The organism is Tropicimonas sp. IMCC34043 (assembly GCF_003390845.1).
Classification (GTDB): Bacteria; Pseudomonadota; Alphaproteobacteria; order Rhodobacterales; family Rhodobacteraceae; genus Tropicimonas.
Genome location: NZ_QMEK01000007.1, coordinates 114,931 through 171,752, shown reverse-complemented (window position 1 = coordinate 171,752; position 56,822 = coordinate 114,931). Strand labels below are relative to the sequence as shown.

Here is a 56,822-nt window from a genome sequence, read left to right as displayed (position 1 = left end):
GGCCAAGGAATCGGGCAGCCTGATCGAGGCCAGCGAAGTGGCCGATGCGCTCGAGTTCATGCTGACCCGTCAGCGCAACGTCACGATCCGCGACATGCTGGTCCTGCCGACCAATTTCGACCGGGTCTGACGCGGACCTGCAAGGAGCGCCCGCGGCGGCCCGGTCATCGGACAAGGCCCCCGCGGCGTATTCTGAACCACAAAAGGACACGGCCGCCGGCGCCATGCGCATGGCGGCCCTGTCGCAGATCGTCGTCATCCGGTAACTGACGATCCAGCCGCAGGGATCTGCCAGGCGGCGGCCAGAGCGGCGAAAGGAAGGAAATGACATGAGCCGATATTACATGGGCATCGACGTCGGGACCGCCAGCGCCAGAGCCGGCGTCTTCGACGCCTCGGGCAAGCTGCTTGGCACCGCCAAGAAGGATTTCACGGTCCACCATGGCCCGGGTTCGATGGTCGAGGAATCCTCGGCCGAGATCTGGCAGGCGGTTTCGGCCGCAAGCCGCGGCGCGGTGCGCGAGGCAGGTGTGACCCCCGCCGAGATCGTCGGCATCGGCTTCGACGCCACCTGTTCTCTGGTCGTGCTGGGCGAGGGCGGCGTGCCGCTGCCGATCGGGCCAAGCGAGGATCCGAACCGCAACGTCATCGTCTGGATGGACCATCGCGCCATCGACCAGGCCGAGCGGATCAACGCGACCGGGCACCGGGTGCTCGACTATGTCGGCGGCAAGATCTCGCCCGAGATGGAAACCCCGAAACTCCTGTGGCTGCTGGAAAATCGCCCGGCGATCTTCGAAGCGGCATGGCGGTTCTTCGATCTGACCGATTATCTGACCTGGCGTTCGACCGGCAGCGAGGCCCGCTCGATCTGCACCGTCACCTGCAAGTGGACCTATATGGGTCACGAGGGCTGCTGGGACGAAAGCTATTTCCGCAAGGTCGGGCTTGGCGCGCTGGCCGACGAGGGCTTTGCCCGGATCGGGACCGAGGTGGTCAATCCCGGCACCGCGCTCGGCCAGGGCCTGACCGAGGCGGCCGCGGCCGATCTTGGCCTGGCGCCCGGCACCCGGGTCGCGGCTGGCCTGATCGATGCCCACGCGGGCGGTGTCGGCACGGTGGGTGCCGAGGGCGGCGGCGGCCCGAAGGACAGCCTTGCCTATGTGTTCGGAACCTCCTCCTGCACCATGACGACGACGACCGACCCGGTCTTCGTGCCCGGTGTCTGGGGTCCGTATTTCTCGGCCATGGTGCCCGGCGCCTGGCTGATCGAAGGCGGCCAGTCGGCCGCCGGGGCCGCCATCGACCAGCTTCTGCGCTTTCACCCCGCAGCAACCGAGGCGGCCGAGGCCGCCAAGGCCGCCGGGATGGCACTGCCGGTCTGGCTTGCCGAGCGCGCGACCGCGCTTGCCGGGTCCGCGGCGGCGGCCGCACAGATTGCCGACGGCATGCACGTGGTGCCCGAATTCATCGGCAACCGTGCGCCCTTCGCCGACCCCCACACCCGCGCCGTCATCGCCGGGCTCGGGATGGAGAGCGATCTCGACGATCTGGCCCGGCTCTATGTCGCCGGGATCTGCGGGCTCGGCTATGGCCTGCGCCAGATCATCGAGACCCAGGCCGCCAACGGGGCCGCGATTGGCACCATCGTGATCAGCGGCGGCGCCGGGCGCAGCGATCTGGTCCGGCAGTTGCTGGCCGATGCGACGGGCGTGCCGGTTGCCGCGCCGACGACCGAGGAACCGGTGCTTCTGGGCTCGGCGATCCTTGGTGCGCTGGCGGCGGGCGATTTTGCCGACATGACCGCGGGGATGGCGGCGATGTCCTCCTATGCCTCGCGCTATGACCCGGCCGGGGGGGAGTCGCGGGCGTTCCACGACCGCCGGTTCGACCTGTTCGGCAAGTTCCAGGCGCTGGCACGCGAGGCTGCGGTTCGCGGCTGACATCACCTTACAGACCCCGGCCCCGGTGCAAAGCCATCTGGCCGGCCGGGGCGCACAGGAGGACCCATGGACAGACCGCAAGCGGTGATCTTCGACCTCGACGGCTGTCTCGTCGACAGCGAGCCCATGTCGCTCGAGGCACTGGCCGCCGAAATGCGCGCCTCGGGTGTCGCCGAGGCGACCAGCGCGGCGATGCGCGACCGTTACCTCGGCGTCTCGGCCACCGATGTCAGCCGGCACCTGGCGGCCCGTCTCGGCCGGCCCTGTCCGCCCGATTTCATCGACAACTACCACCGCCGGCTCTATGCCGCCTATGAGGCCGGGATCCCGCGCATCGAGGCCATGGTCGAGGTGCTCGACCGGCTGCAATCCGAAGGCATCGCGACCTGTATCGCCTCGGGCGGGTCACCGGACCGGATACGGCGGACGCTGGCGGCAGCCGATCTGACCGAACGGTTTGGCACGCGTATCTTCAGTGCCGAGCAGGTCGCCCATGGCAAACCCGCGCCGGACCTCGTGCTGCTCGCGGCGCGGGAACTGGGCGTCGAACCTGCGCGCTGCGTCGTGGTCGAGGATTCGCCGCACGGCATTCGCGGCGCCATGGCGGCCGGAATGCGCGGCGTCGGCTTCACCGGCGGCACGCATCTGGACGGGATCCGCGACAGCCATGCCTCGGCGCTGTACGCCGCCGGCGCCGAAGCGGTCCGCGAGGATGCCAGCGAGTTGCTGGCGATCATCTTGGGGCAGGGCGCCAGGAACGCGGCCGCCGCCGGCTGACCGCGCCCGGCCTCAGGCCGGATAGCGGCGGTCGAGCGCTGCCTCGATCTGGGCGGCGAACTTCGCGGCGGCAACCGGCAGCGTGCGGCCGCGCAACTGGCACAGGTAAAGCAGCCCCTCGGGGATGTCGCGGGTGTCGACAGGGCGCGAGACCGTGCCCTCGGCGCTGGCATCGTCGGGCAGGCCGATCGGGATCTGAAAGCTGATCAGCCGCTCCTGCGCCGGATAGCGGCGCAGAAAGTCGAAATTGTCCGATTCGAGCACCACCCGCAGCCGGGTCGACGACCTCAGCAGCGCGTGGTCGATCAGATGGCGCACCCCATACTGGACGGTCGGCAGCCCGATCGGATAGGCCGCGCAGTCCCGCAACCGCACCGTTTCCTGCCCGGCCATCGGGTGATCGGCCGCCATCACCGCGTGGATCGTCTGCCGCGCGGTGGCAAGGATCTGCACCTCGGACAGCCGGATCGGCTCGAACACCACCGCCAGATCCGCGGCGTGTTCGACCAGCGCCGCCTCGGCCGCCGCGCGGTCGCGCAGATGCACCGAAAAGGTCACCCCCGGATGGTCGCGGCGATAACGCCCGATATTCTCGGGCAGGAAGAACGGCAGCAGCGCCTGCGAACAGGCGATGATGACATGGCCGCGCCGTTCGCCGGCCAGATCCGCGATCTGGCCCTTCAGCTTTTCCAGATCCGAGGCCTGGGCGCGCAGATGCAGGATCAGCAGCTCGCCCGCGGTGGACAGCCTGACCCCGCGCGGCAGCCGCTCGAAGATCGGCACGCCCATCTCCTCCTCCAGCGCCAGCACCCGGCGGTTGAGCGCGGTCGAGGTGATGGCCAGCGCCTCGGCAGCCTTGCGGATCGATCCGGCCCGCGAAATCGCGTCGATGAACTGATAGGGCGACAGCTGATGCATAGGTGGTGCAAATCCTGCAGCGGTTTGGTGCAAACTTAGCACGAGACAGCATCGCTTCAACGCCTCATGTTGGGTATCAGCGAATACATGAACGGGGCGGGTCGCGCGGCCGGGCCGGCAACAACGCCCCTTTTGCCAATCAGGAGACGCCGCATGACATCCCTCACCCGTCCGTTTTCCCATCCGCTGTCGCGCCGCGGCTTTCTCAGGGGCTCGGCCGCGCTTGGCGGCGCCGCGGCGCTTTCGAGCCTTCCGCTTGGCGCGCGGGCCGAAACGCCGCTGACCGTCGGTTTCATCTATGTCGGACCGCGCGACGATTATGGTTATAATCAGGCCCATGCCATCGGCGCCGCGGCACTCAAGGAAATCCCCGGTGTCACCGTGGTCGAGGAAGAAAACGTCCCCGAAACCATCGACGTGCAGAAGTCGATGGAATCGATGATCAACCTCGATGGCGCGACGCTGCTGTTTCCGACCTCGTTCGGCTATTTCGACCCGCATATCCTGACGCTGGCGCCGAAATACCCCGAGGTGCGGTTCGAACATTGCGGCGGGCTGTGGTCGGCGGACAAGCACCCCACGAATGCCGGCAGCTATTTCGGCTATATCGGCATGGGCCAGTATCTGAACGGCGTCGCCGCCGGTCACGTAACCCAGACGAAGAAGATCGGCTTTGTCGCGGCAAAGCCGATCCCGCAGGTGCTGCTGAACATCAACTCGTTCCTGCTGGGCGCGCGGTCGGTCGACCCGACCATCATGTGCCAGGTGATCTTTACCGGCGAATGGTCGCTGGCGGTGAAAGAGGCCGAGGCGACGAATGCGCTGGCCGATGCCGGATGCGACGTCATCACCTGCCATGTCGACAGCCCGAAGGTGGTGATCGAAACCGCCGCCGGGCGCGGCAGCTTTGTCTGCGGCTATCACGCCGACCAGTCGGCGCTGGCGCCCGAGAAATACCTGACCGGCGCCGAATGGAACTGGGGCAAGGTCTATACCGACATGGTCAACACGACCCTTGCCGGCGAGACGATCCCGAACTTTGTCCGCGGCGGACTGGCCGAGGGTTTCGTCACCATGTCGCCGCTTGGCCCCGCGGTGCCCGAGGCCGGGCGTTCGCAGTTCGAGGCCGTGAAGGCCGAGATCATGACCGGCGGCTTCAGCGTCATCAAGGGACCCTTGAAGGACAACGCCGGCAACGTGGTCGCGACCGAGGGTCAGGCCTTTCTTGAAACCGATCCCTCGCTCGAGAGTATGGGCTATCTCGTCGAGGGCGTCATCGGCGCGACCTCGTAAGGGGCCGGTCCGATGGCATTGGCCGAGAGCCTGTCCGGTGGGGGCGCGCGCAGTACGCTGCTGCGCGCGGGCCTCGCCCGCCGCGCCGAGGCGGTGGTGATCCCGCTGCTCGCCCTTCTCGCGGGGCTGGCGGTCTTCGGGCTGTTCCTGCTGACCCAGGGCAAGTCGCCGGTCGATTTCTTCGCGCTGGTCTGGAAGGGCGCCTATGGCTCTGCCTTCTCCTGGCAGAACACGCTGTCGCGGGCAGCCCCGCTGCTGCTGTCGGCCCTTTGCGTCGCGCTGCCCGCCCGGCTTGGCCTTGTGGTGATCGGGGGCGAGGGCGCGATCGTTCTGGGCGGTGTCGCGGCAGGCGCGCTTGCCGGGCCGCTCGCCGGCGCCCCCGCGATCGTCGGCCTGCCGCTGCTGGCGGCGGCTGCCATGGTCGTCGGCGGGGTCTGGATCGGCGCCTCGGGCGCGCTGCGCCATTTGCGCGGGGTGAACGAGACCATTGCGAGCCTGCTGCTGTCCTATATCGCCATCGCGCTGATGAACCAGCTGGTCGAGGGGCCGCTGCGCGACCCCGCCAGCCTCAACAAGCCCTCGACCGCGCCCTTGGCCGACCAGCTTCGCGTCGGAAACATGCCCGGGATGGATGTGCACTGGGGCCTTGCCTTCGGCATTGCCGCCTGCGTGCTGTCCTGGGTGCTGATCGAGCGCACGACCTGGGGCTTTGCCGCCCGCATCGCGGGGGGCAACCTGCGCGCGGCCGAGGTGCAGGGCCTGCCGGTCGGGCGTCTGATCGTCGGCTTCACAGCCCTTGGCGGCGCCTTCGCGGGGCTGGCCGGGTTCTTCGAGGTGACGGCGATCCACGGCTCAGCCAATGCCTCGCTCGCCGCGGGCTATGGCTATACCGGCATCCTGATCGCCTTCCTTGCCCGCCAGAACACGCTCGCCATCATCCCGGTCGCAATCCTTCTGGCCGGGTTCGATGCCTCCTCGGGCCTCGTGCAGCGGCGGATGCAGTTGCCGGATGCGACGGTGCAGGTGCTGCAGGGCCTCGTCTTCATGGCGATCCTGATGTCGGAAACCCTCTATGGCCGGCTGCGCCTGTTTGCGGCCGGGAAAGGAGCCTGAGATGACCACAGGCGACATCGGCCTCTGGGGGGTTCCCATCGCCGTCATCGGCGGCGCGATCCGGGTCTCGACCCCGATCCTGTTCGTCAGTCTGGGCGAGACGCTGACCGAACGCTCGGGCCGCATCAACCTCGGGCTCGAAGGCACGCTGGTGATCGGCGCGATGACGGGCTACGCGACCGCGGTCCTGACCGGCAGCGCCTGGGCCGGCGTTCTGGTCGCGGCGCTTGCGGGTGCGGTGTTCGGGCTGGTCCACGGGCTGGTCTGTTCGCTGCCCAAGGTCAACGACATCGCCATCGGCATCGCCATGATGCTGCTTGGCACCGGGCTTGCCTTCTACTTCGGCAAGCCGTTCATCCAGCCGGTCGCGCCGAACCTGCCCGCCATTCCGCTTGGCTGGTGGTCCGACCTGCCGCAGGTGCAGGCGGCGCTGAACGTCAACGTGCTGTTCCTGATCGGGCTGGCGCTCGCCTTTGCCATGCACTGGATGCTGCGCGCCACGCGGCCCGGGCTGATCGTCCGCGTGGTCGGCGATTCAAGCGATGCCGCCCGCGCCATGGGGCTGAAGCCCGCGCAGATCCGCACCATCGCGACCGCCATCGGCGGCGCCTTTGCCGGGGTCGGCGGCGCCTATCTGTCGCTCTACTATCCCGGCAGCTGGAACGAGGCGATCTCGTCCGGGCAGGGCCTGATGGCTGTGGCGCTGGTGATCTTTGCCCGCTGGAACCCCATCGCCTGCATCTGGGCCGCGCTTCTGTTCGGCGGCGCGGGCGCGCTTGGCCCGGCACTGCAATCGGTCGGTGTCACGCAAGGCTATTACCTCTTTTATGCCGCGCCCTATGTCCTGACGCTCGGCGTCCTGATCGCGACCTCCTCGCCCTCCCGCGCCATGGCCGGCGCACCGGGCGAGCTCTCCATCACCAAGTGAGGCCCTCCGATGACCCATGTCTTTTCGATCCCCTATGCCTGGCCCTGGAACGGCGACCTGCGCCCCGACAACACCGCGCTGATCATCATCGACATGCAGACCGATTTCTGCGGCACCGGCGGCTATGTCGATGCGATGGGCTATGACCTGTCACTGACCCAAGCGCCGATCGGGCCGATCAGGTCGGTGCTGGGGGCCATGCGCGAGGCGGGCTATCACATCATCCACACGCGCGAAGGCCACCGCCCCGACCTTGCCGACCTGCCGCCGAACAAGCGCTGGCGCAGCCAGCAGATCGGCGCCGGCATCGGCGACGACGGCCCTTGCGGCAAGATCCTGATCCGCGGCGAGCCGGGCTGGGACATCATCCCCGAGCTTTATCCGCTGCCCGGCGAGGCGATCATCGACAAGCCCGGCAAGGGCAGCTTTTGCGCCACCGATCTGGAGCTGATCCTGCGCACGCGCGGCATCGACAACCTGATCCTGACCGGCATCACCACCGACGTCTGCGTCTCGACCACCATGCGCGAGGCCAACGACCGCGGCTTCGAATGCCTGATCCTGCAGGATTGCTGCGGCGCGACCGATCCCGGCAACCATGCCGCCGCAATCAAGATGGTGACCATGCAGGGCGGCGTCTTCGGCGCGGTCTCGGACAGCACGGCGCTGATCGGGGCGCTGGCATGAAGGTCATCGGACAGACCCCCGGCCCGGACGCAGCGCTCGCGGTCGAAACGCTCGGCATGACCATGCGGTTCGGCAATTTCACCGCGCTCGAAGATGTCTCGATCCGGGTCGCGGCGGGATCGTTTCATGCCCTGCTGGGCGAGAACGGCGCCGGCAAGTCGACCCTGGTCAAGTGCATCATGGGGTTCTACCACGCCACTTCGGGCCAGCTTCTGGTCGGCGGGCGCGAGGCCCGGATCGCCGATCCGCGCGACGCGCGGGCGCTGGGGCTTGGCATGGTCTATCAGCATTTCACGCTGGTGCCCTCGCTGACCGTGGCCGAAAATCTGGTGATCAGCCGTCTCGACACGCCGGGCGTCATCGACTGGCGCGCCGAACGCCGCGCGCTCGACGCCTTCATGGCCGCGATGCCGTTCCGGGTGCCGCTCGACCAGCAGGTTTCGCGGCTGGCGGCGGGCGAAAAGCAGAAGCTCGAGATCCTGAAGCAACTCTATCTCGGCAGCCGGTTCCTGATCCTCGACGAACCGACGTCGGTGCTGACCCCCGACGAGGCTGACGAGGTGCTGGGCCACGTCCGCGGCCTTTGCGCCGCGGGCGAGGTCTCGGTCCTCATGATCACCCACAAGTTCCGCGAGGTGACAGCTTTTGCCGACGAGGTCTCGGTGCTGCGCCGCGGCCGGCTGGTCGGGCAGGGCAGGGTGGCCGAGTTGAGCCACGCCCGGATGGCCGCGATGATGATCGGCGCCGAAAAGGAATATGTGCCGGCCGCCCGCAAGGGCAGCCCCGGCGCCCCGGTGCTGGAGCTATCGGGCATCCGCGCCACCGACCGGTCCGGGCTGAAACAGATCGCCATCGACAGCCTGACGGTGCGCGCGGGCGAGATTGCCGGGATCGCCGGGATCTCGGGCAACGGCCAGATGGAGCTTATGGAGGTGCTGACCGGCCAGCGCGCCACGTCGGCGGGCGAGATCCGGGTCGAGGGCGCGCCCTATCGCGCCAGCCGGGCCGAGGCGCAGGCGCTCGCCGTGCGCTATCTGCCCGAAGAACCGCTGAAGAACGCCTGCGCGCCGCGCATGAGCGTGATCGACAACATCGCCTTCCGCAGCTTTGACCGCAAGGACGGCAGGGCGGCGTTCTGGCTGTCGCCACGGTCGATGAAGGCGCAAGGCACCGATCTGATCGACGCGTTCCGGGTCAAGGCCGCGGTTCCCGACGGGCCGATTGCCGCGCTCTCGGGCGGCAATGTCCAGCGCGCGGTGCTGGCGCGCGAACTGACCGGCGCGGTGCGGCTCCTGATCATCTCGAACCCCTGCTTCGGGCTCGATTTCGCCGCCGTGGCCGAGATCCGCGCCCGCATCGTCGCGGCCCGCAACGCCGGTGCCGCGGTGTTGCTGATGAGCGAGGATCTGGACGAGGTGATGGAACTGTCCGACCGGATCCTGGTGATGAGCGAGGGCCGGATCGACTATGAGGTCGCGGCCAACGAGGCAAGCCTTGCCGAGATCGGCCACCACATGGGAGGGCACGCCTGATGGCCGGGATCGCGGGGGCACAGCCCTTTCCCTTCAGCTTCGATCCCGCCGCGACGGCGCTGATCGTGATCGACATGCAGCGCGATTTCGTCGAACCGGGCGGCTTTGGCGCGAGCCTTGGCAACGACGTGACCCGGCTGCAGGCAATCGTGCCCACGGTGGCCGCGCTGATCGCGGGCGCCCGCCGCGCCGGGCTGGCCATCATCCACACCCGCGAATGCCATCGCCCCGATCTGTCCGACCTGCCGCAAGCCAAGCGCGACCGCGGCAGCCCGACGCTGCGGATCGGCGATCCCGGTCCGATGGGCCGGGTCCTGATCGCGGGCGAACCGGGGGCCGAGATCGTGCCCGACCTTGCCCCGCTGCCGGGCGAGGTGGTGCTCGACAAGCCCGGCAAGGGCGCCTTCCATGCGACGCCGCTGGGACAAATCCTTGCCGACCGCGGGGTCAGGTTCCTGCTGTTCGCCGGCGTCACGACCGAGGTCTGCGTCCAGACCACGATGCGCGAAGCCAACGACCGCGGCTTTGACGGGCTGCTCGTCGAGGACGCAACCGAAAGCTATTTCCCCGCCTTCAAGGCCGCCACGCTCGACATGATCCGCGCCCAGGGCGCCATCGTCGGCTGGACCGCCACCACGGCCGAGGTTCTGGAGGCGCTCGATGTCTGACCCGATCCACCTGCCCGAAATGCTGACCCGCTACTGGCGCGAGGCCGCCTTCGCCCCGTTCCAGGAGGGGGTCGAGATCTGCCCGCTGATCGAGGGCGCGCCGGGCGTCGCGCTGCTGCGCTATGCCCCGGGTGCGGGCGTTCCGCGACATCTGCACACCGGGCTCGAAACCATTCTGGTGCTCGAGGGAACCCAAAGCGACGAGCGCGGCGATTACCCCGAGGGCTCGCTGATCCTGAACCCCGAAGGCAGCAGCCATTCCGTCTGGTCCGACGCCGGCTGCACCGTCCTGATCCAGTGGGAACGCCCCGTAACCTTCCTGCCCTGACCGGAAAGCCGACATGACAGACACCGACCTGACCGCGCTGTCCTTTGACATCGCCAGCCTTCACGCCGCCTATGCCGCGGGCGTCTCGCCAACCTCCGTGCTGGCCGAGAGCTTCGCCCGGATCGCGCGGGCCGAGGACCCGGCGATCTTCCTGCACCTGCGCGACGCGGCCGGGGCGATGGCCGAGGCCGAGGCGCTGCCACCCTTCGATCCGGACGCCTTCCCGCTCTGGGGCGTGCCCTTCGCGATCAAGGACAATATCGACGTGGCGGGCGTGCCGACAACCGCCGCCTGCCCGGCCTTTGCCTATACGCCCGCAGAGGACGCCTTTGTCGTCGATCTGCTGCGCAAGGCCGGGGCAATCTGGATCGGCAAGACCAACCTCGATCAGTTCGCGACCGGGCTTGTCGGTACAAGATCGCCCTTTGGCGTGCCGCGGAACGCTATCGATCCCCTGATCGTGCCGGGCGGTTCGTCCAGCGGCTCGGGCGTGGCGGTCGCGCGCGGCATCGTCAGCTTCGCGCTTGGCACCGACACGGCGGGATCGGGCCGGGTGCCGGCGGCGCTGAACAATATCGTCGGGCTGAAACCGAGCCTTGGGGCGCTGTCGGCAACCGGCATGGTGCCCGCCTGCCGCACGCTCGACACCATCTCGATCTTCGCACTGACGGTGCCGGACGCCTGGCGTGCCTTTCGCGCCGCCTGCCGGTTCGATGCCGCCGACGCCTATTCGCGGGCCTTCCCGGCGCCGCCGCTGAACGCCCCACCGCCGGTGCTGCGCGTCGCGATCCCCGATGCGGCAACGCGCGAGGTCTTTGGCGACATCGCGCAGGCCGTCGCCTTTGCCAATGCGGCGGGCGATCTGCAATCGCTTGGCTGCGAGGTGGCCGAGATCGACTTCACGCCGTTCTTCGACGTGGCGCGGATGCTCTATGACGGCCCCTGGGTGGCCGAACGGATGGCGGCGGTCGAACCGCTCTACCGCGACCGGCCCGAGGCGTTCCACCCGGTGACCGCCCGCATCATCGGCTCTGCCGACCGCTTTTCCGCCGCCGACGCGTTCCGCGCCGCCTATCGGCTGGCGGCGCTGAAGCGGCTGGCGACCGCGGCGATGGCGGGGTTCGATCTGCTCTGCGTGCCGACGATCCCGACCTTCGTCAGCCTTGCCGATCTGCAGGAGGACCCGATCGGCCCGAACAGCCGGCTTGGCACCTACACGAACTTCGTCAACCTGCTCGATCTCTGCGGCATTGCCGTGCCGACCGGGCCGCGCCGCGACGGGAGGCCCGGCAGCGTCACGCTGCTGGCCCGCGCGGGCGAGGATGCGCTGGCCGCCGGGCTTGCCGCACGGCTGCATCCCCGCCTTGGCCGGACGCTTGGCGCGACCGGGCAGGGGGTGCCGCCGCTGCCCCAGATGGCCGCCGCGGCGGGCGCGGGCGAGATTGTGCTCGCGCTCGTCGGGGCGCATATGTCGGGGCTGCCGCTCAACCATCAGATCACGGGCCGCGGCGGACGGTTTCTGGCCGAGGCGCAGACCGCCCCCTGCTATCGCCTGCACGCGCTGGCAGGCGGCCCGCCCGAACGCCCGGGGCTGGTGCGGGTCGGCGAGGAGGGGGCGTCCATCGCGCTCGAACTCTGGGCCATGCCGCTGACCGCGATGGGCGATCTGCTGGCAGCCATCCCCGCGCCGCTTGGCCTTGGCCAGGTCGTGCTGGCGGACGGCCGTCTTGTGACGGGCTTTCTGGCCGAGGCGGCGGGGCTGTCGGGGGCGACCGACATCACCCGCCTCGGCGGCTGGCGGGCGCATCTGATGGCAGAGGTCTGATCCCGGGCGGGGTCAGAACGCCTTCGTCGCCTCGACCGCGCGGAGCCAGCGCTGATAGCGCGCCTCGCGCTGCGCGGGCTCCATCGCCGGTTCGAACCGCCGTTCCAGCGCCCAGGTCTCGGCAAATTCCTCCGGCCCCGGATAGACGCCCGCCTGCATCCCCGCCAGCCAGGCGGCCCCCAGCGCTGTCGTCTCCTGCACCCGCGGCCGGTCGACCGGGGCGCCGAGGATGTCCGACAGGAACTGCATCGCGAAATCCGAGGCGCTCATGCCGCCATCGACGCGCAGCACCGCGCCGCAATTCTCGCCCGACCAGTCGGCGCGCATCGCCTCCAGCAGGTCGCGGGTCTGAAACCCGACGCTTTCCAGTGCCGCGCGGGCGAATTCGGCAGGCCCCGTGTTGCGGGTCAGCCCGAAGATCGCGCCGCGGGTGTCGGGCTGCCAGTGCGGGGCGCCAAGGCCGGTGAAGGCCGGCACCATGATGATATCCTGCTGCGCATCCGCACCTTCGGCCATTTTCTGGGTCTCTGGCGCCGCGCGGATCAGCCCCAGACCGTCGCGCAGCCATTGCACCACCGCCCCCGCGACAAAGATCGAACCTTCGAGCGCATAGGTCGGCGTGCCGTTCAACTGATAGGCGATGGTCGTCAGCATCCGGTGGTTCGAGGCGACGGGCTCGGCGCCGGTGTTGAGCAGCGCAAAGCAGCCGGTGCCATAGGTGCTTTTCAGCATCCCCGGCCGGAAGCATGCCTGCCCGACCGTCGCCGCCTGCTGGTCGCCCGCAACGCCAAGGATCGGGATCTCGCGGCCGAACAGATCGGCGCTGGTCACGCCGAACTCGGCGGCACTGTCACGGACCTCGGGCAGCATTTGGGGCGGAATGTCGAGCAGGCCGCAGATCGTCGTGCTCCACCGCCCCTTGCGGATGTCATAAAGCATCGTGCGCGCGGCGTTCGTCGCGTCGGTCGCATGGACCCGCCCGCCGGTCAGCTTCCAGATCAGAAAGCTGTCGACGGTCCCGAACAGCAGATCGCCCGCCTCGGCCGCCGCCCGCGCGCCCTCGACATGATCGAGCAGCCACTTCAGCTTGGTGGCCGAGAAATAGGGGTCGAGCAGCAGCCCGGTGCGCAGCGTCACCATCGGCTCGTGGCCCGCGGCCCGCAGATCGCGGCAGGTGTCGGCGGTGCGCCGGTCCTGCCAGACGATGGCATTGTGGATCGGCTCGCCGGTCTTGCGGTTCCACACCAGCGTGGTCTCGCGCTGGTTGGTGATGCCGATTGCCACGATCTCGCGCGGCTCGATCCCGGCGCGCGCGATCACGTCGCGGCAGGTGCGCGCCGTCGTCGACCAGATCTCGGCCGGATCGTGTTCGACCCAGCCGCTGGCGGGAAAGTGCTGGGCAAATTCCTCCTGCGCCGTGGCCGTCACGTTCAGATCCTTGTCGAACAGGATCGCGCGGCTGGAGGTGGTCCCTTGGTCGATGGCAAGCACATGGGTCATTGCAGGTCTCGGTTCCGTATCTTGCAGAACAGCCGCGGCGGACAATGCCGCCGCGGCCGATGGATCGGGATGGGTCCGCGAGGCCCCGTTCGGCGCCCCGCGACCCCGGTTCACATTACTGCCAGGACGCCACCAGTTCGTCATAGGAAATGGTGATCGGCGCCGGGTTTTCGTTGTCGAGCTTCGGCTTCGGCGATCCGGGCTGGCTGAGCCAGTATTCCGGGTCTTCCTTCGGGTTCATCTTCGGCCCGATGTCGCCCTGCACGCCGGCCCGCTCCAGCCGCTCCATGACCTTTTCCATGTCGCTGCACAGGCTGTCGAGGGCGGCCTGCGTGGTCTTGGCGCCCGACATCGCGTCACCGATGTTCTGCCACCAGAGCTGGGCAAGCTTCGGATAGTCGGGAACGTTGGTGCCGGTCGGCGACCAGCGCACCCGGTCGGGCGAGCGATAGAACTCGACCAGACCGCCGAGCTTCGTCGCGCGTTCGCTGAAGTGTTCCGAGTTGATAGTCGACTCGCGGATGAAGGTCAGGCCGACGTCGGCCTTCTTCATGTCAACGGTCTTCGAGGTGACGAACTGGGCATAGAGCCAGGCCGCCTTGGCACGATCCTCGGGCGTCGATTTCATCAGCGTCCAGGATCCCACGTCCTGATAGCCGACCTTCATGCCCTCTTCCCAATAGGCGCCATGCGGGCTGGGGGCGAGGCGCCATTTCGGCGTGCCGTCCTCGTTCATCACCGGCAGGCTCGGATCGACGAGCGAGGCGACGAAGGTCGTGTACATGAACATCTGCTGGGCGATCTCGCCCTGTCCGGGGACCGGGCCTGCCTCCGAGAAGGTCATGCCCTGCGCGGCGGGCGGCGAATAGTTCTGCAGCCAGTCGATCGCCTTGTTCACCGCATAGACCGCGGCCGGCGAGTTGGCGGCACCGCCACGGTCGACGCAGGCGCCGACGGGGCGGCTATCTTCATCGACCCGGATGCCCCATTCGTCGACCGGCAGCCCGTTCGGCTCGCCCTTGTCGCCCATGCCCGCCATCGACATCCACGCGTCGGTATAGCGCCAGCCAAGGCTCGGGTCCTTCTTGCCGTAGTCCATGTTGCCATAGACCTGCTTGCCGTCGATCTCGCGGCCGGTGAAGAACTCGGCAATGTCCTGATAGGCCGTCCAGTTGACCGGAACGCCAAGGTCATAGCCGTACTTCTCCTTGAACTCGGCCATGATCGCGGGGTCCGTGAACCAGTCATAGCGGAACCAGTAGAGGTTGGCGAACTGCTGGTCGGGCAGCTGATAAAGCTTGCCGTCCGGCGCGGTGGTGAACTGGGTGCCGATGAAATCGTCCAGATCGAGCGTCGGGCTGGTAACGGCCGAGCCTTCGTTCGCCATCCAGTCGGTCAGGTTGCGCACCTGCTGATAGCGCCAGTGGGTGCCGATCAGGTCGCTGTCGTTGACATAGGCGTCATAGATGTTCTCGCCCGACTGCATCTGGGTCTGCAGCTTTTCGACCACATCGCCCTCGCCGATCAGGTCGTGGGTGATGTTGATGCCGGTGATCGCCGAGAAGGCCGGCGCCAGCACCTTCGATTCATATTCGTGGGTGGCGATGGTCTCGGACACGACCTTGATGTCCATGCCCTTGAAGGGCTGGGCCGCGTCGATGAACCAGTTCATCTCCTCTTCCTGTTCGCCGCGCGACAGCACCGACATGCCGTCGATCTCGGTGTCGAGGAACTGCTTGGCCTCGTCCATCCCGGCCAGCGCCGGCGCGGTCAGCGCGGCAATGGCCAGACCGAAGGCCGTGGTCGATTTCAACAGTCGTTCCATTCGTGGTTTCCTCCCATGAAATTCACTCAGTCTTGGATCCGTGCGGCGGAATTGTGCTCTCCGCCGCTTCGGCAGGTCACACCCAGCGGAACACCGCTGCGGCATAGAAGGCGCAGACGATCAGCGCGCCCCATTGCGGGGCAAGCCCAAGTCCGAGCCAGATCAGGTTCAGAAAGGCCGAGCCGAGCAACGAAATGAACAGCCGGTCGCCGCGCGTGGTCTCGATCCGCAGCACGCCAAGGCGCGGGGTTTCGGGGAAGCGGATCGCCAGCACCGTGAACAGGATCAGCAGCGCGCCGATGATTGCGAAGAAGGCCGCCGTGGGCCAGGTCCATGCCATCCATGCCATCGGCCTACCTCGCGCTCGGCAGGGGGTTGTCGGAACAGGCGCAGTCGAGCGCATTCAGTGCGGGATGTTCGCAGTAAAGTTCCATACTGCGGATACTCATCGCCTGGCCGCTGAATTCCATCAGCACGCCGCCATTGGCCCAGCACCAGGCACCGTCGCCGAAGGCGGCGTTATAGGCATCGCAGCTTTTGCCGAGATAGGTGCTGGCCTTGGTCAGCGGACCACCGGAACCTTTATCCGGAACAATCACATAGCCGTTCTCGTTGCACTGCTGCGTGAACTGTTCTGCGGATTGTTGTGCGCCTGCACTCAACGGGTTGCCCGCGATAAAGCACAGACTTAGAAATACGATGCATGTTATTGACAATACACTAAATTGCTTCATCACACCCTCCCCAAAGCAAAGCCCTTGGCGATGTAGTTCCGGACAAACCAGATTACCAGCGCCCCCGGCACGATGGTCAGCACGCCCGCCGCCGCCAGCACCCCCCAGTCGAGCCCCGAGGCCGAGACCGTGCGCGTCATCGTCGCCGCGATGGGCTTGGCGTTCACCGATGTCAGGGTCCGGCTCAGCAGCAATTCGACCCACGAAAACATGAAGTTGAAGAAGGCAGCGACGCCGATGCCACTGGCGATCAGCGGCATGAAGATCTTCACGAAGAAGCGGCCAAAGGAATAGCCGTCGATATAGGCGGTCTCGTCGATCTCTTTCGGGACGCCGCGCATGAAGCCTTCGAGGATCCAGACCGCCAGCGGCACGTTGAACAGACAATGCGCCAGCGCCACCGCGATATGGGTGTCGAACAGCCCGATCGAGGAATAAAGCTGGAAAAACGGCAGCGCAAAGACCGCCGGCGGCGCCATCCGGTTGGTCAGCAACCAGAAGAACAGATGCTTGTCGCCCATGAAGCGATAGCGGCTGAACGCATAGGCGGCGGGCAGGGCGACCGTCAGACTTATCACAGTGTTCATAACCACATAGATCAACGAGTTCACGTAACCCATGTACCAGGCCGGATCGGTCAGGATGGTGCGGTAATTGTCGAAGGTCAGGTTCTGCGGCCACAGGCTGAAGGTGCCGAGGATCTCGGAATTGGTCTTCAGGCTCATGTTGATCAGCCAGTAGATCGGCAGCAGCAGGAACCCGAGGTAGAGCACCATGACCACGGCGCGGATATTGACCCTGGGCAGGCTCAGGCCGCGGCTGCGCGGGGCGGCTACACTCATGTCGGCCATCAGGCACCCCCTCGTTTGTCGAGATTGGTCATTACCGTGTAGAAGACCCAGGAAATCAGCATCACCACCAGGAAATACATCAGCGAGAAGGCCGCCGCCGGGCCGAGGTCGAACTGCCCCAGCGCCATCTTCACCAGATCGATGGACAGGAAGGTGGTGGCATTGCCGGGTCCGCCGCCGGTGACCACGAAGGGCTCGGTATAGATCATGAAGCTGTCCATGAAGCGCAGCAGGATCGCGATCATCAGAACGCCCTGCATCTTTGGCAACTCGATATAGCGGAACACCTTCCAGCGGTTGGCCTGATCGATCTTGGCCGCCTGATAATAGGCATCGGGGATCGACTGCAGTCCGGCATAGGCCAGAAGGGCGACCAGCGAGGTCCAGTGCCAGACGTCCATCACCACGACCGTGATCCAGGCCGAAATGCTGCTCTGGGTGTAGTTGTAGGAAATGCCCAGCATGTTGAGGGTATAGCCCAGCAGGCCGATGTCCTCGCGCCCGAAGATCTGCCAGATCGTGCCGACCACGTTCCAGGGGATCAGCAGCGGCAACGCCATCAGCACCAGACAGACCGAGACCCAGACACCGCGTTTGGGCATGCAGAGCGCGACGAGGATGCCAAGCGGCACCTCGATGGCAAGGATCACCGCCGAGAAGATCGCCTGCCGGCCGAGCGCATTCCACATCCGGTCGCTCTGTAGCATCTCCTCGAACCATTCGAGGCCGACCCAGAAGAACTGATTGTTGCCGAAGGTGTCCTGCACCGAATAATTGACCACCGTCATCAGCGGGATCACCGCCGAAAACGCCACCAGAAACAGCACCGGCAGCACGAGGAACCAGGCCTTGTTGTTGACGCTCTTGTCCATCAGGCGGCCTCCCCCACGGGACCGGACCGTTGCGCCATCGGCGGCACCAGCCAGTCGTCGGCATAGACGTTGATGCGGTCGGGATCGAAGCTGACGCGGGTCTTGTCGGGCCCGATGCCTTCGCCTTCCGGCGCGATGATGTTGATCTCGCGGCCAAAGACCTCGGCGCGCACGATCTTGTGGCGGCCCACATCCTCGACGCGGCGGATCGTCATCGGCAGGCCCTCGTCCGCGCTCAGCCGGGCGAATTCCGGCCGCACGCCGATCTCGACCTTGCCCGACAGCGCGCCATAGCCGTGGCCAAGCGGCACCGCCGCCCCCTCGACATGGGCGATGTCGCCCTCGATGCGGGCGGGCAGCAGGTTCATCCCCGGCGAGCCGATGAAATAGCCGACGAAGGTATGCGCCGGACGTTCGAACAGCTCCTGCGGGGTGCCGATCTGCACCACCCGGCCATCGTGCATGACGACGACCTTGTCGGCAAAGGTCAGCGCCTCGGTCTGGTCGTGGGTGACATAGATCATGGTGTGGCCGAACTGATGGTGCAGCGACTTCAACTGCGTGCGCAGCGCCCATTTCATATGCGGGTCGATCACCGTCAGCGGTTCGTCGAACAGCAGCGCGTTGACGTCCTTGCGCACCATGCCGCGGCCGAGGCTGATCTTCTGCTTGGCGTCCGCGGTCAGCCCGCGCGCCTTCTGGTCGAGCTCGGCCTCCATGCCGATCATCTTGGCGATTTCCTGCACCCGGGCCGCGACATAGGCCTCGTCCCGGCCGCGGTTGCGCAGCGGGAAGGCAAGATTGTCGCGCACGGTCATGGTGTCGTAGACCACGGGAAACTGGAACACCTGGGCGATGTTGCGCGCCGCCGTCGGGGCATCGGTCACGTCGCGGTCGTCGAACAGCACGCGCCCCTGGCTGGGCCGCAACAGCCCCGAGATGATGTTGAGCAGCGTGGACTTGCCGCAGCCCGAGGCACCGAGCAGCGCATAGGCCTCGCCGTCCGCCCAGACGTGGTTCAGCTCCTTCAGCGCAAAGTCGTCCTCGGACTTCGGGTGAGGCAGGTAGGAATGCGCCAGATTGTCGAGTGTGATCTTTGCCATGCGATCCTCCCTCAGGCGGCCAGCGCGTAGGCGGCAGGCGCAACCAGCGTGCCGTCCTCGCCAAAGGTATAGACGTGCGACGGGTCCAGATAGACCGGCAGCTCGGCGCCGATCTCCAGATCGCGCACCCCCTCGATCAGCCCGACCCAGCGTTCGCCGTGATGATCGAGATGGATGAAGGTCTCGGAGCCGGTGATCTCGTAGACCGCGAGCCGCGGCACGAACTGCATCGCGTCGGGGGAATGCTGGCGCAGCGACAGATGGTTGGGGCGGAAGCCCGCGGCATAGCGGCCGTCGGGCAGGGCGGCCAGCGCGCCCCTGGCCTCGGTGCCTTGCCCCTCGCCAAAGGTCAGCCGGGAGCCCGCCTTGGTGATCTGCAGGAAGTTCATCGGCGGGTCCGAGAACACCCGCGCCGTGGTGGCATCGACCGGCCGGCGATAGACCTCGGCGGTCGGCCCGAACTGGGTGACCCGGCCCTGCCAAAGGGTCGCCGTATTGCCGCCGAGCAGCAGCGCCTCTTCGGGCTCGGTCGTCGCATAGACAAAGATCGAGCCTGCGGCCTCGAAGATCTTCGGGATCTCGACGCGCAGTTCCTCGCGCAGCTTGTAATCGAGGTTCGCCAGCGGCTCGTCCAGCAGCACGAGGCCCGCGTCCTTGACCAGCGCGCGGGCGAGCGCGCAGCGCTGCTGCTGCCCGCCCGACAGTTCCAGCGGCTTGCGCTGCAACAGCGGGCCAAGCTTCATCAGGTCGGCGGCGGTGCGCACGGCGGTGTCGATCTCGGTCCCCGATTTGCGCATCAGCCGCATCGGCGAGGCGATGTTCTCGTAGACCGTCATCGAGGGGTAGTTGATGAACTGCTGATAGACCATGGCGACCCGGCGGTCCTGCACCCGCATTCCGGTCACGTCGGCGCCGTTCCACAGGATGCGCCCGGTATTGGGCCGGTCGAGCCCGGCCATCAGCCGCATGAGCGAGGTCTTGCCCGACAGCGTCGGCCCCAGCAGCACGTTCATGGTGGATTTTTCCAGCGTCAGGGTGGTCGGATGGATGTGCACGACCCCATCGACGACCTTCGAAACGCCCTCGAGCGTCAGCGCCATCCCGCGTCTCCTCCCATTCATCCCTCCATCCGGCCTGCTCCCGATCAGGCCGCGCCCCAACTTACCCGGTGCCGAATGCCTCAGACGACGCCTGCTCTCCCTGCAGTCGTGCCTCGAGCGCCGCCACCTCCTCGGCCGTCATCCGCAGACCGAGCTTCGAGCGGCGCCACAGCACATCCTCGGCGGTCCGGGCAAATTCGTGGTCGATCAGCCAGCACAATTCGCGTTCGGTCAGCGTCGCGCCGAAGTCGGTGCCGAGATCGGCGGCCGAGGCGGCATCGCCCAGGATCTCGCGCGCCTCGGTGCCATAGGCCCGCACCAGCCGCCGCGCCCAGCGGTCGGTCAGGAACGGATAATCCGCCTTCAGCCCGTCGATCAGATCGGCAACCCCGTCGACCGGGAAATCCCCGCCGGGCAGCGCCACACCGGCCGTCCAGGCGGCACCCTTGCCCGGGAAATGCGTCACGATCTTTTCCAGCGCGTGTTCGGCCAGCCGCCGATAGGTGGTGATCTTGCCGCCAAACACGTTCAGCACCGGCGCCCCGCCGGTTTCGTCGACCTTCAGCACATAGTCGCGGGTGGCGGCGGTGGCCGATTTCGCCCCGTCGTCATAAAGCGGCCGTACCCCGGAATAGCTCCAGACCACATCCTCGGCCGTCACCGGCCGTTCGAAATAGCCCGAGGCGAAGTCGAGCAGATAGTCGCGCTCGGCCTCGGTGCAGACCGGGCGCTGCGACGGGTCGGCGTGATCGGCATCGGTGGTGCCGATCAGCGTGAAATCGGTCTCGTAGGGGATGGCAAAGATGATCCGCCCGTCGGTGCCCTGAAAGAAATAGCACTTGTCGTGGTCGAACAGCTTGCGGGTCACGATGTGGCTGCCGCGGACCAGCCGCACGTTGTCGCCGGAATCGTGGTGCAGCTTGTCATGGATGATGTCGGCCACCCAGGGACCGCCGGCGTTGACCAGCATCCTGGCCTTGCGGGTGCTTTGCACGCCGCTTGCGACATCCTCCAGCGTGACGGTCCAGATGCCGTCCTCGACGATGGCCCTGACGGCGCGAGTGCGGGTCAGGACCTCGGCGCCGCGCGCCGCGGCATCGCGCGCGTTCAGCGCGACCAGACGCGAATCCTCGACCCAGCAGTCGGAATATTCGAAGGCCTTTTCGAACTTCGCCTTCAGCGGCCGGCCCTCGGGCGCCTTGCGCAGGTCGAGTGTCGAGGTCCCCGGCAGGGTCTTTCGCGCCCCGAGGTGATCGTACATGAACAGCCCCAGCCGGATCATCCAGCCCGGACGCCGCCCCTTGAGCCAGGGCATGAAGACCCCGACCAGACGCGAGGCAGGCGTGCTCGCCTCGAACCGCATGTCGGGGTGATAGGGCAGAACGAAGCGCATCGGCCAGCTTATGTGCGGCATCGCGCGCAGCAGCACCTCGCGCTCCATCAGCGCCTCGCGCACCAGCCGGATCTCGAAATATTCGAGATAGCGCAGCCCGCCGTGAAACAGCTTGGTCGAGGCCGAGGACGTCGCCGAGGCAAGATCGCTCATCTCGACAAGGCTGACGGACAGGCCGCGCCCGGCGGCGTCGCGGGCGATGCCACAGCCGTTGATGCCACCGCCGATGACGATGAGATCGCTGATCTCTGCAGTTTTCGGCATCTGGTCCAGCTCCCCTTGCGAGTGCGGTGACGAAACCATAATGCGCGTATCGTGTCAAAGTATTTTCGTTGCTTTTCGTTCTACAATTTGTTGTTATAAACCAACGACCTGCAGAAACGTGACTTGCTGCAACGCCGCAGAGCAATCGCAGAAAATCAGGTGTTTCGGGCACTAAATGCAAGGAATCGTGGCGGAAACCCACCGGCACGAGGATCATGGGACCAAATTCGATCATAAACGATCATGCGGGGCCATGGTTGGGATGGAATCAACCGTTGACGCTTGTCTTGATCCGCGGTTGCGGTCAGACTCGCCCGGAAAAGGAGGCCGCTGGTGTCCCAGACATTCCGCCAGCCCGACATTCTCGATCTCGCCCGCCGCGAGGGGAAGGTGTCGGTCGACAATCTGGCCGAACGGTTCGGCGTCTCGGTCCAGACGATCCGCCGCGATCTGGCGGAACTGGCCGAGGCGGGAAAGCTCGAAAGGGTGCATGGCGGCGCGATCCTGCCCTCGGGCGTCGCCAATATCGGCTATAGCGACCGCCGCGATCTGGCCGCCGAGGCGAAATCGGCGATCGCGAAATGCTGCGCCGCGATCATTCCCGACAATTCCTCGCTGTTTCTCGGCATCGGCACCAGCACCGAGGCGGTGGCGCGGGCGCTGTTGCACCATCGCGAACTGCTGATCGTCACCAACAACATGAACGTGGCGAACATCCTGCAGGAAAAGCCTGACGTCACCATCATTGTCGCGGGCGGCACCCTGCGGCGGTCCGACGGCGGTCTGGTCGGCGCGCTGACCATGCGCACCATCGAGCAGTTCAAGTTCGACTTTGCCGTGATCGGCTGTTCGGCGCTGGATCAGGACGGCGATCTGCTGGATTTCGACATTCAGGAGGTCGGGGTCAACCAGACCATCATCACCCGGGCGCGCCGCACCTGCCTTGTCGCCGACGCGACGAAGTTCGAAAGGGTGGCGCCGGTCAGGATCGCCTCGCTGCGCGACGTGCACCATTTCTTTACCGACGAACCGCTCGGCCCCGATCTGGCGCGGTTCTGCACCACCTGCGGCACCGAAGTTCACGTTGCGGACATCGGCAGCCCCCCGGGCGAGCCGGGCCACAGGGCGCCCTGAGCGCCGATCCGCTGCGGCGGTTTGATGGCTTGAGCATAGACGAAAGCGCCGCAAGCCGCTAGGATTTCGGCCATGATCCAGAACCGGTCCATCCCGCTCGACGACACCGCACTCGATGCCAGGGCGCCCGGCTGGATTGCGCCCGGATCGGCGGCCGACGGGCTGGAAGCGCTTGCCTTCCGCTCCGGCGCTGCACTCGCGGCGCTGCACCCCTGGGTCGCCACGGCGCGGAGCGACCTGCCACAGGCGCTGCTGCGCGACCGGCTGGCGCTGGCCGCGGCCGAGGCCTGCGTCCGGCACGCCGGCCGGTCCGAACGCATCGCAGAGCTGCGCGACGAGATCCATCTGCTGCGGCCGGGCGAGACGCCGGGACCGGCGGGCACGATCTTTGCGCTCTGGCGCCGGGCGGTCGGCCTGCCGCTGCGCGGCGACTGGACGGCGCGGATGGCCGAGATCCTGCCCGACCACCTGACGGGGGCAATGGACGGGCTGACGGCAACGGCGGACGGCCCGGTCGCCGCGGCGGCGGCAATGCTCGAAACGGTGCTGGCCGATCACCCGCGGGAGGAGGCGGCAGCGCTGATCCTTGCCGACGCGGTGCTGGCCCGGGCGCTTGGCTGGCCACAGATCGTGCCGCTGCTGGGCACCGGGCTGCCACGCCGGGCGCTGCGCGCGGGCGGCGAGGGGCTGCGGACGGAATGTCACCGCGCGGTCGCGGCCGCGGCGCTGGCGGCCTGCCGCACGGCCGCGGATCTCGCCCGCCGCGCGGCGGGCCTGGCCCGGGTCGAACCGAAGCTGCGCGCCAAGGGCTCGGCCGCGGCGGTGCTGCTGTTTCTGACCGAGGATGCGGTTTCGCCCTCGGTCGCGCTGTCGCCGATCATCCGCGGCAGTGCGTTGCGGATGACCGACCGCGCGGCGCGGCGGCTTTGCGACCGTCTGGTCGAGCTTGGCGTGGTGCGCGAGCTGACCGGACGGCCCAGCTTTCGGCTTTACGGGTTGTGAGCATGGCGCGGAACCGACCGACCGGGGATCTCGACCGCGAGCTTGCCGACCTGCCGCAGGGCCTGCGCTGGCGCGAATGGATGCGCCGGATCGAGGCGGTGCTGTTTGCCGCCCCCCGGCCGGTGCCGCGCGAGGATCTGGCGCGGGTGGTGGGGCAGGGCGCCAATGTCGATTTGCTGGTCGAGGATCTGCGCGCCGACCTGGCCGAGCGGCCCTATGAGGTGGTGGCCGTCGCGGACGGCTGGATGTTTCGCACCCGCCCCGCCTATGCCGCCGCGATCCACGCCGCGGCGGCGGGCGAGGGGCAGGGGCTCGATCTGTCCGAGTTCGACGCCGCGGTGCTGGCCGCCATCGCCTGGAACCAGCCGATCACCCGTGCAGCCCTGGCCGAAATCTTCGGCCGCGAGGTCGGCCGCGACCTGATCGGCCGGCTGCGCGAGCGCGATCTGATCGCCGCAGGCCCGCGCAGCCCCAGACCCGGCGCCCCCTATACCTTTGTCACCACCGACGCCTTTCTTGCCGCCTTCGATCTGCAATCCCTGCGCGACCTGCCCGACCGCGAGGTGATCGAGGATGCCGGGCTGGCAGCCCCCCCGGGCACCGGGGGCTAAGCCTGTCGCTACGGGCGGCAACTACCGCGGGGCCACGCCCGAACCTGACTATGGCCTCGCCCATCCGCCGATGTCATGATGGCGCATCGTGCAAGGGGGGAACGTCGCAGGGGGGGGTGGCGCGCATGCAATATGTCCGGCCAAAGACCGCGACCCGGCCCCGTCTTGCGCTGGCCGCACTCACCGCGCTTGGCCTGATCCTTGCCGGGCTGTTCGGCTATGCCACGCTGTCGCGCCAGTACCGCAGCGAACTGGTCGAGAAGGGCAACGAGTCGCTTGCGCTCAGCGCCGAGATGGTGCGGTCCTGGCTTGACCGCTACCGCGTGCTTGCGCCGATCTATGCCCACGATCCCCGCCTTGCCGCGGCCCTTTGGGACCCGACCGACCCCGATGCCATCGCCGCGCTGAACAGCGAGCTCGAGATCTGGAACGCCGCGGCGGGCACCGCCGACACCTATGTCATGGACGCCGCGGGCACGACCATCGCCGCCTCGAACTGGTCCGACCCGGACAGCTTCGTCGGCCAGAACTTTGCCTTCCGGCCCTATTTCGAGGATGCCATCGGCGGGCAGCTTGGCCGGTTCTTCGGCCTTGGCACCACCTCGGGCGAGCGCGGATATTATTTTGCGGCGCCGGTGCGCGGCGAGGCCGGCACGCTTGGCGTCGTGGCGGTGAAGGTGCCCGTGACCGGGATGGAGCAGGACCTGCGGCTTGGCACCAACCAGGTCTTTGTCAGCGATCGGGCGGGCGTCGTGATCCTGTCGGGCAACCCGGTGCTGCGGCTGACCGCGCTTGGCGAGATCCCGAACGGCGACCGCGACCGGATCGAACAGACGCGGCAGTTCGATCTGACCCGGATCACGCCTGTGCCGATCACCGCCGCCGGATCCTGGCTGCGCGGGGCGCATCCGGTTGTGTCCGCACCCGCCGACCGGTCGGGCGAGCGGCGGGGCGAGTTCCTGCACCTCACCCGGCCCATGCTGGCCGAGGGCTGGACCCTGCACATGCTGGTCGACATCGCGCCGATCCGCACCCAGCTGACCTCGGCGGCCTTTGTCGCGGCGGCGGGCGTTCTGACGGTGGCGGCCCTGCTCGCGCTGCTCGGGCAGCGCCGCCGCCGGCTGATGGAGCGCCTGCACGACCGCGAGCGCGCGCAGCTGCTGCTGGAACGCCGGGTTGCCGAACGCACCGCCGATCTGAGTGCCGCAAACCTGCGGCTTCTGGACGAGGTCGCCGAACGCAAGGCCGCCGAGGCCAGCCTGCGGCAGGCCCAGGCCGAGCTGGTCCAGGCCGGCAAGCTGGCCGCGCTTGGCCAGATGTCGGCCGCCCTCAGCCACGAGTTCAACCAGCCGCTGACCGCCGTGCGCACCTATTCCGAGAACGCCATCGCCTTTATCGAGGCGGGATCGGGCGACAAGGCGCGCGAAAACCTCGCCCGCGTGCTGCGCCTGACCGAACGCATGGCCCAGCTGTCCAAACATCTGATCCGCTTTGCCCGCCGCTCGGACGGCAAGGTCGACCCCGTGGCGCTGAGCGATGCCTTCGCCGAGACGCTGACGCTGCTGCAGGGGCGGATCGAACGGGCCGAGGCCGAGGTCGCGATCACGGGTGCCGAGGGTGTCCGGGTGCTGGGCGGGCAGGTGCGGCTGCAACATGTCTTCATGAACCTCGTCGGCAACACGCTCGATGCCGTGCCGCCAGACACCCGGCCCCGGATCGACATTGCGGTGACTGCGGACGGGGACCGCGTGAGCATCACCTTCGACGACAATGGCCCGGGCATTCCGCCCGATGTGCTGCCGCGGATCTTCGATCCGTTCTTCACCACCAAGGATGTCGGCAAGGGGCTGGGGCTTGGCCTGTCGATCAGCTTCAACATCGTCACCGATTTCGGCGGCACCATGCGCGCCGAAAACCGGACAGAGGGCGGTGCGCGGTTCGTGATCGTGCTGCGCAAGGCGGACGCGGGCGCGCGGGAGGCCGCGGAATGACCCGCTGCGAGGTGATCCTTGTCGATGACGAGGAGGACATCCGCCTGTCGGTGCAGCAATCGCTGGAACTGAAGGGCTTTGACGTGACCGCATTCGCCCGGGCCGACCGGGCGCTCGACCGGCTGGGGCGGGATTTTCCGGGGGTTCTGGTCTCGGACATCCGGATGCCGCGGATGGACGGCATCCAGCTTCTCGATGCGGTGATGGAGATCGACCCGGACCAGCCCGTCATCCTTGTCACCGGCAACGGCGACGTGCCGATGGCGGTCGCAGCACTGGCCAAGGGCGCCTATGACTTCATCGAAAAGCCGTTCTCGACCGACCGGCTGGCGCAATCGATCGCGCGGGCGGCCGAGCGGCGGCGCATGGCGCTGGAACTGCGGGTGCTGCGGGCAGCCCCCACCCCCGACGATCCGCTGGAGGCGATGCTGCACGGCCGGTCGCCCGCCATGATCGAGCTGCGCGGCCGGATCCGCACCGTGGCCGCGACCGACCTTGACGTGCTGATCGTGGGCGAGACCGGGACCGGCAAGGAGCTGGTGGCGCGCGCGCTGCACCAGCTGTCGGACCGCGCCGCCAAACCCTTTGTCACCGTCAACCTTGCTGCGCTGCCCGCCGATCATGCCGAGGCAGAGCTGTTCGGCCATGTCGCCGGCGCCTTTCATGGCGCGCTGCGCGCCCGCACCGGGCGGCTTGAACATGCCCGCGGCGGCACCGTCTATCTCGACGAGATCGGCTCGGCACCGCTCGGGCTGCAGGTAAAGCTTTTGCGCGTCCTCGAAGACCGCGCCATCGAACCGCTCGGCGCCAGCGACCGCGTGCAGCTTGACGTGCGGTTCGTCGCCTCGACCCGCGAGGGGCTGGAGACGCTGGTGGCGCAGGGCCGGTTCCGCGACGACCTGCTCTATCGCGTCAACCCGGTCACGCTGCATCTGCCGCCGCTGCGTGCCCGGCCGGGCGATGCGCCGCGGCTGTTCCAGGTGTTCGCGACCGAGGCCGCCCGCCGCTATGGCCGCCCGCCCCCCGAGATCCCGCCCGACCGTCTGCTGGCCATTGCGGCGCAGGACTGGCCCGGCAACCTGCGCGAGCTGAAGAACGCCGCCGACCGCCACGTTCTGGGGATCGAGACCGACACCGCCCCGGCGGGCGAGGCCGGGCTTGGCCTTGTCGAACGGGTCAACCGGTTCGAGCGCGATGTCATCATCGCCACCCTTGCCGCCAACGAAGGCAGCCTGAAGGCGACCTACGAATCGCTCGGTCTGGCGCGCAAGACGCTTTATGAGAAAATGCAGAAACACGGGCTGCGGCGCGAAGATTTCGGCGACTGAGCCCGGCGCGCGCCCGCGCCTGTCCCCGTTTCCACCCACGTCCCGGCGGCCTGCGGGTGGAAACGGAAACCTCGCGTCCCTCTGACCCAAAACAATTTCGCATGTCGGACTTGCACAGGTTGCAAGGCTGACCCCCCGGATGGTTTCTGCCCCCCAGACCCGCCGCAGTCGCCGCGTCAGCGGACGGAAGGCGGGCACAACGACCAACCTGAACCGGAGGATTTCCATGAACATTCGTCCCATTCTCGCCGCTGGCGTCAGCCTGCTTGCCCTTTCCGCCGCGCCGGTGCTTGCCGCCTGCGACGACGGCGAGATCTTGATCAAGTTCGCCCACGTCACCAATGCCGACAAACACCCCAAGGGGATTGCCGCGCAGCTGTTCGCCGACCGCGTCAACACCGAGATGGACGGCATTGCCTGCGTCGAGGTGTTCCCGAACTCGACGCTTTATGACGACGACAAGGTGCTCGAGGCGATGCTGCTGGGCGATGTGCAGATGGCCGCGCCCTCGCTGTCGAAATTCGAGACCTTCACCAAGAAGCTGCGGCTTTACGATCTGCCGTTCGTCTTTGCCGACATGCCCGCCGTCGACCGGTTCCAGAATTCCGAACAGGGGCAGGCGCTGCTCGATTCGATGCAGCGCAAGGGGCTGCAGGGGCTGGCCTATTGGCATTCGGGGATGAAACAGCTTTCGGCCGACCGGCCGCTGCTGGTGCCCGCCGACGCCAAGGGGCTGAAGTTCCGCATCCAGCAATCCGACGTGCTGCAGGCGCAGTTCGAGGCGATCGACGCCAACCCGCAGAAGATGGCGTTCTCGGAGGTCTATGGCGCGCTGCAGACCGGCGTGGTCGACGGGCAGGAAAACACCTGGTCGAACATCTATGGCCAGAAGTTCTTCGAGGTGCAGGACGGCACCACCGAAACCAACCACGGCGTGCTCGACTATATGGTCGTGGTGTCGACCGACTGGTGGGAGGGCCTGCCCGACGACGTGCGCGCCCAGATCAAGACGATCATGGACGAGGTCACGGCCGAGCGGAACGCCGCCGTGGTCGAGGTCGAGGAGGGATCGAAACAGGCGATCATCGCGACCGGCTCGGAAGTGCGCACCCTGACGCCCGAGCAGCGCGCCGAATGGGTCGATGCGATGAAGCCGGTGTGGGCGCAGTTCTCCGACCAGATCGGCGAAGAGGTGATCGAGGCCGCGGTTTCCTTCAACGAGACGCCGACGAACTGAGCGCCCTTTCCGGCGCTCGGCCAGCCGGTCGGCCCTGTCGGGCCGGCCGGTCGCAAGCCCGCCGTCTGGCCACCGCAGGTCTGCCCCCTGGCCCCGCGATCCTGACCCGACACCCAACCCAAAGGATTTCCCAGATGTCCAACAAGCCGAAGACGGCCGTGGGACGGGTCGTCAACGAGATCGAGGAGACGCTGATTGCCCTCCTCCTCGGGCTCATGACGCTCATCACCTTCGCCAATGTCGTCGCGCGCTATGTCTTCAACGCCAATGTCCTGTGGGCACTGGAGGCCACGGTCTTCCTGTTCGCCTGGCTGGTGCTGATCGGCGCCTCTTATGTCGTCAAGATCTATGGCCACCTCGGCGTCGATGCCATGGTCAACATGACCGGTCCCGGCACCCGGCGGATCCTGACCGTGATCTCGGGGCTGCTCTGCATCCTGTTCTCGGTGCTGCTGCTGATCGGCTCCTGGCAATACTGGTCGCCCTTCATCGGCAAGCAGGCCTGGTACGAGGTCAACGACATCGTGATGCCGAACTGGCTGCGCTTCATCGAGCCGATCCTGAACGAGGGCGAGGCCTACGAGAAGCTGCCGCGCTTCATCCCCTATGCCGCGCTGCCGCTTGGCATGGCGCTGATGACCTTCCGCTTTTGCCAGGTGACCTGGGAGGTGTGGCGTGGCCGCGCCGGCCTGCTGATCGCCAGCCACGAGGTCGAGGAAATGATCGAAGAAGCCGCCATCGGCCGGCATCTGGAGGACTGACCCATGGATATCGTGCTTCTGTTCGCGCTGATCATCGGCATGATGCTGATCGGCGTTCCCATCGCGGTCAGCCTCGGGCTGTCGTCGATCCTGTTCATGCTGGCGTTTTCCGACACCTCGCTCGGCGCCATCGCCCAGCAGTTGTTCAACGCCTTCTCGGGCCACTACACGCTGCTCGCGATCCCGTTCTTCATCCTCGCCTCGACCTTCATGTCTACCGGCGGGGTGGCGCAGCGGATCATCCGCTTTGCCATCGCCTGCGTCGGCCACTTCCGCGGCGGGCTTGCCATGGCCGCGGTCTTTGCCTGCATGATGTTCGCAGCCCTTTCGGGATCCTCGCCCGCGACCGTCGTCGCCATCGGTTCGATCTGTATCGTCGGCATGCGCCAGGTCGGCTATTCCAAGGAATTCGCCGCCGGGGTCATCTGCAACGCGGGCACGCTCGGCATCCTGATCCCGCCCTCGATCGTCATGGTGGTCTATGCGGCCTCGGTCGACGTCTCGGTCGGGCGGATGTTTCTGGCCGGTGTCATTCCGGGGCTGCTGGCCGGTGTGATGCTGATGATCGGCATCTATATTGCGGCGCGGGTCAAGAACCTGCCGTCGCAACCCTGGGCCGGCTGGGGCGAGGTCTTTACCGCCGCCCGCGAGGCCGGCTGGGGCCTGTTCCTGATCGTCATCATCCTGGGCGGGATCTATGGCGGGGTCTTCACGCCGACCGAAGCCGCCGCCGTCGCCGCGGTCTATTCCTTCTTCATCGCCAACTTCGTCTATCGCGACATGGGGCCGCTTGCCGCGAGCGATCCCTATACCGCGCACCATCCCGACGCCGACGCCGCCAGTTTGAATGCGGCCGCGGTGCCGACCCGGCCGATCCCGCTGATGTCGAAACCATGGGCACTGCTGACCGTGTTCTTTCACCGCGACACCAAGAACGCGCTGTTCGAATCCGGCCGGATCACGATCATGCTGATGTTCATCATCGCCAACGCGCTGATCCTGAAGCATGTGCTGACCGACGAACAGATCCCGCAGGCGATCACCAATGCACTGCTGGGCGCCGGGTTCGGGCCGGTGATGTTCCTGGTCGCTGTGAACATAATTCTGCTTATCGGCGGGCAATTCATGGAGCCCTCGGGCCTGATCGTCATCGTGGCACCGCTGGTGTTTCCGATCGCGCTCGAACTTGGCATCGATCCGATCCATCTGGGCATCATCATGGTGGTCAACATGGAAATCGGGATGATCACGCCGCCGGTCGGTCTGAACCTCTTCGTCACGTCCTCGGTTGCCAGCATGCCGATGATGGACGTGGTGCGCGCGGCCCTGCCATGGCTTGGCATCCTGGTGATCTTCCTGATCATCGTGACCTACGTGCCGGTGATCTCGACCTGGCTGCCGACAACCTTCATGGGGCCGGAACTGATCCTGAAATGATCCCCGGCAATTGACTTCGGCCGGCGCAGGCATCCCCGCCTGCGCCGGCCTTTTGCGTCGGCCGCCGGCCCTGCGCCGGAAGGCGGCCAGGGCTGCGACACGATACGGACTTGCAAGTCCGCGCGCTGCGTCCCACTTCGAACCCTGGCGCCCCGAGGTTTCCGGGCGTTCGGAACCGGAGGAGGACACCATGCGAATCCTGTTCACCGGCGGCTCGGGCAAGGCCGGCCGCCATGTCTGCCGCTATCTGCGCGATCAGGGGCACCGGGTGGTCAATGTCGATCTGACCCCGCTCGACGAGCCCGGCATCGACAACCTGCGCGCCGACATCACCGACGCGGGCGCCATGTTCAACGTGCTGACGAGCTATGCCGGCCTCGACGAGCTTGACGCCGGAACCGGGGTGCAGGGCTATGACGCGGTGGTGCATTTCGCCGCCATCCCGCGGATCCTGATCGCGCCGGATCACGAGACCTTCCGGGTCAACGCGATCGGCACCTACAACGTGATCGAAGCGGCGGTGAAGCTTGGCATCCGCAAGATCGTCTTTGCCTCGTCCGAGACCACCTATGGCGTCTGCTTTGCCGACGGCAGGGTCGACCCCCACAGCCTGCCCGTCGAAGAGGATTACGATGTCGACCCGATGGACAGCTATGGGCTGAGCAAGGTCGTCAACGAAAAGACCGCGCGCACCTTCCAGCGCCGCTCGGGCGCCGACATCTATGGGCTGCGCATCGGCAACGTGATCGAGCCCGACGAATACCGCACCCTGTTCCCAGGTTTCTTCGCCGATCCGGAGCAGCGGCGGCGCAACCTGTTTTGCTATATCGACGCCCGCGATCTGGGCCAGATCGTCGATCTGTGCCTGAAGACGGACGGCCTTGGCTTCCAGATCTTCAACGCCGGCAACGATACCAACGGCATGAACCTGCCCACCGCCGAGATCCTCGCGCGGTTCTTCCCCGGCGTGCCGGTGACGCGCGATCTGGCCGAGAACGAGGCGCTGTTCTCGAACCGCAAGATCCGCGATATGCTGGGCTTCCGCGAGGAACACGACTGGCGGGCCTATGTGCCAAAGGAGGCGCAATGACAAAACCCGTCGTCGGTTTCATCGGTGTCGGCCTGATGGGGCACGGCATGGCGCGCAACATCCTCGCGGCCGGCTATCCGCTGGTCGTCGTGGCCCACCGCAACCGCGGCCCGGTCGAGGACCTGATCGCGCGCGGCGCGACCGAGGCTGGCACGGTCGCAGAGCTCGCCTCGCAGGCCGAGGTCATTCATATCTGCGTCTCGGGCAGCCCGCAGGTCGAGGCGGTGATCCGCGGCACGGACGGGATCGCGGCCAATGCCGCACCGGGCAGCATCGTCATCGACTGCTCGACCTCGAACCCGGTCAGCACGCTTGAACTGTCGGCCGAGCTTGCCCTGCGCGACATCGCGCTGGCCGACGCGCCGCTTGGCCGGACCCCGAAAGAGGCGCTGGCGGGCACGCTCGACACCATGGTCGGTGCCGACCCCGAGACTTATGCCCGGATCGAGCCGATCCTGCAGACCTGGGCGGGCAATATCGTTCATCTCGGCCCGGTCGGATCGGGCCACAAGATGAAGCTTGTCAACAACTTCATCTCGCTCGGCTATGGCGCGCTCTATGCCGAGGCGCTGGCGATCGCGCGCAAATCCGGGCTGAGCGTCGAGCAGTTCCATTCGGTCATCGGCACCAGCCGGATGCGCAACGGGTTCTACGACACCTTCATGAAGTGGTCGCTCGAACGCGACGAGAACGCCCACCGTTTCTCCATCGCCAATGCCCACAAGGACATGCGCTATCTCACCGCCCTTTCGATGGACGTGGGCGCGGTGAACCCGGTGCAATCGGCGGTCCGCAACAGTCTGGCGGCGATGGAGGCCGCGGGTCAGGGCGAGAAATACCTGCCGATGCTCGCAGATTTCGTGGCCGCCGCCAACGGATTGCCCGAGAAGGACTAGGCCCCGCGCCCGCCCGGACCCCGGCCCGCGACATTCCCGCCGCATGTGCCTGACGGGCGGCGCAGGCTACATCTGTCTGCAAAATCCATGCCGCCATGGCCGGCCGATCCGATGCGACGAAGGAACAGACATGCCCGGACCTGACACCCCCTGGACCGAAACCGCCACGCGCGAGGCGGTGCCCGGCCCCGATTGCGCCATCCCGGTCCTGATCGCCTGCCGCGCCGCGGGTCCCCGCGGCACCGTCCTTCTGATTCACGGCCGCGACGGCGCCCCCGATCAGGTGCAGATCGCCGAAATCGCATTGGCCTATCTGGCCCGCGGCTGGCGGGTCGTGGCGCCGGAACTGCCGTTTTCCGCGGCCCTCCCCCATCTTGGCCCGCGCGAGCGGCTGACCATGGCCAACCACCTTGCCGCCGCGGCCGCGGTGCGGGACTGGGCTGTCGCGCGCTTTCCCGGCGAGCGGCTGGCGCTGGCCGGGCACAGCCTTGGCGGCTATGCCGGGGCGCGGCTGGCGGGCGAGGGCTTGCATCATCTGCTGGCGGTCTCGCCGGTGCTGTCGGGCCGGATGCTGCTGGCCGCGCGGATCGCCATGGGCCCCGACGCGGTCGCGGTGATGGAGCGCGAGGCGCCGCAGTTCCGCGCCGAGATGGAGGCCGAGGATGCCGCCCCCGACCTTGCCCGGCTGGAAGCACCCGTCGCCGTGGTGACCGGATCGGCCGATGGCATCGTGCCGCTGGCCCATGCGCAGCGCTATTTCGCGACCGCCCCGAATGCCCGGTTCTTTGCCGCCCTTCCCGATGTCCACCATTGCCCCGCCGGACCCGAGTGCGCCGCGGCGTTGGCGATGGCGCTGAGCCTGTTGCAGGCATGATCGCCCCCTCGCCCGACTGGCTTGCGGCGCGCAGGCTCGGGGCGGCGAGGGCGCTGCGGCGCGCCACCTCGGCGACCGGCCTCGCCCGCCATCGCGCTGGCTTTGGCTGGACGGTCGTGCCAGCCCCCGGATCGATCCTTGCCTCGACCCGGACAGCCTCCTGGGACCCAGAGCCCGACTATTTCCACCACTGGATCCGCGACGCTGCCATCGCGCTCCGCGCCGTGCCCGCGGCGATTGCGGCGGACCCCGAGGCGCGCGGCTTCTGGACCCGGGCCGTGGCCGACCATATCCGGTTCTCGCTGGCGATCTCGGATCCGGACCGCGCCGGCCCCGCGACCAACCCGCTGGCCGCCACCGCGACGCCCGAATTCAGGAAATTCCTGCGTCCCGACGCCGAACTGGCCGCCCTTGGCGGCTCCGCCTGGCTGGAGGAACCGCGCTGCGCGCCCGATGGCGGACCCGACCTCGAACAATGGGGCCGGCCGCAGGATGACGGCCCGGCGCTGCGCGCCTCGGCCCTGATGGGGTTGCTCGACGAGATGCCGGAGCTTGCCGGCGACGGGACCGGGACCGAGGCGCTGATCGCCCGCGATCTGGCCCATGTCACCGCCGTGGCCGGCCGCCCCTGCATCGGGCCGTGGGAGGAATCGCCGCCGCGGCGGACCACCTTCACCCTGATCGTGGAATGGGATGCGCTGACCCGTGGTGCCGCGCGCAGCAGCGGAGCCGACGCGGCCGCGATGCTGGCCGCGGCCGACCGGGTCGCGGGCCTGATCGACGAGGCAGAAGACAGGGCAACCGGCGTCTGGCGCGAAAGCATCGAGGCCCCCGCCGGGCATCTCGACAGCGCGACGATCCTTGCCGTCCTTCATGCCGACCGCCGCGATGGCCGCTTCGCCCTTGACGCCCCGCAGACCCGTGCCACGGCGGCTGCGCTCGAAGCGATCTTCGCCACGCTCTATCCGCTCAACGCGGGCCGCGCCGCCCCGGCCATGGGGCGCTGGCGCGAGGATGTCTATTTCGGCGGCAATCCCTGGCTGCCGGTGACGCTGGGCTTTGCCGAACTCAGCTATCGCATCGCGGCGCAAAGGCAGGACCCTGCCGCTTTCGCCAAGGCCGAGGACTGGATGGCCTGGGTCGAGGCTGTGGCGCCCGAAGGCGACGACCTGCCCGAGCAGATCGACCGCAAGACCGGTGCCCCCGCCGCCTGCCTCGCGCTCACCTGGTCGGCGGCAGCCTTCCTGGGCGCCGCCACCGCGCGCGACGCCGCGGTTCAGGCGCTGGCGTCGCCAAGGTAGGGCGCACGAAATCCCAGCCGCCGCAGGCCGCGCTGCATCTCTGGCCGGTTCGAGACCAGCCGCCAGATCAGGCCCGAGCGGTGGTTTTCCAGCCCGATGACAATCGGCGCCTGGTCGATGGCAAGCCGGCTTTCCGCAACCCAGTCATGGGCCGGGCTGAAGGCATCAATGAACCCCGCCTCGCCCCAGATCCGGTCGCCCAGATCGTCGTGAAGGTGGCGCAGCACCGGCATCGCCTCCTCCGGCGCATAGGGGAAGGAGCTCAGCGCCGCAGTCGGAGTGATGACGCCCAGATCCTCGGTCGGCGAATGGGCGGCATAGCCCCCGGGCGTGTCGCTGGCGGTCAGTCCCCAGCAGTCGGGCCCATAGCCCGCCCAGCCATGCGGGTTCACCAGACAATGATAGCGGTTGATCAACGCATGGGCGCGGGCCTGAACCCCGTAATCGGCATAGGCATCGATCAGCCCGCGCGGGTCGAGCCCGAGGAACGGGTATTGCGACAGAAACAGCGGCCCGCCCCAGTCCGGGCCAAGCGGCAGCGTGATGCCACCATAGTCACGACCATTGCGGAACGCCGGCGCCTGCGCCCAGCTTTCGTGATAGACCTCGGGCGGCAAGGGGTGGGTTTTCGACCCCGCACCCAGGATGAAGACCGCCATCGCCTCGTTCCAGCCACGGATCGGCAACGCGGTGTCGGGCCAGGGGCGGCCGCGCTTGTGGTGCCACATCACCTCGCGCCCCGCCCGGATGTGGGCGGCCCAGTCGACGGCATCGAACAGCGCCTCGATCCTTGCGCCGATCTCGGGCGCTTCGGTGAAATAGGACGCAGCGCCCAGCAGGCCGGTCATCAGGAACGCGGTCTCGACCAGATCGCCGCCGTCGTCGCCGTCGTTGCCCGCCATGAAGGGCAGAAGATGCCCGGTGGTGCCGTTCATGAAATGCGGGAACACGCCATCGAAGCGGTCGGCCTGTTCGAGGAACCCGACCAGCCGCTCCAGCCGGTCGAGGATCTCGCGCCGCGGCCGCCAGCCGCGCTCGGCCGCGACGATCTGGGCCAGAACGCCAAAGCCGGTGCCGCCGATGCAGACCGTTTCCTCGACGTCATAGCCAAAGGCGCCGGCGCTGCGTTCGCGCGCCATGCCGCTGACCGGATGGCTCCAGTCAAGGAAGTAACTGGCGCTCGCCTCGGCAATGCGGTCGCGCAGGGCGGCATCGTCAAGGCCGCGTTTCACGCCTGCCATGTCAGCTCCAGCATCTGGGTGTCACGGCTGTTGGGGCCGACATGGACCCGGACGAGGCCCGGGTCCCAGACCCATTCGGCGGTCTCGAGCGAGGGCGCCACCGGATAGCGCGCCATCTCGGCATCGATCACGAATTCGATTGCCCGGGTCTCGCCCGGTGCCAGCGAGACCTGCTGGAAATCGACGAGGAAGCGGCCGGGCCGGGTGGTCCGCGCCACCGGGTCCGACAGGTATAGCTGGGGCGTCTCGACCGCGGGCCGGTCGCCCTCGTTGGTGATCTCGACCGTCAGGCGCACGCTCTCGCCCAGTCGAGCCTTGGTCGCCGACAGCCGCGGCGGGCCATAGCGCACCGGGGCATAGCCGAGGCCGAAGCCGAAGGGAAAGCGTTGCAGATCGTCGGCGAGATCGAGCCAGCCGGTGCGGAACTTGGCGAAATGGCCCGGAAACGGCCGCCCCGTCGGTTCCTCGGCATAGGACAGCGGCACCTCGCCCGGGGCCGCAGGCAGCGTCGCCGCCAGCCGCCCCGAGGGTTCGTCGACCCCGAACAGCAGATCGGCGACGCCTTCGGGCCCCGCGATGCCGTTGTGCCAGGCAAACATCAGCGCGTCGGCCTGGTTCGGGATATGGCCCATCGCCAGCGGGCGGCCGGCGAAGACGACGATCACCAGCGGCGTGCCGGTTTCGGCAAGGGCTGCCACCAGCCGGCGCTGCGGCGCTGGCAGGTCGGGCGACAGCCGCGAGGAGGATTCGCCGGCCTGTTCCTTGGCCTCGCCCACCGCCACGATCACGACCTCGGAGGCGCGGGCCAGCGCGACCGCCTCGGCCAGCATCTCGGCCTCGGGCCGCTCATCGGGCTCCACGGTGACGCCATGCACGTTGGTGCGCGCGACAAGCCATTGTTCCTCGACGATATTCGACCCGAACGCCGTGGCGGGCATGTGCCCTGTCAGGGCGGCGATGGCCTGATCGAGCGGCACCACATCCTCGGCCCGGCCCGAAACCGACCAGGTCCCCAGAAGATTGGCGCGGTCGGCCCCCAGCGGGCCGATCAGCGCCACCTGCGCATTGCGGCGCAAGGGCAGCACGCCATTGTTCTTCAGCAGCACGGCGGCGGCGGCGGCGGCCTTGCGCGCGAGCTTGCGGCCCGCGGCCGGCGAGGGCGCAGCGGGCCGGCCGGTCAGGCCCCGGAACGGATCGTCGAGCAGCCCGAGGTCGGCCTTGAATCGCAGCACCCGCCGGCAGGCCCGGTCGATCAGCGCGACGATCTCGCCGGCCGAAAAGCTGACCGCGCAATCGGGGGCATCGATCCCGCGTGCGGCAAGCGCCGGCAGTTCGGCAAGGTAATCCTCGCCCACCATGTCCATGTCGATACCCGCGTGCAGCGCGCGTGCAACCGCCACCGGCGCCGGCCCCATGCCGTGGTCGATCAATTCGCGCACGCCGGTGTAGTCCGAGACGACAAGCCCCTCGAACCCGGTCCTGCTGCGCAGCCAGCCCTCGATCAGCGGTTCGTTGCAATGCATCGGCAGCTTGTTGACGGCGTTGAACGCGGCCATGACACTGGCCGCCCCGGCCCTGACCCCGGCCGCGAAGGGCGGCAGATAGGTGCCAAGCAGATCCTCCCAGGCAAGGCTGGCGTTGTCGTAATCCCGGCCGCTCGCGGTCGCGCCATAGGCCACGAAATGCTTCAGGCAGGCCGCGACCCGGCCCGGCGCCGAAATCTGCGCCCCCTGAAAGCCGCGGGTCATGGCGACGGCAACGCGGGAGGCGAGATAGGGATCCTCGCCCGGGGATTCGGCCACCCTGCCCCAGCGCGGATCGCGGGCGATGTCGATCATCGGCGCATAGACCTGATGCAGGCCCTCGGCCGCGGCCTCGGCGGCGGCGAAGGCGGCGGTCTCCTCGATCAGCGCCATGTTCCAGCTGCAGGCAAGCGCGATCGGCAGCGGAAACACCGTGCGGTGGCCATGGATCACGTCCTCGGCAAAGAACAGCGGGATCTTCAGCCGCGATCCGGCCAGCGCGCGTTCCTGCATCGAGCGTGCCGAGGCCAGCGACTTGGTGCCGAAAATCGCGCCGATCCGGCCGGTATCGAGCCGCCGTGTCAGGGTGTTGTCGCCGGCAATCCCGGTGGCGATCCCCTCGCCCGCGGCCAGCAGGTTCAATTGTCCGATCTTTTCGTCCAACGTCATGCGCCCGAGCAGGCGGTCGACGGCGTCTGGCGTGTTCATCTGCGATCCCATGTGCAACCCGGAGCGAGGCGCGCGTGGCCCCTGCGGTTACTCGGCCGCGACACGGACCGCGGCGAACACCGGCGGCTTGACCGGACGCAGGTGACCCACCTTGGCGCTGATGTCGAGCACAGCGTTGTAGAAGGGCATCCCGTCAGGATCATGCGGCACGCTATCGCCGTGAAGCACCGCAAGGACGGCGGCATCGGGCAACCCCTCGCACAGGGCCAGATGGAAGTCCACGACCGCATTGACGTCGAGCGCCGAGGTCGCCTCGTCGAGCAGCACGATGTCGGGCTTCATCAGCAGGATACGGGCCAGCACCAGACGCTGCTTCTGCCCGCCGGACAGGACATTGCGCCAGTTCTTGCCCTGATAGAGGTCGTCTTCGAGCGCCCGGATGAACTCGCCCAGACCGACGCGCGACAGCACATGGGCGACCGAGATGTCGTCGTGGGTCTCGGGGTGGTCGGGGTAGCTGACCAGCGCCTTCAGCGTCATGCGGTCGGGCAGGTCGGGTTCCTGCCCGGCAAAGAACAACCGCGCGCCATCGGCCATCGCGACCTTGCCGTCGCCATAGGGCCACAGCCCCGCCACGGCCTTCAGCAGGCTGCTTTTGCCACAGCCGTTCTGGCCGCGCAGATAGACCCGGTCGCCGGCGGCCAGCACCAGCCGCGGGACATGCAGGAAGGCCGGCGCGTCGTGGCCGCGGTGGCGCAGCGCGAGGCCCTCGACCTTGAGCGCCGAGCCATCGGCAACGCCGGCCCGGTCAAAGCGGCTGACGCCGGTCTCGGCGTAGAACGCCTTGCGGTCGCGGACCCGTTCGACCGCCTGTGCCAGTTCCATCAACCGGTCGGCATGGGCCTTCAGCATGGCAATCGACGGCATGACATTGATGAACCACGAGACGTCGTTGATCAGCTCGGCGGTCAGTTCGCTGCTGGCCGCGAAGGTGCGAAAGCTCATGTGACCGGCCATGAAGGCGGGCAGCGCCGGCATATAGGCCAGCAGCCGGCTGGAGAGAAAGTTGTAGACGTCGGTGAACATCAACATCCCGGCGTTGACCTTGTTCTGGCGTCCCCAGACATTGTTCACATCGGCATAGAGGCGGCGGTTGATGCGGCGCTGCGCCCGTTCGCCATGCGAGGAGGCAAGCTGGCTGACCCGGTTCAGCAACACGCCCCATTCGCCCCGCCATGCGCCGTCGCGGCGCTGCCGTTCCAGGTTCAGCCGTTCGAGGACCCGGCCAAGCAACCAGGCGCAGAAGGTTATCGTGGGCACATAGATCGCAACCATCGCGCCGACCAGAAACACGGTGCCGAGATGTCCGGGCACAAGATCGATGCGCCCGGCAAGGCCCGGGCCGACAAGCTGCGCCAACAGATCGTTCGCCGCCGCGCCCCAGCGGTCCAGAAACGGCACCGGCTGGCTGCGTTCGATCAGCGCGCGCGACACGAACCAGATCGAGGCAATCGCCCCCCAAAGCCCCATGGCAAGGCCGATGATGCCGCCGTAAAGCCCGACCGAGCATTCGTCGATCCGCTGGTCGATGGCATCGGGCATCCTGGGCGAGCCGCCCGCGTCCGAGCGGTCGCTCATCAGGTCGAGCGCGATGCGCTCGTCTGCCAAGATCTGGCGGTCGAAGCGGTCGACCAGCCAGGCGCGCGCCCGGCGGTGGAGTGTGGAGGACACGAAGTGGCGCAGCGCGACGCCGCCACTGCGGGCGACAAAGATCGCGACATAGGCCGCGGCCGCCATCAGCACCACACGCACCGGATCGACGCCCGCATCGGCGCGGTGAAAGCCTGCAAGCGAGGCGAGGAAGTCGGCACTCGCGGTTGCGGTCCAGACCGACGCCTTGCTGAGAACGGTTGTCATGGCAAAAATGATCGCCGTAAGCGTCCAGGCTTCACGCCAGCGCTCGGACAGCCAATAGGAAGCCACGAGGCCCCAGAATTTCTCCAAGTCCTTCACAATAATTCTCGCTCGCCCCGTCGGCGCATACCTTACCCGTTGACGGCCACGAAGAATCGAAGCCGGCTTCGGACGGACGCCGAATCATTTTTGTCAAGCTGGAACGTACTACTGCTCGCTCGTAACCAGCCCTGTGGGAAAGCATCGGCGAAATTTCGCTCGCAGTCCACACACAATGTCCTGACGGACGTCTGCGACGTTAGGTCAGGCAAAAGTGTGCGGAGAATGTCACCCTCGGGTCTGCGCAGCGGGGCGCGGCGGGGCCAGCGATCAGGGCCGGCCTCGCGGTGGGGCGGCGGCGGGCGGAAACGACGGTTCAGGCCGCCGAAGCGCTGCTTTCGGGCATCTTTGCCAGCGCCTCGACGAAGAACGGGCGAAAACCCGCGGGATGTTCGCTCATCGGGAAATGGCCGAGTTGGTCCATGACGGCCAGCGTCGCGCCCGGGATCGCCCCGGCGGTGCGCCGTGCGTCCTCGGGGGTGCAGGTCAGATCATAGGCGCCGACGATGATGTGAACGGGCGTGCGCGCCGTGTCGATCTGGCCGAGCCGCCCGATCAGGCTGTCATCCCCGGTGTAAAAGCTCAGATCGCCGCGGAACACGCCGGGGCCACTTGACATGAACATCCACAGCGTGTTCCAGCGCTCGGCCTCGGGCGCGTAGGGCGAGATATTGGCCGAGACCAGCGCCGCCCCCATCTCGCCGCCATGGGCGTCGGGGCGGTGAAACCAGTCGATGTCGTACCACGCGGGCTGGAAATCCGACGCCTCGATGGCGATGAATCCCGAAAAGGCCGCGGGGTGCAACGCGGCAAGCTGCAGCGCGATCCGCCCGCCCATCGAACAGCCCGCCAGCACCGGCCGGTCGAGCCCGAGGGCCTTGGCCACCGCCAGCACGGTCGCGACATAGGTCTCGGTCGTCAGCAGGTATTCCTCGGTCTCGAAACCCTCGGGCGGCAGCGATTTGCCGTGCCAGGGCATGTCGAAGGCGATCAGCCGGTTCTCGGCCGTGATCGCGGCGTCGTTCATCAGGTGCCGCCACTGGCGGGTGTCGGCCCCCGCGGTGTGCAGGCACAGCACCGGCCGGCCCTGCCCGGCCTCTTCGAAATAGATCCTCTGCGGGGTGCCCGCGATGTCGACACCGACATAGCGGCCGATAATGGGCTCGATGCTCATGCTCTGGCCTCCACTCCAGAGGGGCGCGGCAAGGCCATGAACTCCTTGAAGAACCGCAGGTTCTTGACCAGCACCAGAATGTCGCCCGAAATCTGCGCGCGGCCGAGTTTTACCAGCCCGAAGATGTCGTGAAATCCGGGGCGCGGCAGCGGCTGCCAGAATTCGTCCAGCGCCGCGGCATCGGTGATGAGGCCAAAGCGATAGGGCGTCTTGCGGCTTGGCCCCGGCATCACCTGAACCAGCCGTCCCTTGTCAAAGCTCAGATAATATTCGTCTCCGTCGACACTCAGAAGCACGGTTTCCGAAAAAAGCCGCCCCAGACGCTGCAGATGCGGCGTCTCGTTCAGGCGCGCCTGCATCCCTTGAAGTCGTTCGAACATTGCCCCTCCGGCTGGCACCCGCGATGGCGGCAGGATGCGCCGCCAGGGCGGCCGCGCTCAATGTCGCTGTCGGTATCGTCCGATACCCTTTGCCGGGCCCGCCCGCGCGCCGGGTTTGAGTATCGAGAGATACCATAAAGTGCATTGGTTCGATGCCTGCCTTGCGCGAAATTGGCGCCAGTGCGCTGTGGCGGCACGGGAGATGCCCCGCAGCAGTCTTCTGGGAGGAGAAGCAATGCCCAACGTAACCCTCGAGAACGTCACCGACGTCGTCATCGCCTCGCTTGGCGAAAGCGGCGCAATCGACGATCGTCAGCGCGAGATCATGACCTCGCTGATCCGGCACCTGCACGGTTTCTGCAAGGACGTGAAGCTGCAGCATGGCGAGTTTCTGGCCGCCTGCGATTATCTCGCCCGTGCCGGCCAGACCTGTTCGGACAAGCGTCAGGAGTTCATCCTGCTCGGCGACATCCTCGGCGTCGAGGTTCTGGTCGACATGCTGACCAACGTGGTCGAAGGCCCCGAAAGCGTCAGCACCGTGCTCGGCCCGTTCTATCGCGACAACCCGCCGGTCCTGCCCCATGGCGCCTCGACGGTGCAAAAGCATTTCGATGACGAGGAGACCGTCTATTTCGAGGGCGTCGTGCGCGACACCGCCGGCAATCCGCTTGCCGGCGTCACGCTCGACGTGTGGGAGGATGCGCCGAACGGGCTTTACGAAAACCACGACCCCGACCAGCCCGAATACAACCTCCGTGGCCGGTTCGAGACCGATGCCGAGGGGCGCTATGCCTTCCGCGCGCTGCGCCCGGTGCCCTATCCGATCCCCGACAACGAGACCGCGGGCGAATTGCTGCGCTTTATGGGCCATCACCCGAACCGCCCCGGCCACATGCACTTCATCCTCAGCAAGGATGGCTTCCGGCCGCTGATCAGCCAGGTCTATGATTCAAGCAGCGCGTGGCTCGACAACGACTCGGTCTTTGCGGTCAAGGACAGCCTTGTCGCCGAATTCCAGAAGGCGCCGGACGAGATGCACGACGACCTTTATGTGAAATTCGATTTCGTGCTGAAGGAAAAGGCCGCCGCCGCGTCGATGGCCGCCGAATAGCGACAGCGCGCCTTGCGGCGCGACGGGCTTCCGGGGCACCCCGGGGGCCCTTCTTCTTTGGCGGCTCTTCCCCTAGCCTGCAGGCATGGCCGAGATGAACCTCAAGCAGCTCAAGTATTTCATGGCCGTGGCCGAGGAACTGCATTTCGGCCGCGCCGCCGAACGGCTGGGGATCGCGCAGCCGCCGCTGTCGCGCCAGATCATGCAGCTCGAGGCCGAGATCGGCGCGACGCTGTTCAACCGCGGCCGCAGCGCGATCACCCTGACCCAGGCGGGCGAGCGGTTGCAGACCCGCGGCAAGACCATCCTCGATCTGATCGCCGATACAAGGCTCGAGGTACGCCGCATCGGACAGGGCGCCGAGGGCCGGCTGCGGATCGGCTTTGTCGGGTCATCGACCTATGGCATCCTGCCCAACATCATCAAATCGTTCCGCGCCCATTATCCGCAGATCTCGCTCAGCCTCTTGCCGATGAACAATGCCCAGTTGCACCGGATGCTGATCAGCCGCGAGATCGACGTGGCCTTTGCCCGCCCTGCCCTGCAGGATGCCGACCTGGCCAGGCTGAAGCTGCGCGACGAGCCGCTGGTGCTGGCCGCGCCCGACACGTTCGACACCGGCAACCGCCGCCACGTGACACTGGCCGCCCTGCGGGACGCGGCCTTCATCCTCTATCCCGAATATCCCCGGCCGAGCTATGCCGATCTGGTGCTGGGGCTCTGCGAGGCGCAGGGGATGAGCGTTCAGAACCGGGTCTTCACCATGGATCTGCAAACCGCGCTGAGCCTTGTCGCGATTGGCGAGGGCGTCTGCGTGGTGCCTGAATCGGTCGGGACGGCACAGCGCCACGGCATCCGGTTTCTGCCCTTCGAACCGGCGCTTGGCACCACCGAGCTGTCGATCAACCACCGGATCGACGAACAGGGCGTGCATGTGCGCAATTTCGTCAAGATGGCCCAGACGGTCGCACGCAGCCTTCTGGACGACCGCGGCACGCAGGGCTGAGCCGGGTCGCGACCCGCAGGGTTGTTCAGCCGTTGGTCACGGACAGCCGCACCGGCTTGACCCGGTCGCGGCAGAAATGCGCGACCTTGTCCTCGTCGAGCGCGACGCCAAGGCCCGGGCCTTCGGGCAGGTGGACCTGAAAATCGGCATATCGCAGCGGGGTCGCCAGGATCTCGTCCTTGAACAGCAGCGGGCCGAACAGTTCGGTACCCCAGCGCATCTTTTCGACGGTCGAGAACAGATGCAGCGCCGCCGCGGTGCCGATGCCCGCCTCCAGCATGGTGCCGCCATAGATCCCGAGGCCCGCGGCCTCGGCAATCGCGATCACGTCGGCGCCACGCTTCAGCCCGCCCGACTGGGCGATCTTGACCGCGAAGGCATCCGCACCCCGGTTGCAGGCAAGCTGCAGCGCATCGACCGGCCCCTGCAGCGCCTCGTCGGCCATCACCGCGATCTCGTAGCCGTCGGTCAGCGCCTTCAACCGGTCGCGCATCCGGGCGTCGATGGGCTGTTCGACCATGGCAACACCGATCTCCTGCAGCCCGGCCAGGCCCCAGCGGGCATCGTGCAGATCCCAGGCCTGATTGACATCGACGGTGATCATGGCGCGATCCCCCACGGCGGCACAGATCCGGGCGACATGGGCAATGTCCTCGCGCACCGCGCGCTTGCCGATCTTCAGCTTGAACTGGCGGTGGCGGCGGCGCGCCAGCATGTCTTCGGCCTCGGCGATGTCATGGTCGGAATTGCCCGAGGCCAGCGTCCAGGCGACATCCATCGCCTCGTGAACCGTGCCGCCGAACAGCGCCGCGACCGGCACGCCGAGCCGCTTGCCAAGTCCGTCCCACAGCGCGATCTCGACCGCGCAGCGGGCGATCGGATTGCCGCGCACCGCCTTTTCGATCAGCGTCCGGACATGGTTGATATTGTCGGCATTACAGCCTTCCAGCAGCGGCGCGATATAGGTGTCGATGGCGGCCTTGATGCTTTCGGGGCTTTCCGCGCCATAGCTCAGGCCGCCGATCGAGGTGCCCTCGCCCAGACCCGTCGAGCCGTCCGAAAACCGGACCTGCACCAGAACGATGGATTGCACCACCATGGTGGTCATCGACAGCACATGGCCGCGAATGGTCGGCAGGTCGATGATCCGGGTCGTGATGCTGTCGATTTTCGTCATGTCCGGCCCCGGAACCCCCTGTGCGTCCGCACCGAAAATGCCCGGCTTCGGGGGGCGCTGTCCAATACCCGCTCGGTCTGAAGCAATACCCGCGGCAGGGTCCGGGCGATCTGCCCTCCCTGCCCGCCTCTGACCCCCGTCGGCACGCCCCGGTCAGGCGGCCTTCGAGTCTTCCTCCAGCAGCATTTCGGGCGCGATGCCGCGCTTTTCGGCGCTGTCGCGCACCGCTTTCTGCAACCTCGGGCTGCGTTTCAGCATGCGGCGAAATCGGGTTTCGTCCAGCACCAGCAGGGTCGAGGGCGCAATCGCCCGCACCACCGCGCGGCGCGGCTTTTGCAGCAGGATCGCCATCTGGCCGAACATCTCGCCGCGTCCCAGCCGCAGGGTCTGGCCCGCGCTTTCCAGCTCGACCGCGCCCGAGGCGATGAAATAGACGCTTTTCGCCGGGCTGTCCTTGCGAAACAGCACCGTGCCTTCGTCGACATAGCGGGTGACAAGCACCCTGCTCAGACGTTTCAGCGCCTCGGCGTCGAAATCGGCGAACAGCGGGAACTGCTGCACCAGCTTGCTGCGCTGCACCCCGAGGTCGAGCTTGGGGCGGCTTTCGGCCTTGGCGCGCCGCGCCGCAATGTCCTGCATCAGCGCGGTATGAAGCTCGGCCCCGACCAGCCCGTCCTCGCGCATGGCCGCATATTCGCGTTCCTCGAGCCTGAGCGCGGTGCGCAGGATGAACCGGCGCTCCAGAACCTCGGCATAGCCGGGGTATTGCAGGCGCAGCCCGTCGACCGCGGTGTCCACCATCTCGATCCGCCGGGCCAGCAGTTCGTGCAGCAGATCGGCAACGCGGCGGCCGTGAATGCGCCGGATCCGGCCGTCGATGAAGCCGTCGAGGTCGCGCAGGGTCAGGCGCTGCGACAGCAGCAGCTCGAAGCGGTCGGCGGTCATCCGCGCCAGCGTCCGCGACAGGCCGAGACGGTTGTGCAGGAACAGCGCCAGCCGGAACGACTGGCCATAGCCGACGCTCTTGCGGGCGGCGCGGGAATAGCCGCTGCGCCCGCCAAGCCGGGTTGCCTCGATCAGGTGGTCGGCATCCGACACCACCTGTTCGGCGATCCGCGCCGAGATCGACCTTTCGCGCACCCGCCGCAGGATATTGTCGCGCTCGGCCCCGGCCAGCACGATCAGACCCAGCGTGATACGGTCGCGGTCGAGGATCTCGCCGCCCTCCTCGGCCGCCTTCACCGCCCCGTCGAGCCGCTCGCCAAAGCGCTTGGCCTCGGCGCGGACGATCTCGTGGGTCAGCTCGTAATTCTCGGCCATCTTCGCGACATCCTCGCGCACGGTCTGCAACGCGACCGCGATGACCTGGTTCGACAGCGCCTGATTGATCGGCGACAGCCGGTCGAGCCCGAGCCACCCGATCACCAGCCGCAGCGTCGTGCCCTGCACGATCAGCGTGAACAGCGTGTATCCGGTGGCCAGGATACCGACCAGACGCTTGACCTCGAGCGGCACCCGGAAGCTTTCGGTGACCGCCAGCGCCAGCGCCAGCGTCACCGCCCCGCGAAGCCCGCCCCAGAGGATCGCGGTGCGATAGGGCCGCTCCACCACGGGCGACAGCTTCAGCGCCGACAGCAATGGCATCAGCCCGAACAGGATCACCGCCCGCGCGGCGGTGGCGGCGACAATCACGACCGCGATCAGCGCGAAATCCTCGACCCGCACCGCCTCCAGCAGGCGCGGGATCAGCAGCGCGGCAAGGATAAAGATCAGCGCCCCCGCCCAATGCGCCAGCAGCCCCCAGACCTCGGTCATGTTCACCCAGGCCTGCGGCGCCAGCCGCCCGGGCCAGATCAGGTTCAGCGTCATCCCCGCGGCCACCACCGCAATCACCCCCGAGGCGCCGACGAGTTGTTCGGATCCGATATAGGCCAGATAGGGCAGCGCGACCGAGACCGAGATCTGCGCCATCTCATAGCGCGAGAACAGCGCCATGATCCCCGCCGCGATCCGCGCCGCAACCCAGCCCGACAGCGCGCCGCCGACGATCAGAAAGGGAAACCGCGGCAGCGAATCGCCCAGCGTCGGGTCGGGCACGCCCAGCATCACATAGCCCATGAACATCCCGAACAGCGCGATGGCCGCGGCGTCGTTCAGCAGGCTTTCGCCCTCGATGATCCGCGCCAGCCGCCGCGGCGCCGAGATCGAGCGGAAGATGCTGACCACGGCCGAGGGATCGGTGGTCGAGACGATGGCGCCGATCAGCAGGCACGCGGCCAGCGGCAGCGTGCTGACAAAGGACAGCGCAAAGCCCACCGACAGCGTGGCAACCACGACCGCGACGATGGCCAGAACAAGGATCGGCACCCAGTCGTCCAGCATCCGGCGCAGGTTCATCCCCAGCGTCGCCTGAAACAGCAACGTCGGCAGGAAGACATAGAGGAAGACGTTCGACCGGATCGGCAGGCTGACGATGGCCGCCGCCACCGGGTCGAGCGCATTGGTCAGCGTGGTGCGCAGGATCACCGTCGCGCCCGCGGCGATCAGGATGCCCAGAACGGCCAGAATCACGCCATAGGGCAGCCGCAAACGCGCCGCCAGCGGTTCGGCCGCGCCAATGACAAGAAACAGCGACGCGATGATCGCGGTGATAAGCATGATGTCCATGCCTGTCTGATACCCGGCATTTCGGCGGCAGGAAATGACAAGCAGACGATTGGACGGAATGGAATCGGCAGAATGGAAATCTGCCACAGGCCCCCTGCCCGGCCAGGGCCGGGGTCGGGGCCGGCGGCGGTCAGCTCATTCCGGCAATGGCGTCCAGCCGGCCAATATGGGCATCGCTCAGCGACAGCCCCGCGGCCGAGATGTTGTCGTGCAGGTGGCTGCGCCGCGAGGTGCCGGGGATCAGCAGGATGTTCGGGCTGCGCTGCAAAAGCCAGGCCAGTGCCACGGCCTGCGGCGTCCGGCCAAGCTCCTCGGCCACCCGGCTCAGTTCCTCGGTCTGCAGCGGCGTGAAGCCGCCCAGCGGGAAATAGGGCACATAGGCGATGCCGTCGGCGGCCAGCGCGTCGATCAGCGCGTCGTCATCGCGGTGCACGAGGTTATAGTGGTTCTGCACGCACACGACCGGCGCAATGTCGCGCGCGATCTTCACCTGCGCCGCATCGACCGTGCTGACGCCGATATGCGCGATCAGCCCGTCTTCCTGAAGCTGGCGCATGGTCTGCATCGGCGCGGCGATGTCATCCCCGGGCCCTTCCATGCGCAGATTGACGATGGCCATCTGCTCGAGCCCGAGCCGTTCCAGATTGTCCTCGACAGACTTGCGCAGAAACTCCGGGCTGCGGTCGAGGATCCAGCCGCCCTTGTCGTCGCGCCAGGCGCCGATCTTGGTCACCAGCGTCAGGCCGGCAGGATAGGGATAAAGCGCCTCGCGGATCAGCCGGTTGGTGACATGGGGGCCATAGAAATCGCTGGTGTCGATATGATCGACGCCGAGCGCCAGCGCCTCGCGCAGAACGCTGCGCGCCTCGTCAGGATCGGCAGGTTCGCCGAACACATGCGGGCCGGCAAGCTGCATCGCGCCAAAGCCCATCCGGTTCACGGTGATCCCGGTGCCGGGAAAGGTGAAGCGTCCGGCAGCATGTGCGGGGGGGTGATTTTTCATGACGGACCTCCTTGTCGCCAAAGATATGGCGGCTCGGCGCCTTGTTGTTAAGGGCCGCCTTGCCGCCAATCCGCCCGCCGCGCGCCTGCCCTTGCGTTATCCCCAAGGCCCCTTCTGCGCCTTGCGCACCGCCTGGACCGGGGCCGGCGCGCGCGCGGCGCGGGACGATCCGGCCGCCATCCGGCGCAGCGCCGCGACCCGGTTTTCGGTCGAGGGGTGGGTTGCGAACAGGCTGTGGCGGGCGTGCGCATGCAGCGGGTTGATGATGAACATATGCGCCGTAGCCGGGTTGCGTTCGGCGGCGTCATTGTCGATCTGCGCAGCGCCCGCCTGAATGCGTTCCAGCGCCGAGGCGAGCCACAGCGGCTGGCCGCAGATCTCGGCGCCCGCCTTGTCGGCGGAATATTCGCGGGTCCGGCTGATGGCCATCTGCACCAGCCCCGCCGCCATCGGCGCGAGGATCATCAGCGCCAGCGTGCCGGCGATCCCCGGCCCCTCGTCGCGCCGCCCGCCGAAGAACAGCGCGAAGTTGGCCAGCATGGTGATCGCCCCGGCGAAGGTCGCGGTGACCGTCATGATCGCGGTATCGTGATTGCGGATATGGGCCAGTTCGTGGGCGATGACGCCCGCCAGCTCCTCGCGCGAAAGGCTGCGCATCAGACCCGTCGTCACCGCGACGGCGGCATTCTGCGGGTTGCGCCCGGTGGCAAAGGCATTGGGCTGGTCCGTGTCGATCACATAGACCGCCGGCATCGGCAGGCCCGCGTTCCGCGCCAGCCCGGCGACCAGATCCGACAGACCGGCACGGTCGTTCGGCGCGACCGGCTGGGCGTTGTGCATCCGCAGCACCATCTGGTCGGACTTCCACCAGGTCAGGGCGTTCATGCCCCCCGCCATGACAAGGGCGATCAGCATCCCCCCCGAGCCCGCCAGAAGATAGCCGATCCCCATGAACAGCGCCGTCATCGCCGCCATCAGCAGGGCCGTCCTGACATACCCCATCGTGAACCTCCGTCTTCCGCCGATCCGCGGCACAGACAGACATATAGAAAGCCATCGGCGCGGTGCAATCGTGGCCTCCCCGGTCGCGGCGTTCAGCGCCTTGCCGAGCCGCCGAACGCCGGTCAGGATGCGCCGGGACGTGCCCGCCCGCCGGGCGCAATGCCCCAGATCCCACCGGAGCCCGCGACGTGCGCCTGCACTACCTCATCCTTGTCCTTCTGATTTCCCTCTCCGCTCTGGCCCAGCCCGCGCTGGCGCAGGACCGCGCCGCCACCGAACGGCAGTTCCATGTCTGGCTCGATCAGACAATCTGGCCGCGGGCCAGGGCCAAGGGCGTCAGCCGCCAGACCTTCGACACCGCGTTTCAGGGTGTCACGCTCAACTGGGACCTGCCCGATCTGGTGCCGCCGGGAACCAGACCGCAGACCCCGAAGCAGCAGCGCCAGGCCGAGTTCGGCGCGCCGGGCAAGTATTTCAACCGCGGCTCGGTCGACGGTGCAACCTCGGTCGGCCGCCAGATGGCCAGCCGCCATGCCGCGACGCTCGCGCGGGTCGAGGCGCAGACCGGCGTGCCCGGCCGCATCGTCCTTGGCATCTGGGGCCGCGAAAGCGGCTATGGCCGCGTCGCGATCCCCTATGACGCCTTCGAGGTGCTGGGCACCAAGGGCTTCATGAGCACGCGCGCCGATTATTTCACCGACGAACTGGTCGCCCTGCTGCAGATCGCCGAGGCCGGGCACGCGCCCGAACGCGCGATGAAAAGCAGCTGGGCCGGTGCGCTCGGCCAGCCGCAGTTCATGCCGTCGAGCTTTCTGAAATACGCCGCCGATGGCGATGGCGACGGGCGCGACGACATCTGGCGCTCGGACGCCGACACCATCGCCTCGATCGGCAATTATCTGGCCCGGCATGGCTGGGTGGCGGGCCGCGACTGGGGGTTCGAGGTCACCGTGCCGCCTGCGGTCTCGTGCACGCTCGAAGGCCCCGATCAGGGCCGCAAGATCCGCGACTGGGAGGCGATGGGGATCGCCCGCGTCTCGGGCCGGCCCTTCCCCGAGGCCGAGCGGCGCGCCGAGGGCTATCTGCTGATGCCCGCGGGCCGCAATGGCCCGGCCTTCATCGTCACGCCGAACTTCTATGTGCTGAAGGACTATAACATGAGCGATCTCTACGCCCTGTTCGTCGGCCACGTCGGCGACCGCATCGAGTACGGTTCGGGCGATTTCACCGCCCGCTGGGGCGCGGTCGGCGGGCTATACCGCTCGGACGTGGCGGCGATGCAGCGGACGCTCGAAGCCATGGGCCATGATGTCGGGGGCGCCGACGGATTGCCGGGGTTCAAGACCCGGCGCTCCATCGGCCGCTGGCAGGAGGCGACAGGCCGCCCCGCGACCTGCTTTCCCGAAACGGCCATGAAGGCCCAGCTGGTGCGCTGAACCTCCGGTCGCTCAGATCATCCGACCGAGCAGCCCGGTGCGCCACCAGAACTGGTGCACCAGCGCCCCGGCGACATGCAGCCCGGCGAGCCCCAGCAGTACGTTGGTGCCAACGGCATGAAGATCGGCCAGCGTCGCACTCGGCTTGAACCAGGCAGCCCCGCCAACCAGCGGCAGCGCGAACAGCATGACGTACAGCCCGACATGGGTCCATTTCGCGGCCACTTTCGCGAATTCGGGTTCGGATTCGGGCGGCGGCGGCGCGCCATGGTTCACCCGCAGGGCCAGGCGCCAGGCCGCCAGCACCAGCACGGCGACGCCGATGGTAATGTGGATGACCACGGTCGGGGTATAGCTGGGCGTGCCGGTTTCCATCAGTCGGTGGAACGGCCGGCCCATGCCGTCGAAGAACAGGTATTGCAGCAGCAACAGGCCCACGACAGCCCAGTGCAGCCACTTTTGCAGCGGTGAATAGAGTTCGGTCCCTTGGGACGGTGCCATGACATGCCTCCTTGTCGGGCGTACGCAGTGGCTGAACGGCCGGCGCGCAGGTATCCGTCGCGCAATCCTTGCCGCCTGTCCATTGTCCGCGACGCCGGATTTCAGCAGCCTTCTGCCGGACCCGCACGGGTCTGACGCAGGAAGCGGCGCTTCCGGCGGCACCGGCCGATACATGTCCTTGATAAACATATGCCTTTTTCGACATGCGATGCCCCCCGGAGTGGCGCGCGCGTTTTCCGGCACCGGGCGCGGCGGCGGCGTGGGCGCGGATGGGTCGCAGCCGCGTACGCATCCCGAATCCCCCGGTTTACTTTACAGACCGATCAGTCTAATAAATCGCATGGACCGGACTCAGGACCCTCGGGACGACACTCAGGACGCACCGCGGCGACGCGGGCGGCCGCCACGGGCACCGGCCGAGGCCGAAACCCGCCAGCGGCTGATCCGCAGCGGCCTGGAACAGCTGACCGAAAAGGGCTTTTCCGCCGTCGGGATCGACGAGATCCTGCGCCATGCCGGCGTGCCAAAGGGCGGTTTCTATCACTATTTCCCCACCAAGGCGGCATTCGGCCGCGAACTCGTGGCGACCTATCGCGTCTATTTCGCGGCGCGGCTCGACCGTTTCCTGCTGGACGGGTCGATGGACCCGCTCGACCGGCTGCGCGCCTTTGCCCAGGACGCCGAGGCCGGGATGGCGCGGCACGGGTTTCGCCGCGGCTGCCTGATCGGCACGCTGGGTCAGGAGATGGGCGCCCTGCCCGAGGATTTCCGCGCCGACCTGATCGCGGTGCTGGAGGATTGGCAGGCGCGCACCGCGGCCTGCCTTGCCGCCGCACAGGCCGCAGGCCAGATCGGCGCACAGCACGACCCGGTGCAGCTTGCCGCGTTTTTCTGGACCGGCTGGGAAGGCGCGGTTCTGCGCGCCAAGCTTGAACGCCGGCCAGACCCGTTGCGCCGCTTTGCCGACGGGTTCTTCCAATTGCTCGAACTGTACGGAGACAGACCATGACCGATACGATGCCAAAGACCGACGCGATCCTGATCGACAAGGACGACAACGGCCAGCGTGTCGCGCGAACGCAGATCGACCTGCCCGCGCTGAGCGATGGCGAGGTGGCGGTCGACGTCGCCTATTCGACCCTGAACTACAAGGATGCGCTGGCAATCACCGGCAGCGCGCCCGTCGTGCGCAACTTTCCCATGGTGCCCGGCATCGACTTTGCCGGCATCGTCGCCGACAGCCGCCATCCCGATTATGCCGCGGGCGACCGCGTGGTGCTGAACGGCTGGAGCGTCGGCGAGAAATACTGGGGCGGGCTTGCCGGGCGCGCCCATGTCCGCGGCGACTGGCTGGTGCCGCTGCCCGAGGCCATCTCGATGCGCCACGCCATGGCGATCGGCACCGCGGGCTATACCGCCATGCTCTGTGTGATCGCGCTGGAACAGGCCGGTGTCACGCCCGATCTGGGCGAGGTCGTGGTGACCGGCGCCTCGGGCGGGGTCGGCAGCGTCGCGACCGCGCTTCTGGCCGCCAAGGGCTATACCGTCGCCGCGGTCACCGGACGGCCGGACGAGGCGGGCTATCTGACCTCGCTTGGCGCGGCCAGCATCGTCGACCGGGCGGAGCTGACCGGCAAGCCCCGGGCGCTGAACAAGGAACGCTGGGGCGGGGCGGTCGATGTGGTCGGCAGTACGGTTCTGGCCAATGTGCTGTCGATGATGAAATACCGCGGCGTGGTTGCGGCCTGCGGGCTCGCGGGCGGCATGGACCTGCCGACCTCGGTCGCGCCCTTCATCCTGCGCGGGGTCACGCTGCGCGGGGTCGACAGCGTGATGTGCCCGCGTCCCGAACGGGTGGCGGCCTGGGCGCGGCTGGCGAGCGACCTCGACATGGCAACGCTCGACTCGATGGTGACCGAGGTCGCCTTCGACAAGGTGATCGAGACCGCGCCGCAGTTCCTCGAGGGCAAGGTGCGTGGCCGCATCGTGGTGCCGATCCGGCCCGATCTGGGCTGAGCGGCGGGGGTTCGGCGGCAGGAGCGTCAGCGACGCGGGACCGGCGGGCAGGAAGCCGCCGGCCCGGCGGGGGGAATTCCTCCGGCCGTCTTGAACGGCTGCGCGCGCCCCCCACGTTGAAGTGACCGCCCCGCCGGACCGGCATTTTGCATTCGCAACGACCGGGACGGACAACAGGACAGCCGACGCGCAACCATGGCCCAGACAGATCCAAGCCCCGCAGATCCCCGGCCCCCCTTGGCCGCCAGCGCCGCCGATGCCGCGCTGGACGAGGCCATCGCGCGTTATTTCGATACGCGGCGGGCGCGGGTCGATGGCTTCGTGACCCGGAACTTCACGCTGCGCGGAACGCTGCGGCTGCACCGTACGGCGGCGGGCTGGGACATCCTGCGCGCGCCGGTCAATATCGCCCTCTCGCCGGTGCATGTGGTCAAGGGCATGGTCGCCTCGCTCTGCGGGCGGCTCGGCCTTGTGGCTTCGGCGCGCTGGCTCGACCAGCGGCACATCATGCTGCCCACCCGCCTCTCGCACCGGATCGAGGCGCTGGTGCTGACCGATCTGTTCGAGATCCCGCTGCCCGAGGGCGAGAAGATCGACCCGAAGGCGGTGCTGGCCCAGACGCTTCTGACCTCTCCCCTGCTGGGCGAGGCGCTGCAAACCCGGATCGACCCTGCCGGGGCCGAGGCGCTGGCGCGGCGCATGGCGCGGTCGCTTGGCGAATACGCCGGCAGCCGTTCGGCCGTGGCCGAAATGACGACAGCCCTTTGCACGCTTGGGGTTGGTGCGCTGACCTTCCACAGCCTGACGCCCGGCGTGATCTCGATCGCGCCCAATCTGGCGGATGCGGTCGCGCATGGCACGGCGGTCGCCGAATTCCCGCTCGGCCAGACCCTTGGCACCGCCTGGTACGGGATGTTCCCGGTCGGTGCCTCGGCGCCGCTGACCGCGGGCACCATCGTGGTGCTGGTGATGATCGCCTCGCTCGCCGCGGCCTTCGCGGGCGTTGTCGCCGACCCGGTTCAGCACCGGCTCGGAATCCATCGGCGGCGGCTGCTGCGCCTGATCGATGCGCTTCAGGGCGATGTCGAGGGTTTCGCGCGCAAGGGCTTTGTCGCCCGCGAACATTACTATGCCCGCCTGTTCGACGTCTGGGATGCCGCAACGAGCCTGACCCGCCTGTTCCGGGGCTGACCCCGGGCCGACCGGTTTCACACCCATCCCCGCCCCACCCGCCCGCCCGCGGCGCGGCTGTCGCACGCACGCCGTTGCAAGGCCCCCTGCCCTTTTGCCCCTGAAGGACGGCCGATCCGGACTGCCGGATCGCCGCCAAATTTGTTGACTCATGCACCGGACTCTGGCATGTCATCGGTGACATGACACCGATGACATGCCGCGATGACACCATGGCCGGGGGGACCAGATGGCGACCATCCACGACGTTGCGAAGGCTGCCAATGTCTCGGCCAAGACCGTGTCGCGGGTGCTGAACGGCGACGCGCCGGTGAACGCCAGAACCCGCGAGACCATCGAACAGGCGATGACCAGCCTCGGCTATGTGCCCTCCAGCGCGGCGCGGATGATGCGGTCGAACCGCTCGGGCATTGTCGGTCTGGTCACCGGCGCGATCTCGGCGGCACATGACGGCAAGCCGGGCGGCCTGCCCGACCTGCAGATCGTGCAGGGCATCCAGCAGGTCATGACGGCCTCGGCCATGACGCTGATGATCGCCGATACCGGCGGCAACGCCGCCACGGTGCCGGGGCTGGTGCGCTCGTTCCTGCAATACCGGGTCGAGGGGCTGATCTATGTCGCCCCCCACCACCAGAAGATCGCGCTGCCGCCGGTTTCGGGCGACAGCCCCGTGGTCCTCGCCAATTGCTTTGACGATGCCGGCACGCCCGCGGTCATCCCAGACGACCGGGCGGGCCAGCGCGCGCTGGTGTCGAAACTGATCCGGGCCGGGCACCGGCGCATCGCCTATCTGGCCCTGCCCGACGCGCTGATCGCGACCGGGCTGCGGATCGAGGGCTATCGCGATGCCCATGCCGCCGCGGGGCTGACGATCGACCCCGCACTGCTGCAGCCGGCCGAACTGCCGGGGCGCGAGCAGGACGCGCTGCGTCTGGCGCAGGTGATCGACGCGCTGCTCGCCCTCGATGCGCCGCCGACGGTGCTGTGCTGCGGCAACGACAAGATGGCGATGCAGGCCTATGGCATCCTGCGCTCGCGCGGGATCGAGGTGCCGGGCCGGATGTCGGTCTGCGGCTATGACAATTACCGGCTGATCGCCGAGTCGCTCTATCCGCCGCTGACCACGGTCGAACTGCCCTATCACGCGATGGGGGCCGAGGCCGCGCGCAAGCTGCTGCGCCTGATCGCCGACGAGGCGCCAGGGCCGATGCCGCCGACGCTGCTGAACGGCCCGGTCCGCTGGCGCAGCTCGGTCCTGGCGACCGAACTTTGCGACCCCGATTTTGAACCCGAGGGAGGAGGAACCCCATGAAACTGACCCTGACGCTTGCAGGCGCGCTTGCGCTTGTCTCCGGTGTGGCCCAGGCCCAGACCGAAATCTCGATGTGGTATCACG

General features: G+C 67.6%; 51 protein-coding genes (2 of these 51 only partly in view). 31 read left to right on the top strand and 20 right to left on the bottom strand.

The features are described from left to right. The 3 genes from DQG17_RS19545 to DQG17_RS19535 all read left to right on the top strand — a co-directional run. Positions 1–130, top strand: the end of a protein-coding gene (locus DQG17_RS19545; protein WP_116134552.1) for an SDR family oxidoreductase. Its footprint begins 602 nt before the window's first position; the window shows 130 of its 732 coding nt (coding positions 603–732); its start codon lies beyond the left edge, outside the window; the stop codon is at positions 128–130. A 199-nt stretch (positions 131–329) separates the two neighbouring features. Beyond that, entirely contained in the window at positions 330–1,943 is a 1,614-nt protein-coding gene (locus DQG17_RS19540) for an FGGY-family carbohydrate kinase (protein WP_116134551.1), read from the top strand. A 66-nt stretch (positions 1,944–2,009) separates the two neighbouring features. Beyond that, on the top strand, positions 2,010–2,720 hold the full coding sequence (locus tag DQG17_RS19535) for an HAD family phosphatase (RefSeq protein WP_116134550.1): 711 nt from the start codon (positions 2,010–2,012) through the stop codon (positions 2,718–2,720). A 12-nt stretch (positions 2,721–2,732) separates the two neighbouring features. Here the strand turns inward: DQG17_RS19535 and DQG17_RS19530 are convergent, their stop codons facing one another. Continuing rightward, positions 2,733–3,638: a LysR family transcriptional regulator gene (locus DQG17_RS19530; RefSeq protein WP_116134549.1), complete on the bottom strand. Its 906-nt coding sequence runs from the start codon at positions 3,636–3,638 to the stop codon at positions 2,733–2,735. A 153-nt stretch (positions 3,639–3,791) separates the two neighbouring features. Here DQG17_RS19530 and DQG17_RS19525 point away from each other — a divergent pair, with 153 nt between their 5' ends. From DQG17_RS19525 to atzF, 8 genes are read left to right on the top strand one after another with little or no spacing between them, the layout of a single operon-like run. After that, the gene (locus DQG17_RS19525) at positions 3,792–4,931 is read left to right on the top strand and encodes a BMP family ABC transporter substrate-binding protein (protein WP_116134548.1); all 1,140 of its coding nucleotides are present in this window, start codon (positions 3,792–3,794) and stop codon (positions 4,929–4,931) included. Positions 4,932–4,943: 12 nt separating this feature from the next. After that, positions 4,944–6,044 (top strand): ABC transporter permease, encoded by a 1,101-nt coding sequence (locus tag DQG17_RS19520; RefSeq protein WP_116134547.1) that lies wholly within the window; start codon positions 4,944–4,946, stop codon positions 6,042–6,044. Position 6,045: 1 nt separating this feature from the next. Further along, entirely contained in the window at positions 6,046–6,972 is a 927-nt protein-coding gene (locus DQG17_RS19515; protein ID WP_116134546.1) for an ABC transporter permease, read from the top strand. A 9-nt stretch (positions 6,973–6,981) separates the two neighbouring features. Beyond that, a complete protein-coding gene (locus DQG17_RS19510) occupies positions 6,982–7,659 on the top strand; it encodes a cysteine hydrolase family protein (RefSeq protein ID WP_116134545.1) in 678 nt (225 codons plus the stop codon). After that, positions 7,656–9,191, top strand: coding sequence for an ABC transporter ATP-binding protein (locus DQG17_RS19505; RefSeq protein WP_116134544.1), 1,536 nt, complete (start codon positions 7,656–7,658; stop codon positions 9,189–9,191). The genes DQG17_RS19510 and DQG17_RS19505 overlap by 4 nt, the downstream gene beginning before the upstream one ends. Continuing rightward, a complete protein-coding gene (locus DQG17_RS19500; RefSeq protein WP_116134543.1) occupies positions 9,191–9,859 on the top strand; it encodes a cysteine hydrolase family protein in 669 nt (222 codons plus the stop codon). The genes DQG17_RS19505 and DQG17_RS19500 overlap by 1 nt, the downstream gene beginning before the upstream one ends. Further along, positions 9,852–10,187 (top strand): cupin domain-containing protein, encoded by a 336-nt coding sequence (locus tag DQG17_RS19495; RefSeq protein WP_116134542.1) that lies wholly within the window; start codon positions 9,852–9,854, stop codon positions 10,185–10,187. The genes DQG17_RS19500 and DQG17_RS19495 overlap by 8 nt, the downstream gene beginning before the upstream one ends. A gap of 13 nt (positions 10,188–10,200) precedes the next feature. After that, positions 10,201–12,012 carry an allophanate hydrolase gene (gene atzF / locus DQG17_RS19490; protein ID WP_116134541.1) on the top strand — a complete coding sequence of 604 codons (1,812 nt, stop codon included), beginning with the start codon at positions 10,201–10,203 and terminating at the stop codon, positions 12,010–12,012. Between the two features lie 12 nt (positions 12,013–12,024). Here the strand turns inward: atzF and glpK are convergent, their stop codons facing one another. The 9 genes from glpK to glpD form a co-directional block, all read right to left on the bottom strand. Further along, positions 12,025–13,512 carry a glycerol kinase GlpK gene (glpK, locus tag DQG17_RS19485; protein ID WP_116134540.1) on the bottom strand — a complete coding sequence of 496 codons (1,488 nt, stop codon included), beginning with the start codon at positions 13,510–13,512 and terminating at the stop codon, positions 12,025–12,027. Between the two features lie 115 nt (positions 13,513–13,627). Next, a complete protein-coding gene (locus tag DQG17_RS19480; protein ID WP_198666213.1) occupies positions 13,628–15,337 on the bottom strand; it encodes an ABC transporter substrate-binding protein in 1,710 nt (569 codons plus the stop codon). Between the two features lie 76 nt (positions 15,338–15,413). Continuing rightward, positions 15,414–15,686, bottom strand: a complete 273-nt coding sequence (locus tag DQG17_RS19475) for a DUF2160 domain-containing protein (RefSeq protein ID WP_116134539.1) — start codon at positions 15,684–15,686, stop codon at positions 15,414–15,416. A 4-nt stretch (positions 15,687–15,690) separates the two neighbouring features. Further along, complete coding sequence (locus tag DQG17_RS19470) at positions 15,691–16,071, bottom strand: hypothetical protein (protein ID WP_157973692.1); 381 nt, start codon at positions 16,069–16,071, stop codon at positions 15,691–15,693. Continuing rightward, the gene (locus DQG17_RS19465; RefSeq protein WP_232829515.1) at positions 16,071–16,913 is read right to left on the bottom strand and encodes a carbohydrate ABC transporter permease; all 843 of its coding nucleotides are present in this window, start codon (positions 16,911–16,913) and stop codon (positions 16,071–16,073) included. The genes DQG17_RS19470 and DQG17_RS19465 overlap by 1 nt, the downstream gene beginning before the upstream one ends. Before the next feature lie 8 nt (positions 16,914–16,921). Further along, the gene (locus tag DQG17_RS19460; protein ID WP_116134536.1) at positions 16,922–17,794 is read right to left on the bottom strand and encodes a carbohydrate ABC transporter permease; all 873 of its coding nucleotides are present in this window, start codon (positions 17,792–17,794) and stop codon (positions 16,922–16,924) included. Beyond that, positions 17,794–18,897: an ABC transporter ATP-binding protein gene (locus DQG17_RS19455; RefSeq protein ID WP_116134535.1), complete on the bottom strand. Its 1,104-nt coding sequence runs from the start codon at positions 18,895–18,897 to the stop codon at positions 17,794–17,796. Before DQG17_RS19455 ends, DQG17_RS19460 begins: the two co-directional genes overlap by 1 nt. Positions 18,898–18,908: 11 nt before the next feature. Further along, positions 18,909–19,997: an ABC transporter ATP-binding protein gene (locus DQG17_RS19450; RefSeq protein WP_116134534.1), complete on the bottom strand. Its 1,089-nt coding sequence runs from the start codon at positions 19,995–19,997 to the stop codon at positions 18,909–18,911. Positions 19,998–20,058: 61 nt separating this feature from the next. Continuing rightward, entirely contained in the window at positions 20,059–21,654 is a 1,596-nt protein-coding gene (glpD, locus tag DQG17_RS19445) for a glycerol-3-phosphate dehydrogenase (protein ID WP_116134533.1), read from the bottom strand. Positions 21,655–21,987: 333 nt separating this feature from the next. Here glpD and DQG17_RS19440 point away from each other — a divergent pair, with 333 nt between their 5' ends. From DQG17_RS19440 to DQG17_RS19385, 12 genes are all read left to right on the top strand, one after another. Further along, positions 21,988–22,788 (top strand): DeoR/GlpR family DNA-binding transcription regulator, encoded by an 801-nt coding sequence (locus DQG17_RS19440; RefSeq protein WP_116134532.1) that lies wholly within the window; start codon positions 21,988–21,990, stop codon positions 22,786–22,788. Between the two features lie 72 nt (positions 22,789–22,860). Then, entirely contained in the window at positions 22,861–23,790 is a 930-nt protein-coding gene (locus DQG17_RS19435) for a DUF1403 family protein (protein WP_116134531.1), read from the top strand. A 2-nt stretch (positions 23,791–23,792) separates the two neighbouring features. Next, the gene (locus DQG17_RS19430) at positions 23,793–24,401 is read left to right on the top strand and encodes an SMC-Scp complex subunit ScpB (RefSeq protein WP_116134530.1); all 609 of its coding nucleotides are present in this window, start codon (positions 23,793–23,795) and stop codon (positions 24,399–24,401) included. 125 nt (positions 24,402–24,526) lie between these two features. Continuing rightward, positions 24,527–26,392, top strand: coding sequence for an ATP-binding protein (locus DQG17_RS19425; protein WP_198666212.1), 1,866 nt, complete (start codon positions 24,527–24,529; stop codon positions 26,390–26,392). After that, positions 26,389–27,720 carry a sigma-54 dependent transcriptional regulator gene (locus DQG17_RS19420; RefSeq protein ID WP_116134528.1) on the top strand — a complete coding sequence of 444 codons (1,332 nt, stop codon included), beginning with the start codon at positions 26,389–26,391 and terminating at the stop codon, positions 27,718–27,720. The genes DQG17_RS19425 and DQG17_RS19420 overlap by 4 nt, the downstream gene beginning before the upstream one ends. Before the next feature lie 226 nt (positions 27,721–27,946). Next, entirely contained in the window at positions 27,947–28,957 is a 1,011-nt protein-coding gene (locus DQG17_RS19415; protein WP_116134527.1) for a TRAP transporter substrate-binding protein, read from the top strand. A gap of 134 nt (positions 28,958–29,091) precedes the next feature. Further along, positions 29,092–29,718: a TRAP transporter small permease gene (locus tag DQG17_RS19410; RefSeq protein ID WP_116134526.1), complete on the top strand. Its 627-nt coding sequence runs from the start codon at positions 29,092–29,094 to the stop codon at positions 29,716–29,718. Between the two features lie 3 nt (positions 29,719–29,721). Beyond that, a complete protein-coding gene (locus tag DQG17_RS19405) occupies positions 29,722–31,155 on the top strand; it encodes a TRAP transporter large permease (protein WP_116134525.1) in 1,434 nt (477 codons plus the stop codon). A gap of 190 nt (positions 31,156–31,345) precedes the next feature. Then, positions 31,346–32,245: an NAD(P)-dependent oxidoreductase gene (locus DQG17_RS19400; protein WP_116134524.1), complete on the top strand. Its 900-nt coding sequence runs from the start codon at positions 31,346–31,348 to the stop codon at positions 32,243–32,245. Continuing rightward, the gene (locus DQG17_RS19395; protein WP_116134523.1) at positions 32,242–33,141 is read left to right on the top strand and encodes an NAD(P)-dependent oxidoreductase; all 900 of its coding nucleotides are present in this window, start codon (positions 32,242–32,244) and stop codon (positions 33,139–33,141) included. The genes DQG17_RS19400 and DQG17_RS19395 overlap by 4 nt, the downstream gene beginning before the upstream one ends. A gap of 130 nt (positions 33,142–33,271) precedes the next feature. Next, positions 33,272–34,015: an alpha/beta fold hydrolase gene (locus DQG17_RS19390; RefSeq protein WP_116134522.1), complete on the top strand. Its 744-nt coding sequence runs from the start codon at positions 33,272–33,274 to the stop codon at positions 34,013–34,015. Continuing rightward, a complete protein-coding gene (locus DQG17_RS19385) occupies positions 34,012–35,316 on the top strand; it encodes a glycoside hydrolase family 15 protein (protein WP_157973691.1) in 1,305 nt (434 codons plus the stop codon). Before DQG17_RS19390 ends, DQG17_RS19385 begins: the two co-directional genes overlap by 4 nt. Here DQG17_RS19385 and DQG17_RS19380 read toward each other — a convergent pair. From DQG17_RS19380 to DQG17_RS19360, 5 genes are all read right to left on the bottom strand, one after another. Then, positions 35,292–36,557 carry a glucoamylase family protein gene (locus DQG17_RS19380; protein ID WP_116134520.1) on the bottom strand — a complete coding sequence of 422 codons (1,266 nt, stop codon included), beginning with the start codon at positions 36,555–36,557 and terminating at the stop codon, positions 35,292–35,294. The two genes, DQG17_RS19385 and DQG17_RS19380, sit on opposite strands and share 25 nt — an antisense overlap. Further along, positions 36,545–38,788: a glycoside hydrolase family 3 N-terminal domain-containing protein gene (locus DQG17_RS19375; RefSeq protein WP_198666211.1), complete on the bottom strand. Its 2,244-nt coding sequence runs from the start codon at positions 38,786–38,788 to the stop codon at positions 36,545–36,547. The genes DQG17_RS19380 and DQG17_RS19375 overlap by 13 nt, the downstream gene beginning before the upstream one ends. 48 nt (positions 38,789–38,836) lie before the next feature. Next, positions 38,837–40,762 carry an ATP-binding cassette domain-containing protein gene (locus DQG17_RS19370; RefSeq protein WP_116134518.1) on the bottom strand — a complete coding sequence of 642 codons (1,926 nt, stop codon included), beginning with the start codon at positions 40,760–40,762 and terminating at the stop codon, positions 38,837–38,839. A 316-nt stretch (positions 40,763–41,078) separates the two neighbouring features. Continuing rightward, the gene (locus tag DQG17_RS19365; RefSeq protein ID WP_116134517.1) at positions 41,079–41,936 is read right to left on the bottom strand and encodes an alpha/beta fold hydrolase; all 858 of its coding nucleotides are present in this window, start codon (positions 41,934–41,936) and stop codon (positions 41,079–41,081) included. After that, on the bottom strand, positions 41,933–42,316 hold the full coding sequence (locus DQG17_RS19360) for a hypothetical protein (protein WP_116134516.1): 384 nt from the start codon (positions 42,314–42,316) through the stop codon (positions 41,933–41,935). The genes DQG17_RS19365 and DQG17_RS19360 overlap by 4 nt, the downstream gene beginning before the upstream one ends. Before the next feature lie 235 nt (positions 42,317–42,551). Here DQG17_RS19360 and DQG17_RS19355 point away from each other — a divergent pair, with 235 nt between their 5' ends. Together DQG17_RS19355 and DQG17_RS19350 are read left to right on the top strand one after the other, a co-directional pair. Continuing rightward, positions 42,552–43,427: a dioxygenase gene (locus tag DQG17_RS19355; RefSeq protein ID WP_116134515.1), complete on the top strand. Its 876-nt coding sequence runs from the start codon at positions 42,552–42,554 to the stop codon at positions 43,425–43,427. A 94-nt stretch (positions 43,428–43,521) separates the two neighbouring features. Next, entirely contained in the window at positions 43,522–44,433 is a 912-nt protein-coding gene (locus DQG17_RS19350; protein ID WP_116134621.1) for a LysR family transcriptional regulator, read from the top strand. A 25-nt stretch (positions 44,434–44,458) separates the two neighbouring features. On the opposite strand, the gene DQG17_RS19345 is transcribed toward DQG17_RS19350, so the two are convergent. The 4 genes from DQG17_RS19345 to htpX form a co-directional block, all read right to left on the bottom strand. After that, a complete protein-coding gene (locus DQG17_RS19345) occupies positions 44,459–45,610 on the bottom strand; it encodes a muconate/chloromuconate family cycloisomerase (protein WP_116134514.1) in 1,152 nt (383 codons plus the stop codon). Positions 45,611–45,763: 153 nt separating this feature from the next. Beyond that, a complete protein-coding gene (locus DQG17_RS19340; protein ID WP_116134513.1) occupies positions 45,764–48,277 on the bottom strand; it encodes a cation:proton antiporter in 2,514 nt (837 codons plus the stop codon). Between the two features lie 130 nt (positions 48,278–48,407). Further along, on the bottom strand, positions 48,408–49,280 hold the full coding sequence (locus tag DQG17_RS19335) for an oxidoreductase (RefSeq protein ID WP_116134512.1): 873 nt from the start codon (positions 49,278–49,280) through the stop codon (positions 48,408–48,410). 96 nt (positions 49,281–49,376) lie between these two features. Continuing rightward, entirely contained in the window at positions 49,377–50,282 is a 906-nt protein-coding gene (htpX, locus tag DQG17_RS19330) for a zinc metalloprotease HtpX (RefSeq protein WP_116134511.1), read from the bottom strand. A 194-nt stretch (positions 50,283–50,476) separates the two neighbouring features. On the opposite strand from htpX, the gene DQG17_RS19325 reads away from it, so the two are divergent. Next, positions 50,477–51,718: a lytic murein transglycosylase gene (locus tag DQG17_RS19325; protein ID WP_369908088.1), complete on the top strand. Its 1,242-nt coding sequence runs from the start codon at positions 50,477–50,479 to the stop codon at positions 51,716–51,718. A 12-nt stretch (positions 51,719–51,730) separates the two neighbouring features. Here the strand turns inward: DQG17_RS19325 and DQG17_RS19320 are convergent, their stop codons facing one another. After that, positions 51,731–52,219, bottom strand: a complete 489-nt coding sequence (locus DQG17_RS19320; protein WP_157973689.1) for a cytochrome b — start codon at positions 52,217–52,219, stop codon at positions 51,731–51,733. A 340-nt stretch (positions 52,220–52,559) separates the two neighbouring features. On the opposite strand from DQG17_RS19320, the gene DQG17_RS19315 reads away from it, so the two are divergent. The 5 genes from DQG17_RS19315 to DQG17_RS19295 all read left to right on the top strand — a co-directional run. Beyond that, the gene (locus tag DQG17_RS19315; RefSeq protein ID WP_116134508.1) at positions 52,560–53,228 is read left to right on the top strand and encodes a TetR/AcrR family transcriptional regulator; all 669 of its coding nucleotides are present in this window, start codon (positions 52,560–52,562) and stop codon (positions 53,226–53,228) included. After that, complete coding sequence (locus tag DQG17_RS19310) at positions 53,225–54,235, top strand: MDR family oxidoreductase (RefSeq protein ID WP_232829512.1); 1,011 nt, start codon at positions 53,225–53,227, stop codon at positions 54,233–54,235. Before DQG17_RS19315 ends, DQG17_RS19310 begins: the two co-directional genes overlap by 4 nt. 195 nt (positions 54,236–54,430) lie before the next feature. Beyond that, complete coding sequence (locus tag DQG17_RS19305) at positions 54,431–55,426, top strand: DUF6635 family protein (protein WP_116134507.1); 996 nt, start codon at positions 54,431–54,433, stop codon at positions 55,424–55,426. Between the two features lie 229 nt (positions 55,427–55,655). Next, on the top strand, positions 55,656–56,738 hold the full coding sequence (locus DQG17_RS19300) for a LacI family DNA-binding transcriptional regulator (protein ID WP_116134506.1): 1,083 nt from the start codon (positions 55,656–55,658) through the stop codon (positions 56,736–56,738). After that, positions 56,735–56,822 carry the start of an ABC transporter substrate-binding protein gene (locus DQG17_RS19295; protein WP_116134505.1) on the top strand. Its footprint extends 1,166 nt past the window's final position, so only the first 88 of its 1,254 coding nucleotides appear in the window; its start codon is at positions 56,735–56,737; its stop codon lies off the right edge, out of view. The genes DQG17_RS19300 and DQG17_RS19295 overlap by 4 nt, the downstream gene beginning before the upstream one ends.

Bases quoted from the DNA above. Each gene is read 5' to 3' on its own strand.
- DQG17_RS19395 (WP_116134523.1), top strand. From the start codon at position 32,242: ATGACAAAACCCGTCGTCGGTTTCATCGGTGTCGGCCTGATGGGGCAC.
- DQG17_RS19355 (WP_116134515.1), top strand. From the start codon at position 42,552: ATGCCCAACGTAACCCTCGAGAACGTCACCGACGTCGTCATCGCCTCG.
- DQG17_RS19300 (WP_116134506.1), top strand. From the start codon at position 55,656: ATGGCGACCATCCACGACGTTGCGAAGGCTGCCAATGTCTCGGCCAAG.
- DQG17_RS19480 (WP_198666213.1), bottom strand. From the start codon at position 15,337: ATGGAACGACTGTTGAAATCGACCACGGCCTTCGGTCTGGCCATTGCC.
- DQG17_RS19345 (WP_116134514.1), bottom strand. From the start codon at position 45,610: ATGACGAAAATCGACAGCATCACGACCCGGATCATCGACCTGCCGACC.
- DQG17_RS19510 (WP_116134545.1), top strand. From the start codon at position 6,982: ATGACCCATGTCTTTTCGATCCCCTATGCCTGGCCCTGGAACGGCGAC.
- DQG17_RS19435 (WP_116134531.1), top strand. From the start codon at position 22,861: ATGATCCAGAACCGGTCCATCCCGCTCGACGACACCGCACTCGATGCC.
- DQG17_RS19470 (WP_157973692.1), bottom strand. From the start codon at position 16,071: ATGAAGCAATTTAGTGTATTGTCAATAACATGCATCGTATTTCTAAGT.
- glpD (WP_116134533.1), bottom strand. From the start codon at position 21,654: ATGCCGAAAACTGCAGAGATCAGCGATCTCATCGTCATCGGCGGTGGC.
- DQG17_RS19540 (WP_116134551.1), top strand. From the start codon at position 330: ATGAGCCGATATTACATGGGCATCGACGTCGGGACCGCCAGCGCCAGA.
- DQG17_RS19375 (WP_198666211.1), bottom strand. From the start codon at position 38,788: ATGAACACGCCAGACGCCGTCGACCGCCTGCTCGGGCGCATGACGTTG.
- DQG17_RS19500 (WP_116134543.1), top strand. From the start codon at position 9,191: ATGGCCGGGATCGCGGGGGCACAGCCCTTTCCCTTCAGCTTCGATCCC.
- DQG17_RS19430 (WP_116134530.1), top strand. From the start codon at position 23,793: ATGGCGCGGAACCGACCGACCGGGGATCTCGACCGCGAGCTTGCCGAC.
- DQG17_RS19450 (WP_116134534.1), bottom strand. From the start codon at position 19,997: ATGGCGCTGACGCTCGAGGGCGTTTCGAAGGTCGTCGATGGGGTCGTG.
- DQG17_RS19460 (WP_116134536.1), bottom strand. From the start codon at position 17,794: ATGGACAAGAGCGTCAACAACAAGGCCTGGTTCCTCGTGCTGCCGGTG.
- glpK (WP_116134540.1), bottom strand. From the start codon at position 13,512: ATGACCCATGTGCTTGCCATCGACCAAGGGACCACCTCCAGCCGCGCG.
- DQG17_RS19455 (WP_116134535.1), bottom strand. From the start codon at position 18,897: ATGGCAAAGATCACACTCGACAATCTGGCGCATTCCTACCTGCCTCAC.
- DQG17_RS19405 (WP_116134525.1), top strand. From the start codon at position 29,722: ATGGATATCGTGCTTCTGTTCGCGCTGATCATCGGCATGATGCTGATC.
- DQG17_RS19310 (WP_232829512.1), top strand. From the start codon at position 53,225: ATGACCGATACGATGCCAAAGACCGACGCGATCCTGATCGACAAGGAC.
- DQG17_RS19465 (WP_232829515.1), bottom strand. From the start codon at position 16,913: ATGAGTGTAGCCGCCCCGCGCAGCCGCGGCCTGAGCCTGCCCAGGGTC.
- DQG17_RS19350 (WP_116134621.1), top strand. From the start codon at position 43,522: ATGAACCTCAAGCAGCTCAAGTATTTCATGGCCGTGGCCGAGGAACTG.
- DQG17_RS19495 (WP_116134542.1), top strand. From the start codon at position 9,852: ATGTCTGACCCGATCCACCTGCCCGAAATGCTGACCCGCTACTGGCGC.
- DQG17_RS19530 (WP_116134549.1), bottom strand. From the start codon at position 3,638: ATGCATCAGCTGTCGCCCTATCAGTTCATCGACGCGATTTCGCGGGCC.
- DQG17_RS19385 (WP_157973691.1), top strand. From the start codon at position 34,012: ATGATCGCCCCCTCGCCCGACTGGCTTGCGGCGCGCAGGCTCGGGGCG.
- DQG17_RS19340 (WP_116134513.1), bottom strand. From the start codon at position 48,277: ATGGACATCATGCTTATCACCGCGATCATCGCGTCGCTGTTTCTTGTC.
- DQG17_RS19525 (WP_116134548.1), top strand. From the start codon at position 3,792: ATGACATCCCTCACCCGTCCGTTTTCCCATCCGCTGTCGCGCCGCGGC.
- DQG17_RS19410 (WP_116134526.1), top strand. From the start codon at position 29,092: ATGTCCAACAAGCCGAAGACGGCCGTGGGACGGGTCGTCAACGAGATC.
- atzF (WP_116134541.1), top strand. From the start codon at position 10,201: ATGACAGACACCGACCTGACCGCGCTGTCCTTTGACATCGCCAGCCTT.
- DQG17_RS19520 (WP_116134547.1), top strand. From the start codon at position 4,944: ATGGCATTGGCCGAGAGCCTGTCCGGTGGGGGCGCGCGCAGTACGCTG.
- DQG17_RS19320 (WP_157973689.1), bottom strand. From the start codon at position 52,219: ATGGCACCGTCCCAAGGGACCGAACTCTATTCACCGCTGCAAAAGTGG.
- DQG17_RS19360 (WP_116134516.1), bottom strand. From the start codon at position 42,316: ATGTTCGAACGACTTCAAGGGATGCAGGCGCGCCTGAACGAGACGCCG.
- DQG17_RS19415 (WP_116134527.1), top strand. From the start codon at position 27,947: ATGAACATTCGTCCCATTCTCGCCGCTGGCGTCAGCCTGCTTGCCCTT.
- DQG17_RS19365 (WP_116134517.1), bottom strand. From the start codon at position 41,936: ATGAGCATCGAGCCCATTATCGGCCGCTATGTCGGTGTCGACATCGCG.
- DQG17_RS19425 (WP_198666212.1), top strand. From the start codon at position 24,527: ATGCAATATGTCCGGCCAAAGACCGCGACCCGGCCCCGTCTTGCGCTG.
- DQG17_RS19420 (WP_116134528.1), top strand. From the start codon at position 26,389: ATGACCCGCTGCGAGGTGATCCTTGTCGATGACGAGGAGGACATCCGC.
- DQG17_RS19380 (WP_116134520.1), bottom strand. From the start codon at position 36,557: ATGGCAGGCGTGAAACGCGGCCTTGACGATGCCGCCCTGCGCGACCGC.
- DQG17_RS19515 (WP_116134546.1), top strand. From the start codon at position 6,046: ATGACCACAGGCGACATCGGCCTCTGGGGGGTTCCCATCGCCGTCATC.
- DQG17_RS19535 (WP_116134550.1), top strand. From the start codon at position 2,010: ATGGACAGACCGCAAGCGGTGATCTTCGACCTCGACGGCTGTCTCGTC.
- DQG17_RS19390 (WP_116134522.1), top strand. From the start codon at position 33,272: ATGCCCGGACCTGACACCCCCTGGACCGAAACCGCCACGCGCGAGGCG.
- DQG17_RS19400 (WP_116134524.1), top strand. From the start codon at position 31,346: ATGCGAATCCTGTTCACCGGCGGCTCGGGCAAGGCCGGCCGCCATGTC.
- DQG17_RS19305 (WP_116134507.1), top strand. From the start codon at position 54,431: ATGGCCCAGACAGATCCAAGCCCCGCAGATCCCCGGCCCCCCTTGGCC.
- DQG17_RS19475 (WP_116134539.1), bottom strand. From the start codon at position 15,686: ATGGCATGGATGGCATGGACCTGGCCCACGGCGGCCTTCTTCGCAATC.
- DQG17_RS19505 (WP_116134544.1), top strand. From the start codon at position 7,656: ATGAAGGTCATCGGACAGACCCCCGGCCCGGACGCAGCGCTCGCGGTC.
- htpX (WP_116134511.1), bottom strand. From the start codon at position 50,282: ATGGGGTATGTCAGGACGGCCCTGCTGATGGCGGCGATGACGGCGCTG.
- DQG17_RS19315 (WP_116134508.1), top strand. From the start codon at position 52,560: ATGGACCGGACTCAGGACCCTCGGGACGACACTCAGGACGCACCGCGG.
- DQG17_RS19335 (WP_116134512.1), bottom strand. From the start codon at position 49,280: ATGAAAAATCACCCCCCCGCACATGCTGCCGGACGCTTCACCTTTCCC.